63 protein-coding genes (2 of these 63 cut by a window edge) are annotated in these 55,189 nt (G+C 60.8%); 21 read left to right on the forward strand and 42 right to left on the reverse strand.

All coding sequences use genetic code 11. The features are described from left to right. From rplT to nadS, 3 genes are all read left to right on the forward strand, one after another. Positions 1–74 carry the end of a 50S ribosomal protein L20 gene (gene rplT / locus ACB037_RS15685; protein ID WP_010674800.1) on the forward strand. 283 nt of this gene lie to the left of the window's left edge, so the window shows 74 of its 357 coding nt (coding positions 284–357); its start codon lies off the left edge, out of view; its stop codon occupies positions 72–74. Positions 75–324: 250 nt separating this feature from the next. After that, positions 325–657 carry a type II toxin-antitoxin system RelE/ParE family toxin gene (locus ACB037_RS15690; RefSeq protein ID WP_113995678.1) on the forward strand — a complete coding sequence of 111 codons (333 nt, stop codon included), beginning with the start codon at positions 325–327 and terminating at the stop codon, positions 655–657. A gap of 1 nt (position 658) precedes the next feature. Next, positions 659–943, forward strand: a complete 285-nt coding sequence (gene nadS, locus ACB037_RS15695; protein WP_113995677.1) for a NadS family protein — start codon at positions 659–661, stop codon at positions 941–943. 99 nt (positions 944–1,042) lie between these two features. On the opposite strand, the gene ACB037_RS15700 is transcribed toward nadS, so the two are convergent. The 25 genes from ACB037_RS15700 to ACB037_RS15820 form a co-directional block, all read right to left on the reverse strand. After that, positions 1,043–1,879: a hypothetical protein gene (locus tag ACB037_RS15700; RefSeq protein WP_371175548.1), complete on the reverse strand. Its 837-nt coding sequence runs from the start codon at positions 1,877–1,879 to the stop codon at positions 1,043–1,045. Between the two features lie 635 nt (positions 1,880–2,514). Beyond that, on the reverse strand, positions 2,515–4,128 hold the full coding sequence (locus tag ACB037_RS15705; RefSeq protein ID WP_371175549.1) for a hypothetical protein: 1,614 nt from the start codon (positions 4,126–4,128) through the stop codon (positions 2,515–2,517). Continuing rightward, entirely contained in the window at positions 4,125–4,673 is a 549-nt protein-coding gene (locus tag ACB037_RS15710; RefSeq protein WP_371175550.1) for a hypothetical protein, read from the reverse strand. The genes ACB037_RS15705 and ACB037_RS15710 overlap by 4 nt, the downstream gene beginning before the upstream one ends. Then, complete coding sequence (locus ACB037_RS15715; protein ID WP_371175551.1) at positions 4,670–5,551, reverse strand: hypothetical protein; 882 nt, start codon at positions 5,549–5,551, stop codon at positions 4,670–4,672. Before ACB037_RS15715 ends, ACB037_RS15710 begins: the two co-directional genes overlap by 4 nt. Then, the gene (locus tag ACB037_RS15720; protein ID WP_371175552.1) at positions 5,548–5,973 is read right to left on the reverse strand and encodes a tail fiber assembly protein; all 426 of its coding nucleotides are present in this window, start codon (positions 5,971–5,973) and stop codon (positions 5,548–5,550) included. Before ACB037_RS15720 ends, ACB037_RS15715 begins: the two co-directional genes overlap by 4 nt. Beyond that, positions 5,973–8,015 (reverse strand): phage tail protein, encoded by a 2,043-nt coding sequence (locus ACB037_RS15725; protein ID WP_371175553.1) that lies wholly within the window; start codon positions 8,013–8,015, stop codon positions 5,973–5,975. Before ACB037_RS15725 ends, ACB037_RS15720 begins: the two co-directional genes overlap by 1 nt. Then, complete coding sequence (locus ACB037_RS15730) at positions 8,012–8,614, reverse strand: phage tail protein (protein ID WP_371175554.1); 603 nt, start codon at positions 8,612–8,614, stop codon at positions 8,012–8,014. Before ACB037_RS15730 ends, ACB037_RS15725 begins: the two co-directional genes overlap by 4 nt. Then, on the reverse strand, positions 8,607–9,794 hold the full coding sequence (locus ACB037_RS15735) for a baseplate J/gp47 family protein (protein WP_371175555.1): 1,188 nt from the start codon (positions 9,792–9,794) through the stop codon (positions 8,607–8,609). Before ACB037_RS15735 ends, ACB037_RS15730 begins: the two co-directional genes overlap by 8 nt. Beyond that, positions 9,791–10,114 carry a DUF2590 family protein gene (locus ACB037_RS15740; RefSeq protein WP_048207756.1) on the reverse strand — a complete coding sequence of 108 codons (324 nt, stop codon included), beginning with the start codon at positions 10,112–10,114 and terminating at the stop codon, positions 9,791–9,793. The genes ACB037_RS15735 and ACB037_RS15740 overlap by 4 nt, the downstream gene beginning before the upstream one ends. Continuing rightward, entirely contained in the window at positions 10,114–12,033 is a 1,920-nt protein-coding gene (locus ACB037_RS15745; RefSeq protein ID WP_371175556.1) for a phage tail tape measure protein, read from the reverse strand. The genes ACB037_RS15740 and ACB037_RS15745 overlap by 1 nt, the downstream gene beginning before the upstream one ends. A gap of 6 nt (positions 12,034–12,039) precedes the next feature. Continuing rightward, positions 12,040–12,183 (reverse strand): hypothetical protein, encoded by a 144-nt coding sequence (locus ACB037_RS15750; RefSeq protein WP_015985417.1) that lies wholly within the window; start codon positions 12,181–12,183, stop codon positions 12,040–12,042. A 41-nt stretch (positions 12,184–12,224) separates the two neighbouring features. Continuing rightward, positions 12,225–12,485, reverse strand: a complete 261-nt coding sequence (locus ACB037_RS15755; protein WP_041214418.1) for a putative phage tail assembly chaperone — start codon at positions 12,483–12,485, stop codon at positions 12,225–12,227. After that, complete coding sequence (locus tag ACB037_RS15760) at positions 12,482–12,715, reverse strand: hypothetical protein (protein ID WP_319894656.1); 234 nt, start codon at positions 12,713–12,715, stop codon at positions 12,482–12,484. The genes ACB037_RS15755 and ACB037_RS15760 overlap by 4 nt, the downstream gene beginning before the upstream one ends. Further along, positions 12,609–13,043: a hypothetical protein gene (locus ACB037_RS15765; protein WP_201969120.1), complete on the reverse strand. Its 435-nt coding sequence runs from the start codon at positions 13,041–13,043 to the stop codon at positions 12,609–12,611. Before ACB037_RS15765 ends, ACB037_RS15760 begins: the two co-directional genes overlap by 107 nt. After that, entirely contained in the window at positions 13,040–13,501 is a 462-nt protein-coding gene (locus tag ACB037_RS15770; RefSeq protein WP_201969119.1) for a glycoside hydrolase family 104 protein, read from the reverse strand. Before ACB037_RS15770 ends, ACB037_RS15765 begins: the two co-directional genes overlap by 4 nt. Then, a complete protein-coding gene (locus tag ACB037_RS15775) occupies positions 13,488–13,814 on the reverse strand; it encodes a phage holin, lambda family (protein ID WP_039040942.1) in 327 nt (108 codons plus the stop codon). The genes ACB037_RS15770 and ACB037_RS15775 overlap by 14 nt, the downstream gene beginning before the upstream one ends. A gap of 23 nt (positions 13,815–13,837) precedes the next feature. Next, positions 13,838–14,047 (reverse strand): TraR/DksA family transcriptional regulator, encoded by a 210-nt coding sequence (locus ACB037_RS15780; RefSeq protein ID WP_041214424.1) that lies wholly within the window; start codon positions 14,045–14,047, stop codon positions 13,838–13,840. A gap of 10 nt (positions 14,048–14,057) precedes the next feature. Beyond that, positions 14,058–14,513, reverse strand: a complete 456-nt coding sequence (locus tag ACB037_RS15785; protein WP_041214425.1) for a phage protein — start codon at positions 14,511–14,513, stop codon at positions 14,058–14,060. Between the two features lie 3 nt (positions 14,514–14,516). Next, positions 14,517–15,629: a DUF2586 domain-containing protein gene (locus ACB037_RS15790; protein WP_371175557.1), complete on the reverse strand. Its 1,113-nt coding sequence runs from the start codon at positions 15,627–15,629 to the stop codon at positions 14,517–14,519. A 4-nt stretch (positions 15,630–15,633) separates the two neighbouring features. Further along, positions 15,634–16,320 (reverse strand): phage virion morphogenesis protein, encoded by a 687-nt coding sequence (locus tag ACB037_RS15795; protein WP_342040559.1) that lies wholly within the window; start codon positions 16,318–16,320, stop codon positions 15,634–15,636. Then, a complete protein-coding gene (locus tag ACB037_RS15800) occupies positions 16,317–16,829 on the reverse strand; it encodes a phage tail protein (RefSeq protein ID WP_342040560.1) in 513 nt (170 codons plus the stop codon). The genes ACB037_RS15795 and ACB037_RS15800 overlap by 4 nt, the downstream gene beginning before the upstream one ends. Continuing rightward, the gene (locus ACB037_RS15805; RefSeq protein WP_371175558.1) at positions 16,826–17,287 is read right to left on the reverse strand and encodes a head completion/stabilization protein; all 462 of its coding nucleotides are present in this window, start codon (positions 17,285–17,287) and stop codon (positions 16,826–16,828) included. The genes ACB037_RS15800 and ACB037_RS15805 overlap by 4 nt, the downstream gene beginning before the upstream one ends. Before the next feature lie 116 nt (positions 17,288–17,403). After that, positions 17,404–18,129: a terminase endonuclease subunit gene (locus ACB037_RS15810; RefSeq protein ID WP_342040562.1), complete on the reverse strand. Its 726-nt coding sequence runs from the start codon at positions 18,127–18,129 to the stop codon at positions 17,404–17,406. 3 nt (positions 18,130–18,132) lie between these two features. Then, complete coding sequence (locus ACB037_RS15815) at positions 18,133–19,182, reverse strand: phage major capsid protein, P2 family (protein WP_323931895.1); 1,050 nt, start codon at positions 19,180–19,182, stop codon at positions 18,133–18,135. A gap of 9 nt (positions 19,183–19,191) precedes the next feature. Next, positions 19,192–20,064, reverse strand: coding sequence for a GPO family capsid scaffolding protein (locus tag ACB037_RS15820; protein ID WP_371175559.1), 873 nt, complete (start codon positions 20,062–20,064; stop codon positions 19,192–19,194). Between the two features lie 175 nt (positions 20,065–20,239). Between ACB037_RS15820 and ACB037_RS15825 the strand changes: the two genes are divergently transcribed. The 3 genes from ACB037_RS15825 to ACB037_RS15835 are packed head-to-tail and all read left to right on the forward strand — an operon-like array spanning position 20,240 to position 23,377. After that, complete coding sequence (locus ACB037_RS15825) at positions 20,240–22,054, forward strand: terminase ATPase subunit family protein (RefSeq protein ID WP_371175560.1); 1,815 nt, start codon at positions 20,240–20,242, stop codon at positions 22,052–22,054. Continuing rightward, positions 22,051–23,067, forward strand: a complete 1,017-nt coding sequence (locus tag ACB037_RS15830) for a phage portal protein (protein WP_371175561.1) — start codon at positions 22,051–22,053, stop codon at positions 23,065–23,067. Before ACB037_RS15825 ends, ACB037_RS15830 begins: the two co-directional genes overlap by 4 nt. A 58-nt stretch (positions 23,068–23,125) precedes the next feature. Next, complete coding sequence (locus ACB037_RS15835) at positions 23,126–23,377, forward strand: ogr/Delta-like zinc finger family protein (RefSeq protein WP_371175562.1); 252 nt, start codon at positions 23,126–23,128, stop codon at positions 23,375–23,377. Positions 23,378–23,820: 443 nt separating this feature from the next. On the opposite strand, the gene ACB037_RS15840 is transcribed toward ACB037_RS15835, so the two are convergent. After that, positions 23,821–24,396, reverse strand: coding sequence for a hypothetical protein (locus tag ACB037_RS15840; protein WP_371175563.1), 576 nt, complete (start codon positions 24,394–24,396; stop codon positions 23,821–23,823). A 342-nt stretch (positions 24,397–24,738) separates the two neighbouring features. Between ACB037_RS15840 and umuD the strand changes: the two genes are divergently transcribed. Together umuD and umuC are read left to right on the forward strand one after the other, a co-directional pair. After that, positions 24,739–25,161 carry a translesion error-prone DNA polymerase V autoproteolytic subunit gene (gene umuD, locus ACB037_RS15845; RefSeq protein WP_371175564.1) on the forward strand — a complete coding sequence of 141 codons (423 nt, stop codon included), beginning with the start codon at positions 24,739–24,741 and terminating at the stop codon, positions 25,159–25,161. Then, positions 25,158–26,435, forward strand: a complete 1,278-nt coding sequence (gene umuC / locus ACB037_RS15850; RefSeq protein WP_371175565.1) for a translesion error-prone DNA polymerase V subunit UmuC — start codon at positions 25,158–25,160, stop codon at positions 26,433–26,435. The genes umuD and umuC overlap by 4 nt, the downstream gene beginning before the upstream one ends. A 182-nt stretch (positions 26,436–26,617) precedes the next feature. Here the strand turns inward: umuC and ACB037_RS15855 are convergent, their stop codons facing one another. The 11 genes from ACB037_RS15855 to ACB037_RS15905 all read right to left on the reverse strand — a co-directional run bounded on the left by ACB037_RS15855 (position 26,618) and on the right by ACB037_RS15905 (position 32,803). Continuing rightward, positions 26,618–26,845 carry a hypothetical protein gene (locus ACB037_RS15855; protein WP_257689950.1) on the reverse strand — a complete coding sequence of 76 codons (228 nt, stop codon included), beginning with the start codon at positions 26,843–26,845 and terminating at the stop codon, positions 26,618–26,620. Between the two features lie 260 nt (positions 26,846–27,105). After that, on the reverse strand, positions 27,106–27,615 hold the full coding sequence (locus ACB037_RS15860) for a hypothetical protein (RefSeq protein ID WP_371175566.1): 510 nt from the start codon (positions 27,613–27,615) through the stop codon (positions 27,106–27,108). Next, complete coding sequence (locus tag ACB037_RS15865) at positions 27,612–29,879, reverse strand: replication endonuclease (RefSeq protein ID WP_371175567.1); 2,268 nt, start codon at positions 29,877–29,879, stop codon at positions 27,612–27,614. The genes ACB037_RS15860 and ACB037_RS15865 overlap by 4 nt, the downstream gene beginning before the upstream one ends. Next, the gene (locus tag ACB037_RS15870) at positions 29,876–30,133 is read right to left on the reverse strand and encodes a hypothetical protein (protein ID WP_371175568.1); all 258 of its coding nucleotides are present in this window, start codon (positions 30,131–30,133) and stop codon (positions 29,876–29,878) included. Before ACB037_RS15870 ends, ACB037_RS15865 begins: the two co-directional genes overlap by 4 nt. Next, positions 30,130–30,585 (reverse strand): hypothetical protein, encoded by a 456-nt coding sequence (locus tag ACB037_RS15875; RefSeq protein ID WP_371175569.1) that lies wholly within the window; start codon positions 30,583–30,585, stop codon positions 30,130–30,132. The genes ACB037_RS15870 and ACB037_RS15875 overlap by 4 nt, the downstream gene beginning before the upstream one ends. A gap of 184 nt (positions 30,586–30,769) precedes the next feature. Further along, positions 30,770–31,030, reverse strand: coding sequence for a helix-turn-helix domain-containing protein (locus tag ACB037_RS15880; RefSeq protein WP_371175570.1), 261 nt, complete (start codon positions 31,028–31,030; stop codon positions 30,770–30,772). A gap of 2 nt (positions 31,031–31,032) precedes the next feature. Then, positions 31,033–31,221, reverse strand: a complete 189-nt coding sequence (locus ACB037_RS15885) for a hypothetical protein (RefSeq protein WP_048207736.1) — start codon at positions 31,219–31,221, stop codon at positions 31,033–31,035. Positions 31,222–31,286: 65 nt separating this feature from the next. Further along, positions 31,287–31,739, reverse strand: a complete 453-nt coding sequence (locus ACB037_RS15890) for a hypothetical protein (RefSeq protein ID WP_371175571.1) — start codon at positions 31,737–31,739, stop codon at positions 31,287–31,289. A 13-nt stretch (positions 31,740–31,752) separates the two neighbouring features. After that, positions 31,753–32,262 (reverse strand): phage regulatory CII family protein, encoded by a 510-nt coding sequence (locus ACB037_RS15895; protein ID WP_060389451.1) that lies wholly within the window; start codon positions 32,260–32,262, stop codon positions 31,753–31,755. Between the two features lie 37 nt (positions 32,263–32,299). After that, positions 32,300–32,569, reverse strand: coding sequence for a hypothetical protein (locus ACB037_RS15900; RefSeq protein WP_017786933.1), 270 nt, complete (start codon positions 32,567–32,569; stop codon positions 32,300–32,302). A gap of 21 nt (positions 32,570–32,590) precedes the next feature. Beyond that, positions 32,591–32,803, reverse strand: coding sequence for a Cro/CI family transcriptional regulator (locus tag ACB037_RS15905; protein WP_371175572.1), 213 nt, complete (start codon positions 32,801–32,803; stop codon positions 32,591–32,593). A 104-nt stretch (positions 32,804–32,907) separates the two neighbouring features. Between ACB037_RS15905 and ACB037_RS15910 the strand changes: the two genes are divergently transcribed. The 13 genes from ACB037_RS15910 to ACB037_RS15970 all read left to right on the forward strand — a co-directional run bounded on the left by ACB037_RS15910 (position 32,908) and on the right by ACB037_RS15970 (position 50,072). Beyond that, positions 32,908–33,606 carry a LexA family transcriptional regulator gene (locus ACB037_RS15910; protein ID WP_279986751.1) on the forward strand — a complete coding sequence of 233 codons (699 nt, stop codon included), beginning with the start codon at positions 32,908–32,910 and terminating at the stop codon, positions 33,604–33,606. 41 nt (positions 33,607–33,647) lie between these two features. Further along, positions 33,648–33,977, forward strand: coding sequence for a hypothetical protein (locus tag ACB037_RS15915; RefSeq protein WP_371175573.1), 330 nt, complete (start codon positions 33,648–33,650; stop codon positions 33,975–33,977). A gap of 368 nt (positions 33,978–34,345) precedes the next feature. After that, positions 34,346–35,863: a P-loop NTPase fold protein gene (locus ACB037_RS15920; protein ID WP_371175574.1), complete on the forward strand. Its 1,518-nt coding sequence runs from the start codon at positions 34,346–34,348 to the stop codon at positions 35,861–35,863. Between the two features lie 239 nt (positions 35,864–36,102). Beyond that, positions 36,103–37,089, forward strand: a complete 987-nt coding sequence (locus ACB037_RS15925; RefSeq protein WP_371175575.1) for a tyrosine-type recombinase/integrase — start codon at positions 36,103–36,105, stop codon at positions 37,087–37,089. A 397-nt stretch (positions 37,090–37,486) separates the two neighbouring features. Beyond that, complete coding sequence (gene pheS / locus ACB037_RS15930) at positions 37,487–38,470, forward strand: phenylalanine--tRNA ligase subunit alpha (RefSeq protein ID WP_043155490.1); 984 nt, start codon at positions 37,487–37,489, stop codon at positions 38,468–38,470. 12 nt (positions 38,471–38,482) lie between these two features. Continuing rightward, positions 38,483–40,870 (forward strand): phenylalanine--tRNA ligase subunit beta, encoded by a 2,388-nt coding sequence (gene pheT / locus ACB037_RS15935; protein WP_371175576.1) that lies wholly within the window; start codon positions 38,483–38,485, stop codon positions 40,868–40,870. Between the two features lie 3 nt (positions 40,871–40,873). Next, positions 40,874–41,170 carry an integration host factor subunit alpha gene (gene ihfA / locus ACB037_RS15940; RefSeq protein ID WP_005300715.1) on the forward strand — a complete coding sequence of 99 codons (297 nt, stop codon included), beginning with the start codon at positions 40,874–40,876 and terminating at the stop codon, positions 41,168–41,170. A 54-nt stretch (positions 41,171–41,224) separates the two neighbouring features. Further along, positions 41,225–45,148, forward strand: a complete 3,924-nt coding sequence (locus ACB037_RS15945) for an ATP-binding protein (protein WP_371175587.1) — start codon at positions 41,225–41,227, stop codon at positions 45,146–45,148. Position 45,149: 1 nt separating this feature from the next. Then, complete coding sequence (locus ACB037_RS15950; RefSeq protein WP_069651288.1) at positions 45,150–46,400, forward strand: response regulator; 1,251 nt, start codon at positions 45,150–45,152, stop codon at positions 46,398–46,400. Continuing rightward, positions 46,401–47,015 (forward strand): GNAT family N-acetyltransferase, encoded by a 615-nt coding sequence (locus ACB037_RS15955; RefSeq protein WP_045524895.1) that lies wholly within the window; start codon positions 46,401–46,403, stop codon positions 47,013–47,015. A 72-nt stretch (positions 47,016–47,087) separates the two neighbouring features. Then, entirely contained in the window at positions 47,088–47,861 is a 774-nt protein-coding gene (gene cobB / locus ACB037_RS15960; protein ID WP_041215132.1) for a Sir2 family NAD+-dependent deacetylase, read from the forward strand. A gap of 85 nt (positions 47,862–47,946) precedes the next feature. Beyond that, positions 47,947–48,426 carry a hypothetical protein gene (locus tag ACB037_RS15965; RefSeq protein WP_029314555.1) on the forward strand — a complete coding sequence of 160 codons (480 nt, stop codon included), beginning with the start codon at positions 47,947–47,949 and terminating at the stop codon, positions 48,424–48,426. Continuing rightward, positions 48,423–50,072 carry a GGDEF domain-containing protein gene (locus ACB037_RS15970; protein WP_371175577.1) on the forward strand — a complete coding sequence of 550 codons (1,650 nt, stop codon included), beginning with the start codon at positions 48,423–48,425 and terminating at the stop codon, positions 50,070–50,072. Before ACB037_RS15965 ends, ACB037_RS15970 begins: the two co-directional genes overlap by 4 nt. 89 nt (positions 50,073–50,161) lie before the next feature. On the opposite strand, the gene ACB037_RS15975 is transcribed toward ACB037_RS15970, so the two are convergent. The 5 genes from ACB037_RS15975 to rbsA form a co-directional block, all read right to left on the reverse strand. Further along, positions 50,162–51,187 carry a substrate-binding domain-containing protein gene (locus ACB037_RS15975; RefSeq protein WP_371175578.1) on the reverse strand — a complete coding sequence of 342 codons (1,026 nt, stop codon included), beginning with the start codon at positions 51,185–51,187 and terminating at the stop codon, positions 50,162–50,164. After that, complete coding sequence (gene rbsK, locus ACB037_RS15980) at positions 51,187–52,119, reverse strand: ribokinase (RefSeq protein ID WP_239053548.1); 933 nt, start codon at positions 52,117–52,119, stop codon at positions 51,187–51,189. Before rbsK ends, ACB037_RS15975 begins: the two co-directional genes overlap by 1 nt. 98 nt (positions 52,120–52,217) lie before the next feature. Further along, positions 52,218–53,093, reverse strand: coding sequence for a ribose ABC transporter substrate-binding protein RbsB (gene rbsB, locus ACB037_RS15985; protein ID WP_010674790.1), 876 nt, complete (start codon positions 53,091–53,093; stop codon positions 52,218–52,220). 30 nt (positions 53,094–53,123) lie between these two features. Continuing rightward, the gene (rbsC, locus tag ACB037_RS15990) at positions 53,124–54,092 is read right to left on the reverse strand and encodes a ribose ABC transporter permease (RefSeq protein WP_042879504.1); all 969 of its coding nucleotides are present in this window, start codon (positions 54,090–54,092) and stop codon (positions 53,124–53,126) included. Beyond that, positions 54,089–55,189, reverse strand: partial view of a ribose ABC transporter ATP-binding protein RbsA gene (rbsA, locus tag ACB037_RS15995; protein ID WP_371175579.1) — the 3' portion only. The gene runs 429 nt beyond the window's last position; the window shows 1,101 of its 1,530 coding nt (coding positions 430–1,530); its start codon lies beyond the right edge, outside the window; it ends in the stop codon at positions 54,089–54,091. Before rbsA ends, rbsC begins: the two co-directional genes overlap by 4 nt.

Here is a 55,189-nt window from a genome sequence, read left to right on the forward strand (position 1 = left end):
TGTCCGATATCGCCGTTCACGACAAGCTGGCTTTCACCGCCCTGGTTGAAAAAGCTAAAGCAGCTCTGGTCTAATCCAGCTCTGTTATAAAAATAAAGGAGGCTCAGGCCTCCTTTTTTGTATCTGTAATTAGCTGTTTTATATGGATTTTTTGTTTTTAGTGTCCACATATTGCCCCATTTATTTGACTCGATGTCATCGGAGCCTGAGAGCCTGGTGGACGCATTGGCGGAAGGGGGGGGCACAGCCAGAATGGCCATGTTGCCTCGCTGACTCGTGATGTGTACTATGTACACCATGATGAATGCTCAGAGTGAGTGATGCGTGAGTCACGCGATTGAATTTATTGAGACGTCTATCTTCACCAGACAGATAAAAGCCTTAGCGACAGACGATGAGCTCAGAGCACTGCAAGTCGAGCTGATTGCCCAGCCAGAGAAAGGCGACTTGATCCAAGGTACTGGTGGCTTGCGAAAAGTTCGCATGGCAACAGGCCAGCAAGGGAAAAGCGGTAGTGCCAGGGTGATCTACTTCTTGGCAACCGTAGAGACGATTTACCTGGTACTGGCGTATGCGAAGAGTGAGAAAGAGAGTCTCACTGCTGCAGAAAAGGCAGAGCTGAAAAAATTGACCACGTTACTGAAAGGGGAGGTTTGATATGAACATGTTTGACGAACTGAAGGCTTCCCTGGAAGAGGCTGTCGAGATCAAGCAGGGTCGCGTAGAGCCTGCTGCACGGACCAAATACGAGGTCGCTGACGTCAAGGCCATCCGCCTGGCCCTCAAGGTATCGCAACAGGAGTTTGCTCAAGCACTGGGAACGAGTGTGGATACGGTCAAAAGCTGGGAAACCCGACGCCGCAATCCAACGGGATTGGCTGCCAAAGTGTTGGGGCTTATCCAGGATAAGCCAGACCTTTTTCGTGAGTTGGCGGCTCACTGACTTGGGTACCACGCAACTAGAAGAAGGCTCCATATATTGGGGCCTTCTTTTTGGTCAGCTGTTGAAGGACATAAAGAATCATCACTTTTTTGAGCTGTGTTATTTCTCTTTGCTGCTTTCTTTCGACGATTTATCTGGGGTGTCTTTGGGGACCATCCAAGTCACCTGTTCGACCTGATCGTGGCGCACGAGCTGAACTAATCCCCCTTTTAAGAGATAGGCACAGTGGACGGTATTGCACATGAGGCGGATATGTGGAATTTGATCTAGAAGAGGAGAATGAACTGTTGTGGTTTCCTTTGCAGTCAACTGACCGCGTTCTAACCTCTCTGCTTGTTCAGTGGCAGCCACTTTGCCCTCGCTGAAGCTATACATTACAAGTAAGAAAACAAGTAGCGACGGCACCACCAAAATCGCAAATCGGTCATAGATGATCTTAAACCAAGTAAACAAGAAGAAAAATCTTGGAGTAGGTACGCTCACTCTTCTACGGAGCATCTTTCGGAGTCTTATCTTTTGAGTTCTAGAAAGTGGCAATGTGCAGCGATGACAAAACCACGCTAATGCCAGACGTAGCTCAATCCAGAGGTACCACACTATAAACAAGAGCATTGCGAAGATAATGTAATCACCCGCAGGCCAGACATACACCCTGATAGCATCAAGCAACTGAAAATAACCCCAAGCTAGGGTGTAATCAGCAGGCCATGGAAATTCCAACGGATCCAGTCCATTAACAAAGCATTCGCCAAGGTGATACGCCATTCCGGTTATGTAGATCCCTGCGGTAATGAGCGGGATAGCTGCGAATATTATCGTCAGAAAGTCTGCTATCCTGGCTTGTGGTTCATCTGGTTGCGGTGACTGTCTCAAATGTTTAAGGTGCTGCCTTAACCAGCGCCAGCGTACCCAGTTAATCTCTTTTCTCTTCTTCATGTGTCCCTACGTAAGACATTGTGAGCTTCAAACATGTCCATCATTGTACCGTTCCTATGACGGATGAAAATGTGTGTGAGCGATTGGAATATATGGCGCGAGTCTTCAATTTTTCAGTTTCCAAAACATAACGGGGATCACTTAACCATATAAAAAAAATGGTTTTTAGTCATTTAGAAGTAAACCGACAGATCCTGCCCGATCATTCAAACAGTCACGAAAAGTTAGGCTAACCCAATATTTTCAATGGGTTACGCTCTCATCATTGTTACATTGCTCTCATCCAAACTGGAAATCTCTGCAAAAAAGATCCTTCCTTTCAGATCCTCATCACGCCGCAGATCCTTTGTCTGGCGGGCCCTGAGCCTATGGTTTTGCGGTAATCCACTTTTGCAAAAATTTTTCTTGATGAACCCCGCAGGCGGGAGCGGATGAGCGCGGATTCCGTGGCGCAGACGCGGCCGTGGGCGTTTCCGTGGGGCAACAGGAGGCTGTGAGTGTGCGCAGGCTTCACGTATGATGCAGCGCTGCCCGATGGCGCCTCTTCATGCGGCGCCCTTCCCTGGTCATGCTCAGGCGCTGTCAGGCAGACAAGAAGAAGGCCCCACATTGTGGGGCCTTCTTCGCTTGGCGAGTTACTCGATGATGGGGGAGAGGGAGCTGGCCAGTTGCTTGGCTTGTTGGCCATGTTCCGTCATGGCTGCACTGTTCCCTGGTGCGGGTCCGCTGCCGTGGGTATGGCCAGCCGTGGCGGCGGCCAGTTGCTCTACCACGTTCATCAGTTGCAGCAGCAGCCAGAAGATGTTCACGCTATCTGTCCCCACCCAGGAGCGGGGCGCTTCCAGGTGCTGCAGTTCGCCGGCGACCGCCCGGCGCAGTTGTCCCACCACCTCGACCAGATCCCCGGCCGTGGTCTGGCTCATATTGCCGAGGCTCCCCAAGGTGAGATCGTCCCCGGCGAGCAGCTCGATGGCCCCCAGCGCCTCGATGAGCTTGAACCCGCCAACCTCCTCGACGCTGTGCTGCGCCACCTGCAGCCGATGCTGGCCATGGTCCCCCAGGTAGTCATCGCTTTGGTGGTGCATATGCAGGGCCTGGTCGTGCAGGCGGCGGTCGGTGTGGCAGTAGAGGTTCCCCACGGTATCGATGCGGCTGAACACCTCGGCCCGTTGCTGCTGCAGTTGCTCGCCCGGGACGATATCGGGTAAAGCCCAGCCGCTGCCGAGCACGGTGCGGATAAAGGGCCGGTCGGCCCGACCGAAGGCGAACCCCAGCTCAACCAGGGTCCCCTCGATGGGGAACTGCAACAGGCCCTGCTCCTGCCCGCCGAACAGCACCGGGAGCGGTACAGTCCGATACAGTGGGGCAGCCTTGTCCGGCTGACCATCCTCGCCCAGCAGTTGCACATCCACCGCATAGCGTGGGCGAAAAGGATCATTGCGCTGGCCGGCAGTGGCCTGATCGCTCACTGCCTCGACCCGCCCGAACTTGGGCAGGTGCATCTTGTCAGCCAACTCCGGGAACTCGCCCTCCATCTTGCGCCGCTCCGGCGACTTCACCGGTTTGCCGGGTGTCGCCGTGGTCAGGGTCATTTCATCGCCCTTGAGACGTACCCGCATCACCCGCTTGCCGTTGATGATGGCCCCGGGCCGGATGGCCGGCACCGGCGACAGAGTGAGGGTGTCGCCTGCCTGGCGCCCTGACCAGGCGGGATCGAGCGTCACTTCTTTGCCATGCCAGCGGCTATGGACGTGGCTCCCCACGTAGATGGCGCCATCCGGTTGCTGGTACCAGACAAAATCCGGCACCTCGAAGGCGCGCCCGGCGTTATCGAGCAACTGATAGCCGGTGCCGGCGCTGGTGAAGTTGGGGATCGGTCGGTCGGTGTAGTCTGCCCCCTGGGGCAGCAGGAAGGTGAGCCCGCAGCGGTCGGTCAGCCAGGCCAGCAGGCCGCGCAGGGTGGCATGCTGCTGGCTGACGGGGAGGCGGGATCCCAGGGCACCGGCGAGCTCCCTGCACAACAGCTTGCTGGCACCGTTGGCGGCGGGCTGTACGTCGTACACGTAGCCCGTGAACCAGCGCCGCAAGTCGCCGTTATAGCCAGTGTCCAGGGTGAAGATCTGCCCCTTGAGAGCAGAGCCCCCGATGGTGAGGGCGGCACGGCCGCCGGCGTTGAGGTCCAGCACCAGATCATGGTCGATGAGGTGCATCGGCTGGCCGGCGAGGGTCAGTGAGGTGGTCAGTTTCATGCCAGCATGTCATCCATCGGTTGGAGTACGTAGCGCTCGAAGCTGCTGAGCTCTGGCGCTTCGTCCCCGGTTCCTTTGCTGCCGGGCTTGGCGGCGGTGGTGTTTGCAGTGCCCTGGCCCACGGTCGGGGCTTGCTTGGGCAGGCGCTGCTCGCGCTTCTCCGGCACTGAGTTGAATTCCTTCAAGGTGAACTGCACTTGCCAGGCGAGCAGCCCCTCCTGTTCGCTTGCGGTGATGCGCCCAGCGAACCTCGCCTGGCGCACCTTCACCGACTTGGCCAGCAGCGAGCCGACCCGGTAGATGTGGCGTTTGCCGCCGTTGCCCTTGGCATCGGCCAACTCAAACAGCCGGCTCAACATGCGCTCCTCCTTGAACGGGATAAGACCCGAGACGTCGAGCTCCTTGGCCTTCGCGCCTTGCTCGGCACTGCTGGTCGAGCTGGTCTGCCCGCTCTGGTCCTTGTCCTGAAACTGCATCGATGCGGACACCCGCATCGACTTCATGATGATGGGTTCGCCATCCAGGGTCAGCATGGCTTGGCTCATGGGGTCAACTCCTGCCAGAAAGTGAGTGGGGAGGGGGAAAGCAGCAGGGCAGCGACCGTCATGCTCATGCTGTGGTCGGGGGGCGTGCTCTGCCCGAGTTGGGTGGCGAGGCTCGCCGCATCCCCCTGGCCTTGCCAGTGCCAGAGCGTGCCGGACAGCTTGCCAAGTTCGGCCAGGGCGGTTGCCAGGGCATCGAGGCGGGCGGTGCGGCGCACGGCGAGCCCCTGCAGCTTGTCGATGGGGCTCTGGCTATCCCGGGAGAGGCTCTCCAGTTGCGCCAGCTCTGCGCCAAGTACCGCCCGGGCAGGGCGCAGCGGTGCCCAGCAAAGGGGCTCCCCAGCGCGCCAGCGTGGCACCCTGGCGGCGGTGGGCTGATGCATGGTGTCGTTGCTGGCCGTGAGGCGGCGCAGCGTGGCGCACCACTCCGGCAGTGGCAGCAGGGCGCAGAGGTGCGCCAACTGCCGGGCCAGGTCCTCGGCGCTGTTGCCGGTCACCAGCCAGGCGAGGGCATGCTGCTGCCCGCTGGGCAGGCGTGGGTCGGCGCCATCCTGCAGCTTGGCGGCCAGGGTCGCCACCGCGTTGGGGGCGGACAGATGATGCTGGTTGCCCTGTTGTTGGCCCACCCCGTGCAGGTAGGGGGTGACGGTAAGGCAGTGGCCATTCACCAGCAGCCGATCGAGATCGGCCCGAAGACCGGCCAAGCCCCCGGCCGCCTCGCTAAGCGGGTGGCGCCGATACTGGGTCAGCGCGGCCACTCCCTGCAGTCGGTCCATGGCGCTCGCCTGTCTCGCTGGAAGCTGCACCAGTACCTCCCAGGCGCGGGTGTGTATGCTGCCGGCACTGGCGGGCCAGCGCAGCGCCCCCTGTACCCAACTCATTGGGGCATCTCCGGCCAAGTGACCGAGCTTGGCCAGCCCTCGCTTTGCGGCAGGCGCATCAAGGCGATGCGATAGCGTTGCAGGGCTTCCAGCTTGGCCTGCTCTTGCGGGGTGGCCAGCTTCAGCTCTTTGGCGTCCTGCAGGGGCGCGATGTGCAGGGTGGCCTCAGCCTGCAGGGCATCGAGTTTGCGCTGCAGTTCGGCTTCGCACGGGAGGTACTCGGGCTGGGCCAGCGTGCGGATCTCGCCGAACTCGCCAAACATGGCGCGCACATAGAGCTCGCGCCCATGCTCGGCCGAGTCGTCCTTGCGGGCGGTAAAGGTGACGAACTGGCCGGGCAGGTGGGCAAAGGCCACCTCCATGTCCAGGCTATCCGGTTGACTGGTATAGGCGATGACGTTTTTGGCGGTGATGATCTCCATCAGGCAATCCTTATCCAGAGCGTGATGCGGGTATCGAAGGGGCCACCCGAGCCAACTGAGTAACCGAGGCATTTCCAGGTACCTGCCAGGCTGGCGCCATCCTGGTGCCGTTCCCCTGCCGAGGCGGGGACTAGGCTGGACCCAGACACCGTGGCGCCGATCCCCTTGGTCGCACCGGAGACGTTGGACGCCAACACATAGGTGCCCACCTGCCCGTAGCTGCTCGCGACAATGTCGGCGTTGCCCTGGGCCGCGGGGTGGGTGTGGGCTGATGGCGGCATGGTGCCGGGCTTGCCGGTAACTTCTCCCCAACTGGGCCAGCGCGATGCATAGGCCGGGATCCCGGTCAGTTGTGACCAGGGGTGCGAGTGGCTCGCTGCAGCCGCACCGAGCTCTGCCAGCGTGGGTTTGTTGCCGGTGTTGTAATCCCGGGTCCAGGGTGTCCAGGCACCGGTACTGTATTGCGCCCTGCGCCAGACCCGGCTGGAGTTGTAGACCAGGTAGGTCTGCTGGGGGCCAGCACCGTAGCTGACGATGAGTGCCCCCGCGCTGTTTTCCGGGTAATGGCGTGCGGGGGAGGTGTTGGCGTTGGCATGCTGGGCATACACCTTGGGTTCTTTCAGGGTGTCGAGGTCTTCGGTTCCCAGGTTGATGGGGTTTAGCCAAGAACCCGGGTGCGAGTGAGAGGTGGGAGATAGACCGTTCAGCGCTTGCTGCAGGCCTTCGACTTCCTGGATGGTCGGCTGATGTCCGGTATCGAAGATCTCGCGCCACGGGCTCCAGCTTAAAGTGTTCATGCTGTAGTTGCGCATGGTCAGCACGCCATCCCCGTCGTAAGGCCAGGCGACCTGGAGCAAGGCCTCTACCGAATAGATGCGCTTGGTCTCGCAGTAAAAATGCTTGCTTGCTGTAGGGGGGGCGTTTTGGCTGCGGGCCTTTTCGTATAACCCGAACTCCCCGGCAGCGCAGGTGTTCATATCCTTGTTGTAGGTGACGCCAAAGGCAGTCCCGTTGTTGCTCAACATGTCGCGGCGGGCTTTGTAGCCGCTGACATCGAGCTTGCTGGCGAGCGCTTGCGTTAATCCCACCACGTTATCCATCAGATGGCTGTGGCTGTTGTCCTTGACCTCCACCACGATGTTGACACCCTGGGCATCCTCAAGGATCCCTTTGCCAGTCACATCCCCGGAGAGCTCGATGGTGCGCTTGCGGCGCAGGTCGGTGACGCTGCCGTCGCTGTTGATGATGGCGACCTTGGCCACATGGTGCTGATTGCCGTTGCCGTCCACATAGTCGGTAAGGGCCGGCACGCTCAGGGTGAGGGTGAAGTGATTCACCCAGGCATTGAGCAGGGAGCCCGCCCGGTAGATGTCGAGCCAGAGCCCCACCGGCTTGGCACCTGGGGTGATTTTCCTGACCTCGTCGAGCTGGGCGCGCAGGCCGCCCACATAGGCCACCCCGGGCTGCACCTTGTAGACGCCGGATTCGTTCACCAGCTTGAAGCCGTCGCCGTAGAAGGTGGCCGGCCCGAAGAACTGCAGCGCCTGCAGGCGCAGGTCGTCGTCCATCCCGCGCAGGCGGGCGGCATAGTCAATCTGCCAGGTACTGGCGTCCACGTGAGTGGCGGTGGCCTCGCTTGCTCGGTCGTACTCCATCAGCATGGACTTGACCAGGCTGTTGCCGGTCTGGCCGGTGGCCTCATTGGTCTTGAGTTTGGTCTCCAGCCCCTTGTGCACAATCATCCCCACCATACCGCTGGCCTTGTTGATGAGGTACAGGGCATTGAAGCTGAAATCGCCGACAGTGGTGTCCATCACGATGGTGTAGGCCACCGCGTCGTTGTTGATGCGCCCGCGCTGATCGACAGCGCGGCGATGCACAATCTGGCCCGCCGGTGGCAAGCCAAGATCCGGGCTTATCGGTTTGTTCGGGTCCAGGCCCGGGATGTTGGCCAGCACGAACTCATCGAGCACCACCTGCGTCTGGTTGGCGAGGCTCGCCTGCAGGTAGCTGGCGAAAGCGTTGGTAATGATCTGGCTCATGGGGTCCTCTTGAGTGATGCGCCGAACACCTGCTGGTTCATGTCGATGCGACCGGTGCGCAGGGTGGCGGTGACCGGGTAAACCACCTGGAAGCGGTAGCGGCGGCAGGTGCGGCCATAGTGTTGGATGAGGGTTTCCATCAACTGCTGGTTGCTGGCGATGGCGCCGTCGGTCACCTCGATGGTGATGACGTCCCAGGGCGTGCCGGCCTGGCGTTCGTGGATGTCACACCAGCCGATGCCAAGGCGCTCGAAGATGCGCTTAAAGCCCGCCACTTCGCCGGCGTCCCGGGCGTTCACAAAGGCGAACCTGACCCGCTTGCGAAAGAGCTCAATCGGCTCGCCGTTGAAACGGGTGATGTCCCGCTCCCAGGCGAGCAGGGCCAGCAAAGACTCCGAGCAAGTCAGCGGGTCTTGCTGGGCCAGCGGCAGCAGCAACCAGCCCTTGAGCCGTTGCCAGAAGGCGTTGATGCCCTTTGCCAGGAAACCCGGCTCGGCATGGGCCGGGCTGATGGTGTAGCCATCTTCCCACCAGGGGGCGCTGGCATTGGGTAGCACTGGCGCCTGCCGCTCGTGCTCAAGGGGGGTCGGGTCAGTCATGCAGGGTCACCGTCAGCGTCTTCAATCGTGGGATGGCCAGCCCTGCGACGATGTCACTCTCGCCAAAGCGCAGGCTCTGGAGCTGCGGGAACTGGCTGTGCAGCTCGCGGGCAAGCTGGGAGAGCGAGAAGCGCGAGCGTGGCCAGGTGCGGGTGACGGCCGGGAAGTCTGCCGACTGGCGAAACGCCGCCCTGACCAGATTCTCGGCGCCGGCTTTGAGCGCGGCCTTTTGCTCGTCGCTGAGGTTGGCTTGCGGCCAGAGCGCCAGGGTGAGGCTGTGCTGGGTTTCAGGGATGCTCATCACGAAAAGATCATCCCCATGGCCATGGTTGCCCTGGCGGCCCACGTAGTCGTTGAGCTGGTTGATGAGGCTGGCCGGGGTGGCACCCACCTCCAGCAGGATGTAAGCGTTGGCGGTACCGGGTCCCCGCGGGGCGTCGTGCTCGAAGAAGATGTGATCGGCACGGATCCCCGCGACGCTCGCCAGCATGGATCGGTAAATCGCGTCGATGTGGTAGCGCCCCACCGCCGAAAACTGGTTCTGGATGCGCAGGCCGAGCGCGTCGTTGCTCTCGACGTCGCTGCCCTGGGTGGTGATCCACTCCTTGTCATCGTTGCGGGCCGAGAGGATGCCGGTCACCGGTTCGCTCAGCAGGTTGTAATATCCCGGGGCCAGGTTCCAGGCTGCGCCAGCGAGTTCGGCCTCGCATACCACCCGGGCCACCGCTTCCCCGGCGGGGCTCACCACCGCCTGCAGGGGGCGCAGGCGATAGATGGTGCCGTTGATGCGCTCGGTGGTGACCCAGATGTCGGCCGGGATGGTGACGGCATCGCTCGGGTTGGCTTTCACGAAATTGACCAGGCCCCGGGTCTTCTGGGCCGCCTTGCGGGTGAGATCCACATCCCAGGCCTTGAGGTCGAGATAGGCATCGGTGGCGGTCGCCGCAAAGGTGTTGGGCAGCACGTGGCCCGCCAGCAGGGTGCGGATAAGCCAGAGGGCCGGGCTGATGACCACGCCGCGCACCAGCCGCCAGAACGGACTCACGTCGCTGTCGTTGGTGATGAGGGAGCCAGCGGCCACCACCTCCTTTTTGAGCTCGGCCTCCATGGCCGCCTCGGTGGTCGGCACGCCGGCCTCGGCCAGCAGGGCCATAAAGTCCACGGTCGGGCGCAGGTTCACAGGGTTACCTCCAGTTCGCCGAATTCATAGGTGCGGGCAGTGACCAACACCCGGTCGGGGGCCTCTTCGCTGATGAAGATGGTGCCGGGTACCAGCCGCTCGTCGTCTTCAACCAGCAGCTCAATCTCGGTCATCACGTCGCTGCGCAGGGTCGGGCTGCGCTCGCCGATGAGCTTGCGGGCGAGTCCGGATTCCATGATGCGGTGCTTGATGTCCTGACCGATGCTGTGCCGGTCCTGGGTGGTGCGGGGCTGGCCGCCGGCATCGAGCTGCCAGGCGCCGTTCACCACCAGGATGTCGATGTACTTGGGTTCGCTCATCACTTGGTCTCCAGCCAGGCGTTTTCGGCTAGTTGCTCCGGGCTCATGGGGTTCTGGTTGGTGATGTGCACCTCGCCGATGTGCAGGGACTTGGCGGGCTTCTGGTTGGCAGCGCTCGCGGCCGCGTTGGCCTGGATCAACTGCTGGCCCAGTCCGCCCGTTGGCACCTTGCTCTGCTCCGGCTGACGGTAGCGGGCGAGGGGAGCGGTGATCGAGGCCTGTTGTTGCTCTGCCGCCATGGGGGCGCTGACCGTCCCCGGCATGACCGGGAGGGTCAGCGGGGTGAGCGCGGGCATCTGCAGGTCCGGCATGCCGCCGAGCTCGATATTGACCCCCGGGATCAGGTTGAGCTTCTCGATCAGCCAGTCCACCGCCCGCCCCAGCAACTGGAAGGGGCTCAGGTTGCCGAGTAGCTGCATGAAGCTGGCCCAGCCAGCGGCGGCTCCGTCGATCATGCTCTGGATGGCGTTGAACACGCCCGAATCCGCCAGGGTCTTCTTGAGGTCATCCCAGTAGTAGATGACCGCTGTGACAGCGCCGATCAGCAGCACTATCCCGGCAATGATCAGGCCGATGGGGTTGGCATACATGGCGATGTTGACGGCCAGTAGAATGGCGCGAAAGGCAACCAGTCCGGCCTTGAGCAGGTTGAGCGGGGCGATCAGAAGCGACCAGGCGATGCCGAGCCCGAGAGTGGTCATCTTCGCCAGCCCGGCGAGCAGCAGCCAGGCACCGGTCACCATGCTAAGGCCCACGATGGCGAGCAGGGCATAGCTCACCACCCTAGTGAGGTTCGGGAAGAGGTAGGTCCAGCGCAGCACGGTGTCGGCCCCATCGGCAAAGACCCCGACCACCTTGTTGATGGCCGGTAGCACCACCCCAAAGGCGGCGGCCCGGATGGCGTACCATCCTTGCGTCACCCGCTCCCACTGGTCGGTCATAGAGGCGGCCATCTGCTCGGCCTTGCCCATGCCGTGGGTGTTGGCCAGGGCATTGATGTTGGTGGAAAGGGCCTTGGTGTTGGTCATCAGAAGTTTGACCATGGCCACCGCCTCATCCGAGCCAAACGCCTTTTTGAGCTCGTCCCCCTCGGCCACGCTCAGGGTCTCGCCATAGCGGGCCTTGAGTTTGTCGAGGATGGTGAGCACCGGCAGCATGTTGCCCGCCGCGTCGGTGAACTTCATGCCGAGCGCCTTCTGGGCACTGCCCACCCCGGCCAGGAACGCCTTGAACTTGGTCCCGGCTTCGCCGCCGCCCATGGTGGCCTGCAGTTGGCCCAGCACAGCGAACTGCTCATCCATCGACACCCCGGCCGCCGTGGCGTTGGCACCGATGGCCCCAAAGGCATCGGCCATGCCCTGACCGGTAGTCTTGAACAGTTGCACCGCGAGCGCCGTCTTGCCGGCCACATCCTCCACCCAGTTGGCCTTGCCCATTCTCTTGGCCTGCTGCTCGAAGATACCGTACATGGTGCCCATGTAGTTGGTGATGGTGGCGGTGTCGGCCTTGGTGGCCTTTGCAAGGACGGTCGAGGCGCGGGTGAAGGCGGGCAACTCGTTGCCCTCCAGCCCGGCGATGGCGGACTGGATGTCGTAGGAGGAGCGGACAATCTCCGTGGCCGAGTTGCCATACTGCACGGACAGCTTGAGGGCTTCGCGGCCGAGCGCGCCGAGCACGTCCTTTTGCACATCGAGGGAGGCCACCTCGGAGAGGGCCCTGTCCATCTCGATGGCGGGCCCCAGGGCCGCCTGCACCGCCAGCCCGCCGGCGGCCAGGGTGGTGGCCCCCATGGCCATGTTGCTCCAGCCCTGGCGGCCCGCCTTGCTGACCTTGTCCATCTGGGCATTGATGCCAGCAAGGGGCTTGGTGACCTGGTCAACCAGGGCCACCTGCATCATCAATTTTTCCATCCAGGCCATCAGTCGTTACCCGTTTAGTGCTTTGGCAATGCCCTCGGCCACGGCGGCGGCGTTGGACTCTCGGTGCTGTTTGTCTAACCAGATGGCGCGAGCCAGGCTGTCGAGATCGTCCTCTTCGTGGGGCAGGTAGTAGCGCCGCAGCGCCAGCACCTGCTCCAGTTGGTTGCGCTCGATGGCCTCGGCGCGCGCGGTCAGTTTTTTACGGTGATCTCCAGGGTGGGGGCGAACTGCTCGTTAATGGCTCCCGCCAACTGCAGGGCGGCGCCCGGGCGCTTGAGCAGCTCGTCCAGCGCGGCCTTGCTCTCCTGGCAGACGATCTTCTTGAGGTAGTTGTGGGCCGGCGCCACCTTGTCGCTCGGCATCATGTCGTTGATGAAGCCGTTGTAGGCGGTCATGGTCGGTTCAAAGCTGATGTCGGTACCGGCCACAGTCAGGGTCAGGGTCTTGCTCATGGGGTCGTGTCCTCTTGGGTTATCCAGTGGTTCAGGGTGGTGATCTGGGTTTGGCAGCGGCGCAGCGCCATCTGCAGGGTGGGGATAAACCGCACGGCGTCGCCGTAGGTGCTCCCCGTGAATTCAGGCTCCGGGCAGTGGGGCACCAGTCCCGGCGGCGGCAGCCGCTTGACCACCCGGGTTTGCACCACGGTTGTGGGCTGGCTGGAGCAGGCGCAGAGCGCCAGCAGGCAAAGGCTCGCGAGCGCAATCCGGACGGCCCGCCGGCGGTGTGGCCAGGGCTTGTTGCAGGTCATTGGCTGTCTTCCTGTTCTGGTTGTCGAGTTCGGCCAACGCCGCGTTCTGATGGGCGAGCAGTTGGCGCAGGGCGCTGTCTTCTTGTCGCAGCGTCTTGAGCACACTGCCCATCTGGTCGTTGGCCTCTCGCAGGGTGGCAATGGTCTCGTTGGCGGTGGCGAGCTCCCGGGTGCGCTGGGTGAGCCGCTCCCCCTGAGCAAACAGCAAGCAGCCGATCACCAACCCGATCAGGGTCGGCAACAACCGGATGAGCGTGCTCATGCCAGCACCCCGCCAAACTCGGTGAACTTGGCCAGCAGATCCGCCAGCTTGTGCTCGCGCTGGCCGTAGCCTGCGCCGGGCAGGCTGGCCCAGATGTTGGCGCACTTGCTGATCGCCTGTGGAATACGTCCCTTGATCACGTCATCCAGTGCCTTGCGCTCACGGATAAGCTGGATAGCCCAGGTGTCCTGGGAGACGGGGCCAAAGTCCGGTAGGCCGAGCAACAGTTGGTAATGCCGCCAATGCCTGGACAAATGCTGGTAGCGCCCGGCTGCAGTGCTGACCAGTCCTGGGCGGACGATGACAGACACATTGGGATGGGTGCTGTAATCGCCGAAGAACCCGGCCGGGTTGACCAGCTTGTTGTAACCATCGTCGCCCAGCCCCTTGGTGCCCTCGGCATAGGCGATCAGGTCGAGAAAGGCGGCCATCTGGGGATGGCAGTCACTGCGCGGCATTGTTGTCCTCCTTCTTGCTAAACATCAGGGCCGCCCTGTCGCGGATGATGTCGATCCCAAGCAGCCCCACCACGCCGCCTAGGAAGGGGGTGGCCTCCTGGGGGATCCCGAGCAGGTGGGTCCCGGTGGCGGCCGCCAGGGTGATAAGGCCGCACAGCAGGGATTCAATCAGCCGGCGGCGACCCCGCCCACCGGCGTAGGTGATGCGCAGGAAGGCGATGGCCAGCGCCAGCAGGGCCCCATAGACGGCGGGCCAGTTGTCCATCAGCCAGGCCAGCAGGGCGGTGGCGAGGGTCGGGTCTTTGTGAGGCATGTGGTTCATGTCCGTAGCTCTGGTTAGCGGGCCAACCGTTCAAGGCGGGTCTGGCAGGGGGCGCACAGGCGTACCCCCGGCACATGGCGGCGGCGTCCCTCGGGGATGTCGTCGTCGCACTCTTCGCACTGGTGCAGGCTCTCCCCCTGGTAGTGCCCCTTGCCCACCTGGTTGGCCAGTTGGACCGCCAGCATGCGGGCGGCGTGGTGGTTGGCGCGGTCGATGTCGTCCAAGCGTCCCTCCTTAACCCAGCAGGTGGCGGGTGTCTTCCTTGGAGAGGTAAGGCACGCCGTTGAGGTGAACGAAGTCGGGGGAGGTCACAAAGCCTTTCACCTTGTGCACGCTCTTGCTGCCCCCCTTGGGATCGATGTCGAGCAGGTCGGAGACCAGCAGCTTCACCCCGAATGCCTCCACCTTCATGGTCTCGGTGCCGGTGTCGGCGTAGAACAGCACATCGTCCGGCTCCATCCCGCGCCAGCTCCCCGCCCGTTTGGCGGCGTCGGCCAATTGCGAGAAGTTCTTGGTATCGAGCTCGAACTCCAGCTCGGCGGCGACATCGCCATCGACGAAGCCATCCGGGATCCCCCGGGTTTGTGCCACGGCGCTGTTGTCGGTGATGGAGAGGCTGGCCTTTTCGACGTGGACCATGGCCCCCAGGAGGGTGGTGTCAAAGCTGGCACCAGAAATTCGACGGGTCATGGGTTAGCTCTCCCCATTGTTGAGGCTCAAATCGAGCATGATGTTGACGGTGATCCCCTTGGGGCAGTCCACGGTACGCACCACCACAAACACCGAGACCAGGTTCTTGGCGACCCACTGGATGCGGATGTCGCCATCCTGGGGGGAGGCGATGTCGCCCGGGAACGGCTGGCCGTTGATGGTGGTGGCCTTGGCCATCTCGCGCAGATCCTTGCCGAAGTAGGTGATGGCGGCGGCGGTGCTGCCCGGGGTGGAGTTGAACGAGCGATCCCCGATGCGGGCGATGGCGCGCAGGCGCATCCGGCGCGCCACTTTGTAGGCAATACGCAGGTTTTCGATCACCTGGTAGTCGCCACCCTCGGCGTCCAGGGTGCGGCCATCGGCCCAGTAGATCCCGTCATAGTCCGGGTACCACATCGGCACCGAGTAACGGTTCTGCTCCAGGGTCTGCAGGGTGGCCAGTGGCAGCGGGATCCCGTCCTTGTCCACCGGCTTGTTGCCAAGGCCCACCAGGGCGCCGGTCTTCACCCGGCAGGGGCTGTCGGCGATGCTCACCGCCCGGTTGCACAGGCGGCCCGCATAGGCGCCGGCCAGGGTTGGCCAAAGCTGCGGGATCAGGGAAACCGAGCTCGCCGCGATGCCATCCTGCAGGGTGGCCAGCTCGGCCTCGTAAGTGGACCAGTCCTGTTCGTCGGCGATGGCCGGTACGGCCAGCAGCATGAACTGCCAGCGCCCCCATTTGGCGATCAGCTCCTGGTTGAGGGCGTGGGCGGCGTTGATGGCCGCCTGGTCCCACTCTTGCCCCAGCACCACGACCCCCTCAAAGGACTGGGTCTGCTGGGCGTCGCGGGCCGCGTCCAGCCAGGGCTTGTCGGTGGGCAGCACATAGGCCGCCGCCGACCAGTTCTGGCCGGCGTTATCGCGGGCGGCCAGCAGGTTGGCCTTGAGCTCGCTGTCCGCGGTACCGAGCAACTGATCGAAGTCAGATTGAGCGTTGAGGGAGAGCAGCTTGCCGGTGTTGCTGGCAGCGCTGCCGATGAACAGCAGGTGGCGCTCGACCTCGGTCACGGGCCCCTGCATCTGGTTCAAGTTGTTGATCTGTACGTAAGGCCACATGCCGTTATTTCCCCTTCATGTCTTGCTTGTTGACGTCCCATCCGTAATCGATGCTCTGCAGGGCGCGGGCGAAGGCCTGTTGCCGCTGCCTGGCATTGGCGCCCAGGAACGGGCGCGCCGGCAGATGGATTTCCCAGCTCTCGGCCGCCGGTTCGTCCTTGAGCTTCTTGATGAGCAACCCCGCCTGGGCGTAGTTGAGGTGGCCGGTTATCCAGCCGAGCGAGGCCGAGCGGTATGAGCGCTTGCGCTGACCGGGGCGCTTGAACCCGAGCTCCCGCAACTTGCGGGCCTGGGCCTTGGTGGCCTGCTTCTGCTTGCCGCCTTCACTGGGGGCGATGCGTCGGCGACTGGCGGCCGTCACCTTGTAGGTGTGCCCCTTCTGGTGGGTGTTGGCGATGACCCCGGCGTGGGCGCTCATGGTGCCTTTCTTGAACCCAACCTCGGCCACGTCCTGGCGCGGCTCGTGGATCACCAGCAGCTTGGGCAGGCCGCGCAACATCTTGCGTTTGCCCCGCTTGCGAGGGGCCCAGGCATTGCCGTTGGGATCTTGCTGCTGGCGTACGTGACGGGTGGCCAGCTTCTTCATCTCGTTGGCGGCGCGCCATACCAGGCGCTTGCGCTGCTTGGGCGGCAGGGCCAGCAGGTTGAGCTGGTCTTTGCCGCGACGGGTGTCCAGGGTGATGGTGATCATGAGAGGCCACCCACCTGGTGATCGCCGGTATCACCCACGTTCAGGTCAATCTGTTCGGCCACCCAGATGTCATAGGGGGCCACGTTCCAGCGCTTGCCGAGCCAGTTGATGGGCCCTTGCGGGTGCTCGATGAGGCGCAGCGGCTCGGCGAAGGGGAGCTGGATCTCGAGATCGGCGGTCTGCTCGTCGTTCGGGGTGACGGCGTACTCGGGATCGGGCAGGTCGAGCTGCGCGCGGACCTCGTCGTGCTCCTGCACCCAAGCGGCGACGGCCGCCAGCAGGATGGCCGGATCCAGCTCCCGAAACGGCAGTTGCTCGATGGTGAACACCGCCTGATAGGTGAGCCAGGCCACATCCACCCCGGTGGGCCCCATGTTCCTGGGTTCGAGCTTGATGGTGCCGTTCTCCATCCAGCTATCCAGGCGCTTGTGACACTTGGCCGGCAGTACCCGCAGCAACTCGGCGTGGAGCGCCTGCAGGAAGTAGCCCTGGGCCTGCTGCTCGTTCATATCAGCGACACTCCCGCCCGGTGCTTGCCCTTGATGCTGCGCACCAGTTGCTGGCTCTCGGCCAGCAACTGGGCGCGCTGGTCCGGGGATCGCTCCACCTGGTTGTTGGCGGTGGCCCGCTCGGTGACGCTGGCGAACTCCGGCAGCAAGGCCGCCTTGGCCCTGGCGAAGACGGCGGCCAGATACTGTTCGGTCAGGGCATTGGTGCCACCTTCCAAGCTGGGCCCCGGCACGGCGGCTGCACTGGCATAACCCTTGTCCTGAAGGGCGGCCTGGTGGCTGGCGAGCTGCTGGTTTATTTCAGAGACGGCGGCCAGCAAGGCGGCGCCTGTGGTCTGCTGGTCCAGATCGGCAGGCAGGGCACGGCGGCGCTCAAAGTCGGCGACGGCCACATCCGGCCAGAACCCGTCATTGCGGATGGTGGCGGCGCTATAGTCGATGTCCTTGCCTGCAAACATGGCTTGCCTCGCTGGTTAAATGGGTGCACCCCTGAAGCCACGCAATTGCCGCTGAGTTAGCCAGAGGCTGCTCATGGCATTCGCGCCGGGGTGCGACGGCGCGGAGAGTCGGTTCGTTATTCGGGATTGAGCGCCCGCAGGCGCATGGCAATCTTCTGGCGCAAGGTGCCGACGCCCACCTTGCCGTGCAGCTGGTCGGCCTGGGCCAGCCAGTGATCGGCCTGCTCCAGGGTGGCGCTGTCCCCCACGGCGCTCGGGCGGGGCTGGCCGTCGTGGTCGCGCAGCAGCAGGCAACCCGCGGCCTTGAACCACTTGGCCGTCAGCCGCTCGTTGAGGCGCCAGTCATTGCGCACCTTATCGAAAACCCGGGAGAACCAGGGCTCGACGGCATGTCCCTCGGCCGCCTGTTTCTCGGCCCACTCCAGCACGGTGTCGGCTACGAAGTGGGCCCAGTCGCGCTTGATGTTGGTCGGGGTGCGTTGGCCCTGGGCGATGGCGAGATCCGCCCAGGCGATGCCGGCGTCGAAGTCGCCCACATCGAAGGCCCAGATGATGAGGCGCTGGAAGAGCTCGTTCTGATAGGGCTGGCCGGACTCGCTGACGGCGGCCAGATAGCGCTCCACATAGGGGCGGTACTTGGGCATCAATTCGTCGCGCTTCATGTTCACCCGGTCGCCGATGCGGGCCAGCTTGCGCAACCGGACCATGTCCTGCTCCAGGGCAATCAGCTGCAGGTGCAGGCTGTCGGCCACCGCGCCGGTGGCGACGCCTGAGCTGGCGGCCTGCTGGGCCCCCTGCACGGCGTGAACCCGCTGCTTGTGGCGTTGACCGGGTGAGCTCATGACTTAGGCCTCGGGGGCTGCCGGTGCGGCACCGATCTCGATGTCGGCCTCTTCAAAACCGCCATAGGCCAAGTGCTCGCCGAGGGCATAGCCTTCCATGCGCCAGTACTGGTTATCGAAGCACTTCTTGTCCTGGTTATCGTCCGCCTTGCGCTTGCGGGTGCCGCGCTGGGTGTAGATGTGCAGGTTGTCCAGGGTGGTGACCACCATCCGCTTGCCCGGGAAGAAGGGCGGGATGTAGGCACGGCGCCCGGCGATGGACTCGGCCAGCTTCTGGGCGGCGATCTGCTCGCTCGGCTTGGTGGCCTCGCTGTAGAGCTTGGCCTGGGCGGCGGCGACCAGATCGGTACCGACCAGCACTACCAGACGCGGGTCCTGGCGGAACAGGGGATCGATGGTGGTGTTGATGAGGTCGGAGGCCATCTCGTCCAGGGTCTTGTAATCCCCCTTGCCGTCCGGGTCGAAGTAGATCTTCTTGCCGGCCTCGGCCTTGATGATCTGGCTGCCGTCGTTCCACTCGCGGGCGATTTGGTGCCAGCCTTTGTTGACGTCTTCACCCAGCGGGTGTTCGGCGGGATCGGTATCGGCGGCCGCTTCCACGCCGTTCCAGCCGACCCGCAGCATGTCAAGGGCAAACGCCTTGTTGATGAAATCGCCTACCAGGCGCAGGAACTCGCCCTCGCTGCCGGCGTTGGCCCAGACGCACAGGGTCGCCCAGTCCAGAGAGGCACACGAATCGGTCTCGGTCAGCTCGTAGGTGTTGCCATCGACGCCGATCTTGCCGTTGAAGCGGCCGTTCTTTTTACGGCCGGTGAACAGCTTGCCGATGCCAACTTGCACCACCTGACCCTTGATCTGGTCTACGTCCAGACAGGTGATGAGGCCGAGGAACTCGACGGAGGCGAGCAGGGCGGCGCGCAGGCCGGTTTCCACCGGGCCGGTGACGCTGAACTGTTTGGCCAGGGCGTTGACGGGGATGCCATAGGCCTTGGCCAGGGCATTGCTGTATTGCTCCAGGCGCTGCATGGCCTGGACGGTAAGGGTCTGGCTCACGGTCGCTCCTTAATAGACTGCAGGGGTATCGTCACCGCCGAGGGCGCCCGGGCGCTGGCCCGGCTTCTCGACGGAGAACTGGTCGATCTGGCCTTTCAGCTCGCCGAACTTGTCGGTCAGGCTGGCGAGGGTCTGCTCCAGCTTGCTGAACTGCTCGGTGGTGATGCCGGGCTTCTCTTCCCCCTTGTCGGGTTCGGTGGTTGTGGTGGCGGGTTGCTCGGGCGCGGGGTGGGTGCCCAGCTTGGCGCTGAAGCCATCGATCTTGGTGCCAAGGCCATTGAGGGCCCCCAGCATCTGATCGAACTGTTCTTTGGTCATTTCCTCATCCTCGGGTTGGCTGGGGGTAGGTTGGGGGGCTTGCTCGCCGTGGCTGGCCAGGAAGCTGAAAAACTTGGCGATCAGGCCGTCGGCCTTCTCGTGCTTGGGCAGCTTGAACATGGAGAGATCCAGCGGCTCGCTGGTGCCGATGACCTGCCCCTTGTTGCTGTTGCTGAACTTGAGATGGGTGGTGCCTGTGCTGGCAGGCTGGTCGGTGACGCCGAGGCCCAGCAGGTAGGTGCGGCCCAGATCGGCGAAGTTCTCGAAGGGCTCGATGGAGCAGAACTGATACTGGCCGCTCTGGTTCCAGTAGATGAGATCCCGATTCGGGCAGAGGATAGCGAACAGCTTGAGCTTGCCATCCACCTCTTCGGTCTTGAGGGCCTGCACGGTGCCGTAGCTGGACCAGCGATCGTGATCGGGCCAGATGACGGCGGTGTAATAGGTCGGGTCGTAGGTCTCGGCCATGTCGGTGAGCCAGTCGCGGGTAATGTCCCGCCCGTCCACCGCTTTGCCTTCGGTGGCGATACAGACCCAGCCAGTTCTCAAGGTTGATTCGTTCATGCCTGCTCCCAAGTGATGCGGGCTCAGGCTATCGGGTCGGCAAGGGGGTTTCACGCTATGGTGTTCGGCGGGATTCGGATCCAGCAGGAAATCCGAATTGCTCAGAACATCAGTGGGATAAGTGGGGGGAGGGGGCTGGTTATGATGGCGCCATCATTCACCGGATGGAGGCGCAGTGGCGTACCCCGAAGAGATTCGCAATGCGGCGAAGGGACTCTACCTTAAACGATGGACACCCCAGGAGATCAAGGACGAACTGGGGCTCAACTCCTGTCGCATCATCTACTACTGGGCCGAAAAGCTCGGCTGGCGTGACCTGCTGACCGAAGAGGCAGTGGAGGATGCCATCGCTCGCCGTGTGCAGGTGTTGCTGCATCGTGAGAAGAAAACCCCGGGCGAGCAGGAGGAGCTGGACCGACTTATCGGCCACCATGTCAGCCTCAAAGAGAAGGCGCTCAAGTGGGCGGAGCGTGAGCAGGCCCTCAAGGCCCAGCGAGCAGAGGGGAATGAACCCGGGCCCAGCTGTGGCAAGCGTGAGCAAAGCCGCCAGGCAGGCGGCAGTCGCAAGGGCGGCAAGAAGGCCAAGAACGAGATCGGCCACCTGACCGAGGCCGACTTCACCGAGTGGCTGGGCACCCTGTTTGGCTATCAGTTGCGGGTGCGGGAGGCCAAGAACGACCCGGCACTGCCGCGCACCCGCAACATCCTCAAGTCCCGCCAGATCGGCATGACCTACTACTTCGCCGGCGAGGCGCTGGAAGATGCCATTCTGACCGGCGGCAACCAGATATTCCTGTCAGCCACCCGGGCCCAGGCGGAGGTGTTCCGCTCCTACATCTGCAAGATTGCCCAGACCTTCCTGGGTGTCACCCTGACCGGCAACCCCATTGTGCTGTCGAACGGGGCCGAGCTGCATTTCTGCTCTACCAACTCCAACAGCGCCCAATCCCGCTCCGGTAACGTCTACATCGACGAATACTTCTGGATCCCCAACTTCGAGAAGCTCTCGGACGTGGCCAGTGCCATGGCGACCCAGAGCCACTGGCGCAAGACCTACTTCTCGACCCCGTCGAGCAAGGTGCACGAGGCGTACCGCTTCTGGACCGGGGATCGCTGGAAGGGACAGCGCCCGAGCCGGGTGGCCATCGACTTCCCGGGAGAAGATGAGCTGCGCGACGGCGGCCGCGTCTGTCCGGACAGGCAATGGCGTTACGTCATCACCATCGAGGACGCCATTCTGCTTGGCTGCCACCTCATCGACATCGAGGAGCTGAAAGACGAGTACCCGGAGGAGGTGTTCGACAGGCTCTACATGTGCCGCTTTATCGACGATGCCCTGTCGGTGTTCAAGTTCCAGGACATGGAGCGGGCCGGGGTGGACCCCACCCGGTGGGAGGACTACAAGCCCGGGCGGCCTGACCCGTTCGGCCGGCGCGAGGTGTGGATGGGCTACGACCCGAGCCGCACCCGCGACAATGCCACCCTGGTGGTGGTCGCCCCGCCCACCGTCGCTGGCGAGCGCTTCCGGGTGCTGGAAAAGCACTACTGGCGCGGGCTCAACTTCCAGTTCCAGGCGCAGGAGATCACCCGCATCGCCAAGAAATTCCGGGTCACGTACCTCGGGGTCGATGTCTCCGGCATCGGCGCCGGGGTGTTTGACCTCTTGAAGCCCGTCTTTAAAGGGGTGTGCCACCCCATCAACTACAGCATCGAGAGCAAGTCGCGACTGGTGCTCAAGATGATCGACGTGGTGGAGGCGAATCGCATCGAGTGGGACAGCTCGGATCGGGACATCCCGCTCGCCTTCCTCGCCATCAAGCGCAGCACCACCGGCGGTGGCCAGATGACGTTTCGGGCCGCCCGGGACAACGTGACCGGACACGCCGACGTGTTTTTTGCCATCGCCCACGCCGTGGCGAATGAGCCGCTAGATACCTACCGCAAACGCAAATCCACCTGGGCAACCAGCCAGGAGAGAAAGGCAGCATGACCAAGCGACAGAAACAACAACCGGCCCAGGCGGCCACCTCACTCAACCGCAGCGCCGTGGCCTTCAGCATGCCAGAGGCCATCGACCCCACGGCCTGGATGACCGATTACACTGGGGTGTTCTACAACCCCTACGGCGAATATTACCAGCCGCCTATCGAGCGCAAGGGGTTGGCCAAGGTGGCCAGGGCCAACGCCCACCATGGGGCCATCCTGATGGCAAGGCGCAATATGGTGGCGGGGCGCTTCACCAACCAGCGCGCCACCATCACGGCGTTCGTGCACAACTACCTGCAGTTCGGGGATGCGGGCCTGCTTAAAATTCGCAATGGGTTTGGCCAGGTGGTAGGGCTGCACCCGCTCTCAAGCGTCTACCTGCGCCGGCGCGAGGATGGCTGTTTTGTCTACCTGCAGCAGGGCAAGCCGAACCTGATTTACCACCCGGAGGATGTCATCTGGCTGGCTCAGTACGATCCCGAGCAGCAGGTTTATGGCATGCCCGATTACCTGGGCGGCCTGCAGTCGGCCCTGCTTAACCAAGATGCCACCCTGTTTCGGCGCAAATACTTCCTCAACGGTGCCCATATGGGGTTCATCTTCTATGCCACCGACCCGAATATGGACGACGACACCGAGGAGGAGATGAAGGAGATGATCGCGAGCAGCAAGGGGGTGGGGAATTTCCGCTCGATGTTCGTGAACATACCGGACGGCAAGCCTGATGGCATCAAGCTCATTCCGGTGGGGGACATTGCAACCAAGGATGAGTTCGCGGCTATTAAGGGGATCACCGCCCAGGATGTGCTGACATCCCACCGCTTCCCGGCGGCGCTGGCCGGCATCATTCCGACCAATGGCGGGGGAGGGCTAGGGGATCCCGAGAAGTACGATGCCACCTATGCCCGTAACGAGGTGTTGCCGCTGTGCGACCTTATCCAGGATGCCATCAACAGCGCGGGACTCCCTCGCTCCCTCTGGGTCGATTTTCGGGAGAATATCGGTTCAACTGTATAAACAAACAGTGTCTGCTGTGGCAAGATAGGCTGTTGATTTGGATAGAAAAGGGGGCGTAATGCGGGTTTATTGCAAAGTGTGTGGCCAGCGGGGCCGCATTACCAAGACCAACCGACTGAGCGATGATGTCTCGGATCTCTACTGCCAGTGCACCGATGCCGAGTGTGGACACAGCTGGGTGGCCACCCTGTCGTTCGCCCACACCCTAAGCCCCTCGGCCAAGACTACCAACCAGCTGGTGCTTAGCTTGATAGGAGCGCTAACACCAGAGGGACGGCAATTGGTGCTGCAAGGACTGAGTGGATCGTAACAAGCTGGAAGTCAGAGTCGCAGACGCATGGAATCCGTCACTGAATATCTATCAACTGTCAGATCTGACAGGGCAGGCGGCATAGGCGAGACTACAGTTACAAGGACCTTATGAGTCGCTAAAACGGCGTAAGAGAGGCCTCCTCACCGAGGGGGCTTTGTTTTGCCTGGCGTTCAGCGCCCTGACGCCCCGGGGCGGCGGCCCCTCAGCACCCAGCGCGCGCAGTCAAGACCCCGCCTCGCCTGCCCGCTTTATGTGTCGATTTCAATGCAGGTGAACGATTGGGGAAGGGGAGCGGCGCCCCGCGCCAGCACTGGCCGCTCCCGGGATGCCGGATCCTTTCCGCGATCCTTCATATTCCTTCAGATCTATTCATTTAGCTATGAACTGGCCTACATCGATTTGTGTGGTGAAAATGGATTAAAATTGGTTTCATAGATTTACTATTTGGGGAGTCGAACTATTCTGGCTATTCCTTTTGGTATATGTACTGTCGCGTTTTGTTCTGCCTTCCAAAATAATCTAAACTCATTCTGCCATGAATCCTCTATAGACTTTAAAAAATGGTTTCTTTCATGGTTTTCTGTATATTCGCAGTTCTTTGCAATACATTCTTGTTTTAGTTTTCTACTTATGTGGTTTTTTAATTTGTTAATGCTCAATATTTCAACGCATGCCTTTTTATTTAGTTTTTTTGCAATCGCAGGGTCAAAATGATTGCAGAATGATAATATCAGTCCGTCATCATGATAATAATTTGCGTTCCGTATATTTGGGATTCGAAAGCCGTTACCAATGCAACCTGTCATTGTAAGGTCCCTAACCTCTTCAAAATAGAATCCATGATTTTTTAATTTGTCAATAGGGTATTCTCCTTCATGAATTAGATTCTCATCAGGCGTGTATATTCCATCTCTTTTTGTACTGATGTACTTGCTTGCAAGGAAAATTGGAATGCTGCCACCATTGACCCATGGATGGCAATAAGAATATTCACTCAGATAAAGGAACTTACTCATTGTGTTTAGCCCTTTTTATATTTTTAGGAGGTAGTAAAAAATATATTTTACCTTGGCGTTGTTTTTATATTGGAGTGGCAGACTAGCGCAAATGATATGTATCGGTCTATTAAATTTGCATTCTTTAAGTACACCTTGTGTTGTCGCATTATGTTGGATGAAATAAATTGAACCTCATCACGCTTTTCATCTTTCATCGTGAGAGTATTGGTATTTACAGAGATGCTACACCTAGTACAGGAAACCTGACCTCATTGTCTATGGAGCCAAACGCCGCACGGTGATCCGCTTTTTGCGGCTTGCTATACTGTGTTTTTATACAGTAACACAGAGATTGCCAGCATGTTTGCTCAACCCGCCCCTGATGCTCCCTTGTTGGAGCTGCCCCTGTTCCTCTCCCCGGTGGCCTGCGGCTTTCCGTCGCCGGCGCAGGACTACACCGAGCAGACCATCGACCTCAACCAGTTGTGTGTGACCCACCCGGCGGCCACCTACTTCGTGCGGGCGGCCGGTGACAGCATGGTCGACCACGGGATCCGCGATGGCGACTTGCTGGTCGTCGACCGCAGCCGCAAGGCGCGTCACGGTAGCGTGGTGGTCGCCGCGGTGGATGGCGAGTTCACGGTGAAGAAATTGCAGCTTGAGCCCACTGTCGCCTTGCTCCCTGGCAACCGGGCCTATCGCCCCATCCATTTCAACGATGGGCAGGAGCTGGAAATCTTCGGGGTGGTGGCCTTTGTCGTGCACCAGGTGGACAGCCCATGAACAAGCGCTGCGCCGTTGCCCTTGTCGACGTGAACAACTTCTACGCCAGTTGCGAGCGGCTGTTTCGCCCCGACTTGAAGGGGCGGCCCATCGTGGTGCTCTCCAACAACGATGGCTGTGTGGTAGCCCGTTCGGCGGAGACCAAGGCGCTCGGCATCAAGATGGGGGTGCCGTACTTCCAGATCCGCCAATTCTTCGAGGCCATGGGCGGGGTCTGGTTCTCCAGCAACTACGCACTCTATGGCGACATGTCGAACCGGGTGATGACCATTCTGGAGGGGATGGCCCCGGCGGTGGAGGTCTACAGCATCGACGAGGCCTTCATCGAACTGAGCGAGTCCTGGGCGGGCGACCTGGTGGCCTATGGCCGCCAGATTCGCGAGCGGGTGCAGCAGTGGACGGGGTTGACCGTGGGGGTCGGCATCGGCCCCACCAAGACCCTCGCCAAGCTCGCCAACTATGCCGCCAAGAAGTGGCCCGCCACCGGTGGTGTGGTGGATCTGCGGGATGAAGCGCGGCGCGCCCGGCTGATGGCGATCACCCCGGTGGACGAGATATGGGGCATTGGCAGGCGGCTCACCGCCAAGCTGGAGGCCCAGGGCATCAAGACCGTGGCCGACCTGGTCGCTGCCGACCCCAAGGCGCTGCGGCGCCGCTATGGCGTGGTGGTCGAGCGCACGGTGCAGGAGCTGCGGGGGATCCCCTGCGCCGAGCTGGAGCAAGAGGCCCAGGCCAAGCAGCAGATCATCTGCTCGCGCTCGTTTGGCGAGCGCATCACCCAGATAGGCCCCATGCACCAGGCGCTGGCCGGCTACATGGAGCGGGCCGCCGAGAAGCTGCGGGGGGAGGGGATGTGCTGCCGGCACGTGACCCTATTTATTCGCACCAGCCCGTTCAGCGACCGGGAGCCCTATTACGGCAACCAGGTGAGCACCAAGCTGGCCACGCCCACCCACGACACCCGGGCCCTGTTGGCCCTGATCCCGGAACTGCTCCCCCGCATCTGGCGTGATGAGCAGCGATACCAGAAAGGGGGCGTCATGCTGGCCGACTTCACCCCCGCCAGCATGCAGCAGGGCGACCTGTTCGCCGCACAGCAGCAATCCCAGCGCAGCGAGGCGCTGATGCAGGTCATCGACAAGATCAACCAGGGGCGGTTGGGGAAGGTCTACTTCGCGGCCCGCGGCCGCGACACTCGGGAGTGGATGATGAAGCGGGAGCAGTTAAGCCCCCGCTATACCACTGCGCTCGGCGAGCTGCCGATAGTGAAGTGAGCTAATTGATGTATAAATTTAACAGTGCAGGTGCTCAGAGTATGGCCGTAGCTATGTGAATACTTGGTCTTTTCTCTCAACCAGAACCACGAACTAGTTGGTTCTGCACTTTGCATCTAATGGGTTGTCGTTCGCACCGAGCTTAGAGCTTTAGCGATCTTCAATTAGAGCGGATGCAGGCTCTAATCTTCAAGAACAACGATCCCTTTACCTGCATTTGCAAGCTGTAGAAGCTCAAACTGAGGTTTGTGGGCTAAACCAGTTAACGTGAGACGTGCACCACTAGCTTTAGCTGCATTTACTAGCTGTAGAAGCTCAAATTGTGGTTTTTGAGATGCATTAAATGTAAATCCCGCTCCAGCATTCAGAAGTTGCAGGAGTTCAAACTGTGGCTTGTTTCCGAAACTCACGACTCTCTCCTAAGTTATTACGTTCAAAAGTAGTAAAGATGAAGATGAAAATTATCTGATAACTAATAAGATGTCTGTATGAACCAACCTAAATAGCAATATGGCACACATAAACTTATTAACTATCATATTACTAGCGTGCTGAAACTGTCTAGACGTATTCGATTAACTTGATCTTTTGACGTAACCTTTGTTTTAGTACGAAAAGTGAACGGTGCGAACGAGGGAAAGTTACACCAAAGCTTATCTTCATGGTCCTGTCAGGACTGTACTGGATGTGACTGGTATTCCTTGAGTTGACGGTGGTCAGCCACTACTTGGTGCAGAGCTGGCTGGTATGTTGGGTTGAGCTGTTCGGCTACGCCCGGGTTGGTGCGGTCTATGAAGCTGCCCGGTGCGATAAAGAGGGTGCGGCCGGTGACGGCGCACCGGATGGTACCGCTCTGGTCGATGGCCACAGGGGTTTGCCCCTCCACAATGTGGCGTCTACCCGCTTGGCGGCCATCGGCTGTGAGTACCAGTATAGTGTGGCGGTTTGACTTGGCCTGAAACGGGTTCGGCACCTCGGCGGCGATGGCCGGCAGAGCCAGCTGTGTGGGACGAGGGTGGCGACGGCGCAAAATGGCGCAGGCCACGGACTGTTGTTTGCCCTTGAGCATCCCTACCCACTGGCTTATCTCGTTGGCTGGCCAGCGCTGCTGGAGAATACAGGTCACCCGATTATCCAGGCGGCGGTACTCTTCTCGGCTGACGGTCTGTGTGTTGTTCATACCCACTCCTCGCTGTAGTCGTTCTGTTCTTGTAGCCACTCCGAGGTGTCCAGCTTCTCCAGTTCTGCCCACATGTGTGACTGATATGGCTCCGGCAGCATCTCAATCCAGCGGAATGCGCCGGCATGGCCCTGTGCTTGGTAGACCTGGCCGCAAAGCTCAACCAGCATCGGCCAGTCCTCATCGCCTTCCGGCTGCGCGTATTCATCCGGCTGGCCCTGTTCGGCTGGCCGCTGGCCCTCTGGCTGCCAATCCGGCTCGCTCGGGATTGCTCTAGCCGACTGCACCTGTCCGTTCTCAAGCCAAAGGGTGAAACCGTCCGCGATGACACTGGCACCAACCCGCAATCGGTCGATGGAGAAGGGCGATAACCCCCATTGTTCCCTCATGATCTGGTCTGCGAAGGCATCAGGATCCGGCCGCGTACAGTTATTGTCAGAGCTCCAAGGTGCCGGGCTGTCGCCCGTCTTAACCCCAACCCCCCAAGCCGAACCCTCGGCGGCCTTGGTGGCTTCGAAGGTACCGGCAGGCACTACTTCCCACCCGGTTAAACGGGTGCGTACACCCAGGCGGGCGGTGTGCAGGCCCATCAGGCGCTTGATGTCTTCGCCGTAAGCGTTGGCCTGCTCCTCGATGAGGTGGGCCAACTTGATGGGGTGTTCGGCCCTGGTCGCCAGGGCGCCGCCCATGGCCTGCAGGTAGCAGCGGAAGATGCCGTTATCCGCGGCAAAACGGGCGGCCTCAAAGCGCGGGTCTTGCAGCACGGGCTTGGGTGGGCCCACCAGATCGCCGTGCTTCTTGGCGTTGCTGATGCGGCGCAGTTCGCGCCAGACCCCGACAGGGGCGCCGCCGATCTGCTGAAATGTGCGGATTCCCCACCAGCTGGCCCAAGCGCATGCATGCTGGGCCCCTTGATCAGCCGGAGTGTCAGACTCCTGATCACCATCCACATGCTCACCGTCGATGTTCTTGGCAATATAGGCGGCGATGTAGCCGGTGGCATCGCCCTTGGCCGGGTCTATCTCTTTCCAGTCAAAGCGGGGAGTGATGTCGGTGAAGGGCGGGCGCCCCTGGATATCGCGCACCAGCTCTTGATGATCATCGGTGAGGGCATAGCGTTGCAGGGTGCTGATCACTCGCCATTTGTTGGCAGGGCGCATAAAGAGCAGCATGTGCCAGTGCGGGGTGCCATCGTGATGTGGCTCGCACACCCGAAAGCCGTAGACGGGGGTATCTGCCCGCTTGAGAGCGGCCCGAGTCAGGCTCCATAGCTTGGCCAGATAAGCGCAGGTTTCCCGCGGCGTTGCCCCTTCATAGCGTTTGTTCTCTACGGTCTTGCCGTCGTGTTTCTGTGTCCAGGCATGAAAGCGGGAAGGTGCCGTCCAGGTGAAGAAGACCCCCACATGCCCTTGCTCTTCGGCGTAATCCTCAAAGCCGCGCATCCGCACCATCATCTCGTTGCGGCGGTTGACCGGGTTGGCGTTGCTGGCCTCCCAACAATCCTTCATCGAGATCACCAGGTCATGCTGGGTGTTCATTACCTCCGACTCGGCCAACCAGCGCATCATGGCCCGCTTGCGCTCACGCACTACCTTCATGGTGGCGTTCGACACATACGCCGACACCCCCTTGCGCACCTTGCCGAGCACGATGTTGATGTGCTCCTGCAGTCTGTCCCAGGTGCGGTTGATCCGCTTTTCCCACCACTTGGCAGAGAGCAGGCGCACCATCACGCTCAGGATCCAGTTATCACGCACCTCCTCGGTTTTGAATTCGGGCAACTCCCCTATAAAGCCCCACTGGTCGGCAGGCTGGCGGATGGCTTCCCATGTCAGCAGCAGATCCGGCTCATCGCCGGCTTTGATGCCCTGCTCGATGTTGTGCCAGATGGCGGCCGTCTGGTTGGCGAACTGATGCGCCACCCGCTTGCGGCTCTCTTCATCGCGCAGGGCCTGCGGGTCCACTGGCAGGGCCTGGATAAGGCCGCGCACCAGCTTGGTCCGCTCACGAAGCCAGATGTTGCCATTGCGGGCATGGCGGGTGCTGCCATCTTTGCGGCGTCGCACGTATTGCTTGAACAGGGTCTGGCTGAGCTGGGGGGAGAGGCCATCGAGAACTTGCACGGCCCACGCCAGATCAGATTGGCCGGGGACGCCAACGAAAGCGGCGTCAAGATTGACGCCGGGCAGAGCATTGGAAAGGGTATCGATGCGCTGCCGCAGTGTCCTTTTCGACAGCGGCAGCCGGGTGGTTGTTCGACTCATTGGATGGCGGTACCAGATAACAAGCTGATGCGGGATTGGCAGCCTTGGATGCGCTGCTGCGCATGGGCTTTCATGCGGCGGGCTGCCGCACACTGGCGCAGTAACAGCGTAATGCTTGCCCGGGGTCGTGCAGGCAGCTGGCGCACCTTGACCAGCTCCCGTTGATAAAGACGCAGCCGCGCTGCGTCTTCCCGATAGGTCTCTTGCCAGCGGTGCATCAGGCTGGCCAGCTCCTGCTGCAGGTGATGGGTCACTGGATCACCTCACCTTGTCCGTGCAGCGGGGCGCACTCGCGCCACCACTCGCCAATCTCCCGGGCCAGGGCGGTTTCACCCTGACCCAGCGCCAGCCAATAGACGGATCGCACGGCCCCGAGTGCCAGCAGCTCCCGGGCGATGTCTCTATCCCCCCGGGCTTCACCACCGGCGGCGATAAACTCGGCGCGGGCTGCCAGCCAGTGAGTGACCAGCGGGCCATGAGTCGGGGCCATGGCTGGCCCCTCTTCGTCATCGTCCTCACCGCTGTCGTCATCCAGCAGGGCGGCCGGATTGCAGGTGGCGACCAGTTGGAGCTGGATGTATTGCTGGCCGGAGTAAATCCCGCCCAGGGCGATGCGGTTATCTTCGGCATTGGCTGCGAACATGTCGGCCAGCAGCCCTTCGACGAGCTTGGGGGCCTGACGGGCAATCTTGATGGCGTCGCTCATGGGCAGGCCCTCCGGTTCAAGGTGACAAAGAGCTGGTGCCAGCCTTGGCTGGTTTTGCCCTGTGCACGCAGGTTGCGCCCTTCCGACCCGCGCAAACGCACACGGGTTAATCTGGCGAGGTTAAGGGGCAGCTCTGCCGCCCGGGCCAGTGCCTCCTGTTCCGATATGGGATGAAAAATCCGGCTCATGCCTGCACCTCCGGCGTGGCGATGCCAGTCAGCAACCAGTCGCAGTGGTGTTTCAGATCCGGGTGATTGGCGATCAGCAGGAACAGACCGCCGCCGATCTCGCGGTATCCCAGCTCATAGTTCTTGAGCGTGGTGGCTGGAATGCCGAGCTGATCGGCAAACTTGGGGCGGCTCAGCTTCAACTGCTCCCGCAACTGGCGCAGGCGCTTGGCCGCATGGTGGTTGAGCTGGTTGATCTGGGTTGGTTGGGTGTGCATGGTCAGGCTCCTTGTGAAAGAGTGCAGGGATTGATGCGGCTGAACAGAGAAGCCCAAGCCAGTGCGGTGGTGCGTTCCATAAGCGCAATCCCGTCAGGGTGTTGGCTAAGACGGGTGCCATAGCGGCCCGTCAGCTTGCGTTGCTGGATGCGAAGGTTGCGCAGGGCGCAGGGGATCGCTAAAGTTGCCATGTCGACTTCCTCATACGTTGTTGATAGAGGCCCGCTTGGAGTTGCAGCTCCGTTATGCGGGCTTTTTACTGCCCGATAGGGCGCGGGCCTTGCCCAGTCATCTGGCTTGCCGCCAGCACGGCGCGCTTCAAGCGAAGCTTTGCCGCTCTCTCTTTCTTCTCCCTCTCGATATCTCCGATGGATCTGGTGTTCAGTGCCGGATGCCAGACTTTGCTGTCACAACCGCCGTGAAAGGCTTTCTGATACTCCAGCGCGATCACCGCCAGCCTGATCGCCTCACGGTGTGCATGGGGCAGGGCTGACAGGGTGGCGGTCATCAGTTCGCCCCGTGGCTGGCGGGCAATGGCACAGATGGCCGCTTTCTTGGTCTGGCTCAGTGCCAGCCAGTCGTTATCCAGACTTGAGCGTGTCTTGCTGAACAGCTCGCGCAACAGCAGGCAGCCGGCGGTATTCATGGCGAGCTGTTCGGTGGGCGTCAGGCCCGCCAAATTGCGTTGTTCATGTTCAATGCGTTGCATGGTGGTTTCCCCTTCACATGGTCGCGGCCTGCATCAGGATGTCTGATGCGCAGGCCAGGGCGGGCACCGCCTGAAAGCGGGCCTCGATGTCGTGGATCAAGATGGCGAGCGATCCCATTGCCGAGGTGGCCACGCTCACCAGGGTGTTGCGCTCCGAGCGGGTGATCCGGCCGCGGTCGGTCAGCTCCAGCGCGCGTTGGCCAATGCTGGCAATCTTGGCGTTCAGATCGATGGCCTGATGGGGCAGGGAAGGGGCCCGTTCTGCCTGGGGAATGGCAACGGCCGTCAAGCCACAGCCAAACAGGGCGCCATCGAACAGGGTTTCATCGCCCTCACTCGCCTGGGTGATGGCAATCAGCTCGGCCACTGTCAGTTCATGGGGCTGATCGGGGTTTAACTTGTTGCGCAGGAGCTGCGGATTCATGCCAGCCCGCTGGGCTATCTCGGCCATGTTGTGACTGGCGGCAAAGCGTTGGCAGGCGCTGATCCAGTGCGGATGTTTGCTGGCGTATTCGGTAAACATGCGAACGTCTCCTTGACCCGTTATGGTGTTGGCAGGTTCACGCGAGCGTCATGGTGACGTAGCGCTCGGCCTGATAACGGGCCTGCAGGAACAGGGCGTAAAGGTTAACCTCGCGAGGCGCGCCCGGGCCGTCTTGCAAGATGGGCAACTGGCCGCGGTCTGCGCGCTTTTTAACGGCCCCAATCGTTAAGCCCTGACGCTTGGCGTACTCCTCCAGGCTTTCGCTGACGCGATTGCCAAAGGGGTAATCAAGCGGCAACTGGCTCACATCGCTGGGGATACGGATGGGTTTGGTTCGAGTAACCATGATGAATCCTTCTCAGGGGGTTCAAACACAGGGGGTGGGTTGTTGCGGGGTGCTGTGCGCGCCGGCTTTCAATTTGCCGCCGGTCAGCACCTCGATCTGGTAGGCGCGGCCTTGTGGGATGGTTTCGCTCCACTTGCTGACAGCAACATGGGAAATACCAAGAGCTTTGGCAGTCGCTGTAACGGTGCCGAAGTGTTCAAGAACAGCACTTTTTTGCATTTTCAAATCCTCCATAACGTCACCTAAGTGTCGGTGATGGCTAAAGGTAACTTATGGGTCGAGAGGGGGTCAAGTGGTTTCGTTGCTTTAGTTACCTTGCTGGGTGGTAACTTAGGTTTATGGAAACTATCAATGACCGCATATCAGCGCGCAGACGTGCGCAGAAAATGAGCCAAGACGAGCTGGCTAAGCGAATCGGGATAACCCGGGTGTCGATTAGCAAGTGGGAGTCGGGACTTAACCAGCCAAAAGGCCGCTATCTCAATGATCTAGCGGCAGCGCTGGGGGTAACTGTTGACTGGCTTTTGACTGGAGACGGGGAGGCGAGGGGACAGCCTGCACCAGAAGTGATGCCTGGATATCACAACGTCGAACCGGCCGTGATCCCGCAAGGTACGCGCGTGCCTGTGCTGAGCTATGTTCAGGCCGGCCACTGGCACGAGATGTGTGAACAGGCCACGGCCTTCGATGGCAACGTCGAGTATGTGACGGCGGGGGTCGATGTCGGTCCTTGTGGTTTCGGCCTCTGGTTGCGTGGCCAGTCGATGGAACCCTTCTTTAAAGAAGGCGACCTCATCATCGTTGACCCCGACGAAGCGCCCCAACCAGGGGATTTTGTCGTGGCCAGGAACGGCAGTGAAGAGGCCACCTTCAAGAAGTACCGGCCCCGCGGCATCGACGAGAGCGGGCAAGAGGTGTTTGAACTGGTCCCCCTCAATGACGATTTCCCCACCATGCATTCCGACCGACAACACATCCAGATCATCGGCGTGATGGTAGAACACAGGTCATATAGAAAAAGACAAACAGGGCGCTAATGCGCCCTGTTTTACTATTTGAACTCAGGTTAGGAGAACTGATGACTAAGTTGCCTCATCCAGTCGTAATTGCTGCCATTGACAAATTAGCCAAAAGTTTGTCGCCACAGTCAGGTATTCTGCACCCGATCGACCGCTCTAAAGCGATAGGGTTGTTTTATGCCTTGCTTGATAAGCGATATAGCTATGAACATCACCATATCTTCGATCGACTTGTAGAGCATGGCTGGCCAATCGAGCGCGCTAGCGAAGTTGCAGATTTAGCTGAACTGTGCAGCATCGATGGGTATGTAAAAGAAGACCCGCCCCTGGGGTGGGGCGAGCGAGTAGTCAAAAATATTATCTCTGAACTAGCAGAAGATAACGCTTAACTACGGATGTCTTTCTTCGAGATGGAGATGCTACATTGTTCAACAAAGATAAACATATCATGTTGGAATGCTTCAGCATCTCCCCACTCATCGGAAAATTCTTTGTCTGTAGTCGCTCGTTGAAAGTCGACGACTGCTAGCCATAGCTTCTCAAGGATAGATAGTTTGCTTTTTTCATGTAGAACTTTACCCCTGAGGGTTCTGAATTGCTCCATATTGGTGCCCCTAGTCAGTAATCCTTTACCAATAATATCATTAAAGATATTCAGCATGAATTTATTGTTTGTTCGAAAATGTAAATACAAAGTCATAAAACGAAATCACAAAGACTGCAGACTCTTTTCTGGGCGGATTAGCAGAGGGATATAATGTCAAAAGAAATAGACGTTGAGTGGAAAAATAGTGTCGAAATAGATGGTGTTAGCTATTGCCCTGATCATCTTGATAGAGCAAAGTACGCCCTATTTTTGACTAGTTTCTTGAACGCTCAAGACTTGAGTAAACCTTATGTTTTGAATTTGAATTCAGGGTGGGGTACGGGTAAAACATACTTCTTAAAACGCTGGGCAGAGGATCTAAAGAGACGACATCCAGTTGTTTATATAGATGCCTGGAAGGATGATCATTCAGATGATCCCTTCATGACTGTCGTTTCCGCTATCATTTCATCTTTACGTGAGCTAACTGATAAACCTGAAGATTCATTTCTCTCGAAGAGTTGTGAAAATGGTTGGTCACTCCTAAAGGCTATGGGCCCCATGATGGTGGGAGCAGCGGCAAAGAAATATCTTGGAAAAGATTTAGATGAACTATTATCTTTCAATGAAGAAAATTCAGTTGATATAAGTAAAGAAGTTGGTGATGCTGCAGCGAAAATGGCTCAATTCTTGATATCTTCTCATGAAAAAAAGAGTGCATCAGTTAAAGCTTTAAAGTTGGATATTCTTGGGTGGATAGGTTCTGTTGTTGGACAAGGGGACGGAACCATCAATAAGCCTACATTTGTTATTATTGATGAATTGGATCGATGCAGACCAAGCTATGCTGTAGAAATGCTTGAAGCGATTAAGCATATCTTTGATATTCCGGGTGTGTTTTTTATTATTGCAACTGATACAGAACAACTTCAGCATGCAATCAAAGTGGTCTATGGAGGTGGGTTTGATGCTCAAACATATTTGTCACGTTTCTTTGATTCACGCTTTAGTTTGCGTCAACCCTCTCTAAGAGGACTTATAGAAACTCATTGTAATATTGATGCGTTATCAAACTCTTTTCTTGGAAAGCAGCAAATTCAAATATGGCCAAAGTCTGAAGATCCGTTAGCTAACGTAATTTCAGTTCTCGATGCATTCAAGCTATCACCGAGAAGAGCTATACATATAGTTAATGGGATTGTTTCATCAATCCATTATATGAAGAGAGGAAGTAATTTCGACATAATTTACCTGACAATACTACATTGTATGAGGGGATGTGATTTCGATTTGTATAATAAAGTTTCAGGGATTGCTAATGTCGGTGAATTTAATATTTTCTTCAAAGAAAAAAGTTATGTCAAATCAAATGTTGAAATAATAGTACAGTGTGATGTAATTCAGCCTGTGATAATGAATGTAAAGGTAAGTAAATATTTTGAATCAATCTTTGTCAATTTAAGTGGCGTGTTTTCCGGCACGTATGAAACAAAGCTATTTTCAAATCAAAATGAAAGTTCCATGATTAAAGAAATAGAGCGCATTGCCACTTTAAATAAAACCAGTGATTTCAGCAATGAAGTTTTTCACATAAAAGCAATGCAGGCTGATTATATAAAAAGAGGGGTGCATAAAAAAGAAAAAGGATATTATCTTGACTTGGTTGAGTTGTCAGCATCATTTGATTAGTTTGGGAGACTATTATAAGTAACGGGTTAATGGTAATGAATAACAGAAGAATGTTCCTCATCTCCAGCTTTCCGTTGTTTAGCGCGGTCTAAGTTAAACACTGCTAACCATCATCAAATGCTGTATAAAACCACAGTGTTTTGATGGGGGGTGATGACAGTGAGAGTGCAATGGTCGGGTTCGGTGTCGATGTGCGGTCCACGGGGATGGGAAAGCGCCTTCCTATATAAGGAGGGGCGATGAGCATCAAGTCCACGCCCGAGGGGTACCTGGTCGATATCCGCCCGCAGGGGAGGGAAGGCAAGCGGATCCGCAAGCGCTTCAAGACCAAGTCCGAGGCCCAGCAGTTCGAGCGTTGGGTGATCGCCACCGAGCACAACAAAGAGTGGGTAGATCGCCCGGCAGACAACCGGCCACTCTCCGAGCTTATCGAGCTCTGGTGGCACTACCATGGCCAGACCCTCAAAGCAGGGGAGGCGGTGCGCAAGAAACTCCACAATATCGATGCCGCGTTGCGCCACCCGTTGGCAAGACAGGTGACCCGGGCACTGTTCTCCGAGTATCGGGCGCAGCGTCTGCAAGCTGGTCGCCAACCCAAGACGGTGAACCGCGAACAGGAGATGCTGGGCGGGGTGTTCTCGGTGCTCACCGATCTCGGCCATTACCATCATGAGCACCCGCTCAAAGAGATGAAGAAGGTCAAACTGGTCGAGCGGTCGATGGGCTACCTGACCCAGGACGAAATCAACGACGTGCTGGCGGCGCTTTCGGGGGATAACCTGAAGGTGGTCAAACTCTGCCTGGCCACGGGGGCGCGCTGGAGCGAGGCGGCCAATCTGCGCCGCGAGGAGGTACTGGCCAGCCGGGTGACCTACATCAACACCAAGAATGGCAAGAACCGCACCGTGCCGATCTCTGCCGAACTGTGCCAAGAGATAACGAATGGGGTGAACCGGGGACCGCTGTTTCGTGATCTCGACTATCTGCTGGTGCGTGACGTGCTCAAGGCCGTGGCGCCGGATCTGCCAGCAGGGCAGGCGGTGCATGTGTTCCGGCACACTTTTGCATCACACTTCATGATGTCCGGGGGCAACATCCTCGCGTTGCAAAAAATTCTGGGCCATCACAACATCCAGCAGACGATGACCTATGCCCACTTTGCACCGGACTATCTGAGCGATGCGGTGCGCTTCAACCCGCTGGAAAACCCGCTCCCGGCCGCATGATGAAGTGTCCACAAATTGCCCCAAACAGGGTCGTCACGGGGCTTTTGATGTACTCTCAAGTCGCTCGTAACTCTTTGATATTTATCTATGTTGTTGTTTTCATTAGACATGAAAAGGGGGCTCAGGCCTCCTTTTTTGTTGCTCATTTTTGAGCGTTGGCAGGTAGCATGCCAGGTTCATGAATGCTTTATCCTTCCATATGCCAACAAACTAGAACAAACGACGCTTGTCTCAATCCTGTTGCATCTGGCTTGTGGCTTTTCCATATAACAAAATGATTTGCAGGGAGAAAAGCCCGTCATAACTATGGTCAGCCAAGGGGCTTTTTTTGTATTATTCCCCTCTTGACCTTATTTAGCCTAAAGGCTCCTGTTCCGGGAGTGGTGACGAGGAAGACATGCAACAGCTTGAAGAAGTAGTCGGCCAGGCCAAGGCCGAAATTGAGGGCGTAAGCGACATCGCCGCCCTCGACGAAATCCGGGTCAAATATCTGGGTAAAAAGGGCTTTTTTACCGAGCAGATGAAGGGACTGGGCGCCCTGTCCGCTGAAGAGCGTCCCGCAGCGGGCGCCGTGATCAACCAGGCCAAACAGCAGGTTCAGGATGCCCTGAACGCGCGTCGTGAAGCCCTCGAAATCGCCGTGCTGAACCAGAAGCTGGCCGCCGAGACCATCGACGTCAGCCTGCCGGGCCGCCGCATCGAGAATGGCGGTCTGCACCCGGTGACCCGTACCATCGAGCGCATCGAGCGCCTGTTTGGCGAGATGGGCTTCAAGGTTGCCCGTGGTCCCGAGATTGAAGATGGCTTCCACAACTTCGATGCGCTGAATATCCCGGCTCACCACCCGGCGCGTACCGATCACGACACCTTCTACTTCAATCCTGATCTGATGCTGCGTACCCACACCTCGGGCGTGCAGATCCGCACCATGGAACATCAGCAGCCGCCGATCCGCATCATCGCGCCGGGCCGCGTCTATCGTAACGACTACGACATGACCCACACCCCGATGTTCCACCAGGTCGAAGGCCTGCTGGTCGACGAGCATGCCAGCTTCACCGAGCTGAAAGGCATCCTGCACGACTTCCTGCGCAACTACTTCGAGGAAGACTTGACCATTCGCTTCCGTCCTTCCTATTTCCCGTTCACCGAGCCGAGCGCCGAAGTGGACGTGATGGGCAAGAACGGCAAGTGGCTGGAAGTGCTGGGCTGCGGCATGGTGCACCCGAACGTGCTGCGTTCGGTCGGCATCGATCCGGAAAAATACTCCGGCTTTGCCTTCGGCATGGGCGTTGAGCGCCTGACCATGCTGCGTTACGGGGTCAACGACCTGCGTGCCTTCTTCGAAAACGACCTGCGCTTCCTCAAGCAGTTCAAGTAAGGGCGAGAGAACATGAAATTCAGTAAATCCTGGGTGATGGAGTGGGTCCGCACCGAGTTGAGTGACAATGCACTGGCCGAGCAGATCACCATGGCCGGTCTGGAAGTGGACGCCGTGGAAGCGGTGGCCGGCCAGTTCAACAATGTGGTGGTGGGTGAAGTGGTCGAGTGCGCCCAGCACCCGGACGCCGACAAACTGCGGGTGACCAAGGTCAACGTGGGCGAGGCCGAGCTGCTGGACATCGTCTGCGGTGCGCCGAACTGCCGTGCCGGCCTCAAAGTGTGCGTGGCCAAGGTCGGGGCGACCCTGCCGGGTGATTTCACCATCAAGAAAGCCAAGCTGCGCGGCCAGCCGTCCCACGGCATGCTCTGCTCCTTCAGCGAGCTGGGCATCGACGTCGAGGCTGATGGCATCATCGAGCTGCCGCTGGATGCCCCCATCGGGGCCGATATCCGTGAATACCTCGCGCTCAACGACGTCAGCATCGATGTGGATCTGACCCCGAACCGTGCCGATTGCCTGGGCATCGCAGGGCTTGCCCGTGAAATCGGCGTGCTCAACAGCGTGGACGTGGTCGAGCCGACTTGGGCGCCAGCTGCTGCCACCTGTGATGCCACCTTCCCGATCCGGGTTGAAGCGCCGGCAGATTGCCCCCGTTATCTCGGCCGCGTCATCAAGGGGCTGAACCTGCACGCCCAGAGCCCGCTCTGGATGCAGGAGAAGCTGCGCCGTGGCGGTATTCGTTCCATCGACGCTATTGTCGACATCACCAACTACCTGCTGCTGGAATACGGCCAGCCGATGCACGCCTTCGACCTGGCGACGCTTGAAGGGGAACTGGTGGTGCGCCGCGCCAAGGCCGACGAGCCCATGACCCTGCTCGATGGCAACGAGGTGAAGCTCAAAGAGACCACGCTCGTGATTGCCGACGCCAAAGGCCCTGCCTGCATGGCCGGTATCTTCGGCGGTGATCGCACCGGTGTCTCCGAGACCACCACCGACATCCTGCTGGAGTGCGCCTTCTTCGCGCCGCTCTCCATCACCGGCCGTGCCCGTGCCTACGGTCTGCATACCGATTCTTCCCACCGCTTCGAGCGCGGGGTGGATCCCGAGCTGCAGGCCAAGGTGATGGATCGTGCCACCCGTCTGCTGCTGGACATCTGCGGCGGTGAAGCGGGTCCGGTCATCGAAGTCAAATCCGATCCCCATCTGCCCAAGGCTGCCCCCATCAAGCTGCGCCGCACCAAGCTCGACAAGGTGATCGGCATCAGCGTGGCGGATGCGCAGGTGGTCGAAATTCTGACTCGTCTGGGCATGCAGGTAACCGTGGATACTGACGGCTGGACCGCGCTGGCTCCCTCCTGGCGTTTCGACATTGCCATCGAGGAAGACCTCATCGAGGAAGTGGCCCGCATCTACGGCTACAACAACATACCGAATCTCAAACCCGCCGCATCCCTCGCGATGGTGGAGCAGGCTGAAGGGCAGGTGACCCTGAAGCGGGTGCGCGACCTGCTGGTTGACCGCGGTTTCCAGGAAGCGATCACCTACAGCTTCGTGGATCCCAAGACCCAGCAAACCCTGTTCCCGCAGAGCGATGCCATCGTGCTGCCGAACCCGATCTCGGTCGAGATGTCCGCCATGCGCGTCTCTCTGTTCCCGGGTTTGGTGCAGGCGGTGGTCTACAACCAGAACCGTCAGCAGCCGCGCGTGCGCCTGTTCGAGCAGGGCCTGCGTTTCATCAAGGACGAGAATGCCGAGAACGGCATCCGTCAGGAGCCCATGCTTGCCGGCATCATCACCGGCAACCAGGGGGACGAGCACTGGGATGTCAAGGCCCGTCCCGTCGACTTCTTCGATCTGAAGGGTGACCTGGAAGCGGTACTGGATCTGACTGCAGAAGGGGCTACCTTCACCTTCGAGCGCACCGAGCACAGTGCCCTGCATCCGGGCCAGAGCGCAGCCATTCTGCGCAATGGCGTCGTGATCGGCCACATCGGCGTGATCCACCCGAGCCTCGAGAAGAAGCTGGGGCTCAAGAGCCGCGCTGTCATGTTCGAGCTGGAGCTGGACAAACTGACGCCGGCCAAGGTGCCGGTTGCTGCCGAAGTATCCAAGTTCCCGGCCAACCGTCGCGACATCGCCGTGGTGGTTGACAGACAGATCCTGGCAGGCGACGTTCTGGCAGTAATTAAAAAAGTTGGCGGAAATCAGTTAGTTGGAATAAACTTGTTCGACGTATACCAGGGCGCTGGTATGGCAGAGGACAAGAAGAGCCTGGCCATCAGCCTGGTGTTGCAAGACACCCAGCGCACCCTGGAGGAGAAAGAGATCGCCGAGACCGTGGACAATGTCGTGCGGGCCCTCGGTGAAGAGTTGAATGCATCCTTGAGGGATTGATCTATGGCGCTTACCAAAGCCGACATTGCAGAGCACCTGTTCACCCAGCTCGGGATGAGCAAGCGTGAAGCCAAAGATATGGTGGAAGCCTTCTTTGAGGAGATCAGACAGGCGCTCGAGCGTGGCGAACAGGTCAAGATTTCCGGCTTCGGTAACTTCGATCTTCGCGAGAAGAACCAGCGTCCCGGACGCAACCCCAAGACGGGGGAGGATATTCCCATCAGCGCCCGTCGTGTGGTGACCTTCCGGCCCGGCCAGAAGCTCAAGGCCAGGGTAGAAAATGTTGAACCCAACGAGTGACAAAAAGCCAGGCAATCGCCTGGCTTTTCCGTTCCGATGATAAAAATCCTTCTGTTGTCCGGCGCGCTGCTGGCCTTGCCACTGCGTGCCGCCATACTCCCGCTGTCACCGGATGCCCAGGCTTATGCCGATTCGCTCACCGGACTGACCTTCTGTTACCCGGCCCTGCAACGTCCTCCCTATCTGGAGGCGGAGGGGGGCTTGCTCATCGATCGCATGACGCGGTTGGCAGAGCTGTTGCCGGTACCGGTGCATGTCGAGAAGCGGCCGAGCTGGGCAGCCGTGACGCAGGATCTGCTGAACGGGCGCTGCGATCTCATTCCTCACGTCGGGCCTGCCCGGTCGAACTCGAGCGATACCGTCTTGAGCCGGGCCATGATGGAAGCGGAGTCCGCCATCCTCTATCGGGGTGAGCTCGATCATGCGCAGTTTCTGGTGTCACCCATCTGGCAGGCCCAGGAGACCCTGAAGCGTCTCTATCCTGGTTCATCCCAGCAACTGCTGACCGATGCCGAGAACTGGTATGGTGCCCTGGTGGCCGGCAAGGGCAGCGCCTATCTCGGCGATTATCTGCAACTGCGCTACCTGATGCGGGAATTCCCGGATGAAGGGCTGCGCCTTCGCCGTCTTCGCAGCGACGATCTGGTCATCAGCTACCGGCTGATGATGCGCAACCAGCCCGAGTTGCTGGAGCTGGTGGATACGGCCATCCGCTATTTGCCGCCGGGCAGTCTCTACCGGGATCTGGGCAAGTATCTGCCTCAGGGTGAGCAAGATGTGAATCCCCTGCATTTTACCGACAAGGAGCAGGCCTGGCTGGTCGGCAAGGCCCACACCATCAAGATGGTGGCGGATCCCGGTTTCATGCCATACAGCGGCGTCAACCAGCAGGGAGAGCTCATTGGCTGGAGTGCGGACGTCTTGCGGGAAGTGAGTCGGCAGACGGGACTGCGCTTCGAGCTGGTGCCCGCCGCTAGCCGGGAGGAGGCGTTGGCATTGCTGCGCAGTGGCGATGCCGCCATGATGGTCGGGCTGATGGAGTCCGCCGCCCTGAACAAGGAGTTCGACTTCACCAGGATGGTGGCGACCAGCCGCTATGCCCTGGTCAGTCGCAGCAAGAGGGGGCCTGTCTCCCTCGCGGACGTCAGTGGCAAGGTGGTGGTCCCGAGAATGCTCTATGCTCCCGGCCTGCTTGCCCGGTTCGGCCAGCATGAGTGGGAGGTGACCGACAACCTGCTGCAGGGATTGGCGGCGGTGCGGCATGGGGATGCCCAGGCCATGCTAGCGGAGTTGTATCAGCTCCAATATCCCTTTAGAAACAACCAGTTGAGCGAGCTGACCATCACCGAATTGCCGGAGCGTTTCGGCCTCGGCTTTGCCATCCGGCCGGAACAGGCCAGCCTGGCGGGGGTGCTGGATCAGAGCCTGATGACCCTCAATGATCGGCAGGTGGACGATCTGGTGCAACGTTGGCGCCGCCTGGTGGTCAACCAGCAGGAGGGGGTCAGCTATGGTTTCTGGCTTGGCTCCGTGTTGCTTGCACTGCTGATCAGCATGGCGGTGATCTGGTCAGTCTGGCGATCCCGCCAGCAACTGGCCCAGGAGGCCCGCGAGCGTCACAAGGTAGAGCAGGCGCTGGCGCTGGAAAGCAAGTTCAGGGAGTCTCTCTTCCAGGCGCTCCCCGTTCCTGTGTTCTTGCGCAATGACAAGGGGGAGGTGATCAAGCGCAACAAGCGGGCCAAGCGCATGGAGGCGCGCTACGCCGCCGATCTGGTGCTGCCCGCGCCCCAGTTGCAGGGCGCCGAAGGGGAGCTGGCGCTGCACGAGCAGGTCTACTCCTATGCCCAGATCCCTTTGCGACTGGGGCCCCAGGCACCGGCAGGGGATCTTATCGCCCTCTCCGACATCAGCGCCCTGCGCGAGCGTACCCGCCTGCTGCGTCAGGCAGAGCGGCGCCTGCGCGCCCTCACCAATACGGTGCCCGGTGTGGTGCTGCAATTCACCCTGCTGGGGGGAGCCATCACCCGGGTGGAGTTTGTGAGCCGGGGCAGTCACGAGCTGCTGGGGCTGGCGAGCCAGCAGATCCGGGTCAATCCCAACGAGACCCTGACCCGCATCTCCCATCAGGACAGGCGCGAGATGCGAGCCCCCATGCTGGCCATGCTGCAAGCCGGGCGACCGTTCTCCCATCTGCTGCGCTATCAGCACCCCGCCAAGGGAACCCGCTGGCTGCAATTTTCCGGCAGGGGGCGCCGTCAGGGAGAGGGGTGGCGGATCTACGGGGTGGTGCAGGATGTGACGGCCAGGGTGGAGCAGGAGCACTCCCTGCAACTTTCCCACGAGCAGGCACAGCAGGCCGTGCTTGCCAAAGGGCGCTTCTTGGCCGCCGTGAGCCACGAGATCCGCACCCCCATGAACGCCATGCTCGGCTTGCTGGAGTGGCTCGAGCAGACCGGACTCAATGCAGAGCAGGCCTCGGCTCTGGCCCATGTCAGACAGGCGGGCAATGAACTGCTCGGACTGCTCAACGATGTGCTCGACTTCAGCCGCAACGAGACGCGTCAGTTGCGCCTCTCCGTACAGCCCACGGATCTGGTGGAGCTGTGCGAGCACGTGGCGGCGGTGCACTGGTCCAAGGCGCGATCCCGCCATCTGCAACTGCGCCTGGCGCTCGACCCGGCGCTGCCCGCCTTGATGGAACTCGATCCCCACCGGGTGCAACAGGTGCTGCACAACCTGCTCTCCAACGCCATCAAGTTCAGCGAGCGGGGAGAGGTGGTGCTCTGGGCCCGGCGACAAGGGGAGTGGATTGTGTGCGGGGTAGACGACGAGGGGCCCGGGATCAGTGCCGAGCTGTTGCCCCGGTTGTTCCTGCCCTTCGAACAAGGGGAGGAGCCTGGCCAGCCCAGAGCTCAGGGAACCGGGCTTGGGCTGGCCATCTGCCGCCAGCTGATGGAACAGATGGGGGGCGAGATCCGGGTCGAGCCTCTGGCTCGCGGGGGTAGCCGTTTTCTCTGCTCGTTGCCCCTCAGGCATGCGCAGGAGAAGGCGCCCTGGCAACCGCGCGTCAAGACGGTCTCCCTGCAACTGTTGCCCGGGGAGCTCGAATATATGCGGGCCTGGCTCGCAGCTTTTGGCGTGGCCGAGGATCCGGCGGCACCTTGCCTTGGGGCCATGCAGGACGATGGGGGCTTGCGCGCCTGGTACTGGCAGGGGGAACCCTGGATCCCGGGCTCCGTGGTCAGCCTGCTGCAACCCAGACTCGTCCGTGGCGCTGAGGAGATCACGGACCTGCCGGGGGCAGGCAGGCGGGTGCTGCTGGTGGAAGATCATGAGGTGAACAGAATGCTGATCAGCATGCAGCTGGGTCAGCTGGGGGCCCGGGTATTGAGCGCGGCCAATGGCCGTCTGGCACTGGAGATCCTGCAATCGGAGTCGGTGGATCTGGTGCTGACGGACCTGCAGATGCCGGTGATGGACGGCGCCGAGCTCTGCAGGCAATTGCACGCCGATGAACGCTGGCAGCATCTACCCGTCTACGTGATCACCGCGGATCTCAGCGAGCAGGCGGCGCAGCGACTGGCGGAATGCGGCTGTCAGGGCCATCTGGACAAACCCGTCTTGCTCAGGGATCTGGCCGTACTGCTTCGTACCGTCTTTGGCCCCCATGACGGGGGGAAGGCACCGCAGCCAACGGCAGCCCTTTCCCTGCCCGTCTCCCTCAGCCCGGCCCTCGTTGACATCTATCTGGCATCGGTTCACCAGGATCTGGCCGACATTGAGCGGTGTGTCACACAAGGGGACCAGAAGGCCCTCAATACGGCTTTACACAAGATGAAGGGGGCCGCCAAAATGGTGGGGGCTACCCCCCTGGTAGAGGTGATCGACCGTTGGCAGGAGTCCCCCGGACATCCCCTTGGAGTCGCCTTGAGGCAGTGCGTGGAAGAGGTCTGCCGACAACTGGGCGAGAGAGCATGACATGATCATCACAGATGAAGAGTTGATGGCCTTGCTGGAGTCTGATGACAGCCAGGAGCCAACGTTTTACCCGGTCAGCGTCTATGCCCTGGACGCTGTCTCCCATCAGGCGGTCAAGGGGGCGGGCCTTCCGGCCTATGCCAATCTGCACCGCACCCGACCCGATGCCGGCTGGCAATGGGAAGGGCTGTTTGCCGCCGGGGCCATCGCCCTGTTTGATCCTGCCTCTCATCAGGGGGCCGACTATCTGCCTCATCTGCTGGCTCCCGGGGCGGGGATCTATCGCCTCAGCGATCCCTGGCTCGAGGGGTTGCAGGCACGGGAGCAGGGGTGGCGTGCCTGGCTTGCCCAGTGTCAGATCCTGCTGCTCGAAGATCACCCCTTCCAGGGAGCCTGTATTCAGCAGGAGATCCAGGGACTGGGGTTGCCCTGCCACTGGGTTCAGGATGGCGAAGGGTGCCTCAAGGCGCTGGAAGAGGGGGGCGTGAGATTGCTTATCTGTGATCTCAGCCTGGCGGAGCAGGATGCCATCAGCCTGCTGATGAGCCATCCCCAGTATCGCCACAGCGGTCTGCCCATCATCCTGCTCTCCGCTCATGATCAGACCCTGATAGACGGCGCCCGGCGTCTCCTGCACGATGCGGGTTTCAACGTGCTGGCCGCCCTGGCCAAGCCGCTGCAAAGCGACGATCTGCTGCGTCTGCTCAAGATGCTCTATCTTGGCCCCCAGCGTCAGCGCAGGCTGGGCGGGCTCAAGCGCACCGTGCGTAGCTGGCAGGGAGAGGCGAGAGGACAGCTTGGGCTGCTGGCAGATGCGGCCTCCTGCACGCTGCCGATCTGGCTGAGCCTGAGCGGCCTTTCCCCTCACTGGGAGCCGCTCAAGCTCTGGCTCGAGCAGCATGGGCGAGAAGCAAGCGAGCTGACCCTGGTCATCCACCGACGGGATCACCTGCTGAGCCAGGCAGACCGTTTTGCCCTGGTGCTGCAGGCGAGCCTCGCGGGGGCCAGACTCGCGCTGCTGCTCGATCATGCCCAGCACCTGCCGTTTGATCTCATCGAGCGTCTGCCGTTGCAATCCCTGCTGCTCGGGCAACACCTGCTGCCCGAGCTGGAGGCGATGGCTGCCGACTCCTTGCTGGCCCGCTTCATCCAGCGCTCCCGGGAGCTTGGCATCGCGCTCTACCTCGACGACCCCTTCAACCTGCAGGATGCCACCCAGTGGCAGGATCGCGGCGTGGCAGGGCGCTGGTGAATGGCTCGCTATCTTTGCTGGCCGCTCGATGAGCCGCGCTTGTGGCAGGGAATGTCGGGTTGGACGGCTCCCGCCTCACGGGCCGCCCTGCCGATGACGATGGTGGTGGGGGGGTTGACTTGCCGCTTGCAGGAGCTGGCGGGCAGCGACCCGAAGCGAATAAGCGCGGCTTATGACGCCCTGAGCGAGCAGAGCGTCTATTTGCGCTTCATGCGGGCCAAGCAGCCTGCGACGGCCGAGCAGCTCGCCTTCTTTCTCGACTACCCCAGAGAACCCCAGATAGGATTGCTGCTGACCGACGAGCAGGGGGCGCCGCTTGCCATGGCCCAGTCCGTTCGCCGGCGCCTGCACCCGGACAGGGCCGAGTTCTCCTGCATCGTCGCGGATCATTTTCAGCATCGCGGCGCCGGGCGTCGCATCCTGCTGGCGCTTGCGCGGCTGGCATACGGGGAGGGGATCCGGGAGTGGACGGCGGAAGTGCTCGGCCAGAATCGCCCCATGCTGGCTCTGCTCAAGGGGCTCGGGTTGCCACTTACCCTGGTGACAGGACGGGAGATGGTCTTTGCCAGGCTGGATCTCGCGCCCATGGCGAGCTTTGTGTTCCCATCGGCCTAAGACCAAGGGCGAATGGGCCGCTTCTTGCTCCTGTGCTAAGGTCAGCCTGTTACCCGTTGGAGGAGAACAACCATGGTGCAGTCAGCCAAACATATCGTGATCCTCACCGGTGCCGGCATCTCGGCCGAATCCGGTATCAAGACCTTCCGGGCCTGTGATGGCCTGTGGGAAGAGCACAGGGTGGAGGACGTGGCCACCCCTGAAGGCTATGCGCGGGATCCCGAACTGGTACAACGTTTCTACAATGCGCGGCGCCATCAGTTGCAGCGCGCCGAGATCCACCCCAATCCGGCCCACTATGCATTGGCCCGTCTGGAGCGCCTGCTGCCGGGGCGCGTCACCCTGGTCACCCAGAACATCGACAACCTGCACGAGAGTGCCGGCAGCAAGAACCTCATCCACATGCACGGCGAGTTGCTCAAGGCCCGCTGCCCGGGCTCGGGTCAGGTGATCGAGTGGCGCGGGGATCTCCATCAGGAAGAGCTGTGTTCCTGCTGCCAGTTTCCCCACCCGCTGCGCCCCCATGTGGTCTGGTTCGGGGAGATGCCCCTCGGGCTTGACCGCATCTACTCGGCCCTGGCCCAGTGCGATCTCTTCATCTCCATCGGGACCTCCGGGGCGGTCTACCCTGCCGCCGGATTCGTCCATGAGGCCGGCCTGAACGGTGCCCATACGGTGGAGCTCAATCTGGAGCCGAGCGAAGTGGGCAGCCAGTTTGATGAAAAACGTTATGGTCCGGCTTCCTTGCTGGTGCCCGCTTTTGTGGATGAACTCCTGCAAAGTTGCGGTGTGCATCAGCCTCTCACCGTCGAGGGACATAACTGGATGGAGATGCGGGGTCCATAACTATTGATTTTTCACACAGTTGCATTGACCCACTGAAATCGCCACACTGACACCTAGCTTCAAGATGCAGCTGGCACAACATGTCATGAACTTTCCAACGCGCGGGATGGCCTCGCTCCTGCTGGTGCTTTTCTCGTTCGGTACCCAGGCTTCCTCCTCTTCGCTATTGCAACTGATCCTGCCGGACAAGCGGGAAATCACCCTGGATGAGGCGGCGTTGGCCGCCTTGCCACAAGTGGAGTTCGAGACGGCGACGCCCTGGACCCTCGGCACTCACCGCTATCGTGGCCCGACCCTGAAGAGCGTGCTGGCGGCGCAGCAGGTGGATAGTGCCAGCGCCATCGATGTCGCCGCACTCAATGGCTACCAGCAGCGGGTCGATCTCTCCCTGTTTGCCAAGGTGCCGCTGACCCTGGTGCGTTACCAGGATGACAAACCGCTCACCCGTCGCAATAAAGGGCCGCTCTGGCTGCTGGTCCCCCTCTCGGCCCATCCCGACATGGATGTGTCCGCCATCCACAACAACATGGTCTGGCAGGTGATCCGCATCGAGGTTGTCCCGTGACGCGACGCCAGCGAGATAACCTGCTGCTTGCAGCCCTTTCCCTGCTGTTTCTCTTCTCGTCCCTCTGGGGGCTGCTGCTGCAGAGTCGGCACGAGCAGCTCGTTGACATGTTCTACCGCAACACCCACTGGAACATCAGCCAGGTAATGCAGGAGTCCCAGCGATTTCTCTATGATGTGCGCCTCTACCGTGCCGGGGCGCTCGACATGGCGGCCCTGAGCCTGGGTTACGACCTGCTGTGGAACCGGCTGGATGTGTTCCTGATCAGTACCGAGACCGCCGATGCGCGAGCGAGGCATGGGTTGGGGGAGGTGCTTGAACGGCTCTTTGACGAACTCAAGGCGCTGGATCCCCAGATGCAGTCCGGGGAGCTGAAGAGGGGGAAAGCCCTCGATCTTGCCCTCGTCCGGCTGACCGGCTTGACCCATCAGGTGGAGCAGATTGGGGATCAGATCCTCTCCGGCCAGGAGCGGGAAGCCTCCCTCAACCAGTTGCGGCAGAGCCTGTTCTGGATCCAGATTTGGCAGTTGATCCTGCTGGTGATGGGCTGTGTGCTGGTCTTTGCCCTCATTCGAACCAATCTGCAGAATCGTCGCCTCTCCCTGCTCGATCCCATGACCCGGCTTGGCAACCGCCGGGCCTTGCAGGGGCAGCTCAGGCAATCCCTGCTGCAAGATCGAGTCCAGGCGCTGGCGGTGCTGGATCTGAAGCGGTTCAAGCAGGTCAATGATCTGCTCGGATACCAGGTTGGTGATCGCCTGTTGCAGGCCGTTGCGGCCCGGTTGCGTCAGGCATGCCCCGGCCGTGCGTACCGGCTGGGGGGCGATGAGTTCGCCGTGGTGCTGGACGACGAAGAGGGAGATCTCGATGCCCGCATGGCCGCCATGGTGAGCCTGTTGCAGTTTGAGTTCGTGACCCGGGAAAGCAGCTTTGATCTGGCGTGTCGCTTCGGAGTGGCCAGGTGCGAGGGTGGCGAGGATGCCGATGAACTATTGGAGCAGGCCATATTGGCATTGAACGAGGCCAAGCGTGAGGGGAACACCTTGGTGTGGTATCAGAGTGCGATGAAGGCTGACCTCCATATGGCCCAGCGGCAGCTGCACCAACTGCGGGAATGGCTGGCGGGGGCCGCCCCTTCACCCCTGGAGACCCTCTGCGAGCCGATGAGAGACGAGCAGGGCGTGCCGGTGACGGCGGTCAGCCTGCGCTGGCGGGTGAGCCAGCAGCCCTGTGATGTGGGCTGGATGCAGGAGCGTGGTGTCCTTGGGCCCGTGATGGCACGATGGCTGACAGAAGAGCCATGCAGTGGCACCTTGCTGGTAAGGCTTCATCAGCCTGCCCAGCTGGCCCCTCTGCTGGCGAGCCTGCCCCCCTTGCCACAGAGGAGGCTGATTCTGGCATTGCCTGCGCTGATACCGGATGCCACCCTGCTTGAGAAGATGCGCGAGTGTGGCTGCATGCTGGCGCTGAGCGAGCTTGGCAGCAGCGCCCCCGAACTGCTGCAGGCGGGCTGGCCAATTCGCTACTGGCTGCCAGCACCCTCCGGGTACGAGGCGCTGCTCCAGCCGTTGGCAACGGCGCTGGGGCTGCTGCGCCTGGCTCCCCGGGGAGAGGCGCAGCAAGAAGATGATTTCAAGCTGAGTTGAGTGGTGGCTTATGCAGTCTCGGGGCCGATGCCAAGGAGACAATACACAGAAGGGCGGCTCATGGCCGCCCTTCTGCTGCTTGCTGGCACTTAAACTGGTTTGCTGTCCAGTGAGGAAAAGGGAGCGCAGGAGTGTCTGATCACCAGGTCCGGATCCACGGTGATCATGCGGTTCGCGATAGGCTCGCCGTTGATGCGCGCCAGCAGCCGGGTGACGGCGAGGCGGCCCAGCTCCTCTTTCGGTTGATTGACCGTGGTGAGCGGGGGGGACATGAACTGGGCCAGCGCCACGTTGTCATAGCCGACGATGGAGAGATCGCGGGGGATCACCAGCCCTGCCTGATGGGCGGCACTGATGACCCCCATGGCCATCATGTCGTTGCAGACAAACAACGCGGTGGGGCGCTCTGGCAGTGCCAGCAGGCGGGTCATGGCGGCGGCGCCGCTGGCGCAGTCAAAGTCTCCCTCCTGGATCCAGCCCGGATTGACGGTGAGTCCGGCCTCCTGCATCGCCTGCTCGAAACCCGCCTGGCGCTGGTTGGCCGGGGCGCGGCTGTGGGGGCCCGTGATGCAACCGATGGCAGTGTGACCCAGCCCCAGCAGATGGCGGGTTGCCAGGTAGCCGCCACGATGGGAGTTGTCGGCGATGAGATCCACCTCGCCGTTCTCCATGCCCCAGTCCATCACCACGACCGGCAGGCTCTTGAGCCAGTCGAGCTGGTTGAACACCTCCTGCTGCCCTTCACTGCACATGATGAGCAGGCCGTCGACCCGTTTCCTGAGCATCATCTTGAGGTAGGAGAGCGCGGTCTCGGCCTGTCCTTCGGTGTTGCCCAGCATCAGATTGTAACCCTGCTCGAAGCAGTAGCGCTCCACCCCGCGCACCACCTCGGCGAAGAAGGGGTTGCTGGAGGTGGTAACCAGCATGCCGATGCTGTTGGTCTCCTTTACCTTGAGGCTGCGGGCCACCAGGCTCGGGGCATAGTTGAGATCGCGCATGGCCGCGAAGACCCGCTCCCGGGTCTCTTCGGCCACGAAGCGGGTCTCGTTGATGACGTGGGAGACGGTGGTGGTCGACACCCCCGCCAGCGCGGCCACCTCCTTGATATTGGCCATCAGTGCCCCTGCGCAGTCTGTTCAAGGAGGAAGGTATCGACCTCCTGCTTGCTCGGGATGGAGCTCTGGGCACCAAACCGGGTGACGGAGAGTGCCGCCGCCCCGTGGGCAAAGCGCACGGCTGCGTCAAAGTCGGCGCCGGCGAGCTCGGCCGCCAGGAAGGCGCCGTTGAAGGTATCCCCGGCCGCCGTGGTATCCACCGCCTTGACCCGAAAACCCGGCATGAGCGCCTGTTGCTGCCCCTTGCTGCAATAGACCCCTTGAGACCCCAGGGTGATCATCACCTCACCGATGCCCATCTGGTGGAAGCGGGCGGCAGCCTCCCGGGCGCTCGCTTCGTCCGTCACCTTGACGCCGGTCAGCAGCTCGGCCTCGGTCTGGTTGGGGGTGATGAGGTCCACCAGCGCCAGCAGATCCCTTGAGAGCGGGCGTGCGGGGGCGGGGTTGAGCACCACCCGGGTGCCGTGGGCACGAGCCAGACGGGCCGCTTCCTGCACGCTCTCCAGCGGCACTTCCAGTTGCAGCAGCAGGGTGTGGGCGGCGGCGATGATCGCCTCGTGACCTTGCACCACGGCCGGGGTGAGGGCGCCGTTGGCTTCGGCGGAGATGCCGATGCTGTTCTCCCCCTCGTCGCTCACATAGATGATGGCGATGCCGGTGGGGAGCCTGGGGTCGAGTTCGACGGCGCTGACATCGATGCCGTCGTTGGCAAACCCGGTTTTCATCTGGTGGCCGATGGCATCATCACCGATGCGGGCGATGAAGGAGACAGGGGCGCCGAGGCGGGCGGCGGCCACCGCCTGATTGGCACCCTTGCCGCCGGGAACGACCTGATAGCTGTGGCCGGTCAGGGTTTCACCGGGGCGGGGAAAGTGGGGGACGCGCAGCACATGATCCGCATTCACGCTGCCGAGGACTACGAGACGATTCATTCCTATCACCCTTGGTTGAGTACATCCTGGTCTGGGTGGGCCCAGACCAGGTGGCACTGGCGGAAAAAGAGAGGGGAGGCGAACCTCCCCCCTACAACTTACTTGTTGACGATTTGCAGCGGTACCGGGATGGATTTTTCCACCGGTTGACCCTTGAGCACCTTGTCGGCGGTTTCCACGCCGATGGCGCCGATGAGGGCGGGCTGCTGGGCCACGGTGGCGGCCAGTTTACCCTTGGCCACGGCGGCTTTGCCATCGTCGGTGCCGTCAAAGCCCACGATCATCACCTCTTTGCCGGCGGCCTGCACGGCGCGGATGGCACCCAGCGCCATCTCGTCGTTCTGGGCGAACACCGCCTGCACGGTCGGATGGGCGGCCAGCAGGTTCTCCATGACGTTCAGACCCTTGGTGCGGTCAAAGTCGGCGGGCTGGGAGGCCAGCACCTGCAGCTTGTTGGCGGTGACCGCCAGGGCGAAGCCTTCGCCGCGATCACGGGCGGCGGAGGTGCCGGCGATCCCTTCCAGCTGGATCACCTTGGCACCGCTGCCCAGCTTCTCGGCGATGAAGTCGCCAGCCAGCTTGCCACCGGCCACGTTGTCAGAGGCGATGTGAGCCTTGACGTCACCCTGGGCTGCGCCGCGGTCCAGGGTCAGCACCGGGATGTTCGCCTTGTTGGCCAGGCGAATGGCGTTGCCCACCGCTTCGGAGTCGGTCGGGTTGATCAGGATGGCGTTGACCTTGCGCACGGTGAGATCTTCCACGTTGGAGAGCTCCTTGGCCGGGTCGTTCTGGGAGTCCAGCACCACCAGCTCGTAGCCAAGCTCCTTGGCCTTGGCTTCGGCGCCCTCCTTCATGGTGACGAAGAAGGGGTTGTTGAGGGTGGAGACCACCATCGCCAGGGTGTGATCCGCGGCCTGGGCGGTGCCCAGCACGGACATGATGGCGGCAGCGAGCAGGGTATTGAGCTTTTTCATCATTTCATTCCTTGTGTGTGGCGTGGCTTGTTAACGGTTGCTTTTGTTATCGATCATCACGGCAAGCAAAATCACGCTGGCCTTGGCGATCATCTGGTAATAGGAGCTGACGTCGAGCAGGTTGAGGGCATTGTTGAGGAAGCCGATGATGAGGGCACCGATCAGGGTACCCATGATACGGCCCTTGCCCCCCATCAGGCTGGTGCCCCCCAGCACCACGGCGGCGATGGCATCCAGCTCGTACCCCATGCCGGCAGTGGGCTGGGCGGAGGAGAGGCGGGATGTGACGATGAGCCCGGCCAGTGCCGACAGCATGCCGCACAGACCATACACCGCGAGCTTGACCCGAGCCACATTGATACCGGAGAGGCGGGTGGCCGATTCGTTGCCGCCGAGGGCATAGATGTAACGGCCCAGGCGAGTGTGGTTGAGCAGGTACCAGGCCAGCAGGAAGACGATGGCCATCAGCCAGATGGGCACCGGCAGGCCCAGCAGGTAGCCGGTCCCGAGCCAGGCGAAGTGATCGGCGCCGTCACTGAAGCCGGTGGAAATGGGGCGCCCCTCGGTGTAGACCATGGTGACGCCGCGCAGGGCGGTCATGGTGACCAGGGTGGCGATGAAGGCCTGTACCTTGCCCTTGGCGATGATGAGGCCGCTGATGCTGCCAAGCAGAGCGCCCGCACCCAGGGTGAGGGGGATCACCAGGCCGATGGGCAGCTCCATGGCCACCATGGTGGCGGCCAGGGCGCCGCACAGGGCGAGTACCGAGCCGACCGACAGATCGATGCCGGCGGTGAGGATGACCAGCGTCATGCCGACCGCCATGATGGCGTTGACCGATGTCTGGCGCAGGATGTTGAGCAGGTTGTCGGCGGTGAAGAAGTTGGGGCTCAGGAAGGAGACCACGCCGATCAGCACCAGCAGCGCGACTAGGGACTTGTTCTCGATCCACCAGGCCTTGCTCATGACGCCGCGGCGGGAAAGGGTTTGGGTTGTCATTGTGCTGCCTCTTGCTCTGCTTGCCACTGTTTACCGACTGCCGCTGCCATCAGCTTCTCCTGATTGGCATCGCGGGTGTTGAATTCTGCGCTGATGCGCCCTTCGTGCATCACCAGGATGCGATCACTCATGCCGAGCACTTCCGGCATTTCGGAGGAGACCAGGATGATGCTCATCCCCTCCTTCTTGAACTGGTTGATGAGCTGGTAGATCTCCTTCTTGGCGCCGACATCGACGCCGCGGGTCGGCTCATCCAGGATCAGCACCTTGGGCCGGGTCAGCAGCCCCTTGGCGATGGCCACCTTCTGCTGGTTGCCGCCGGAGAGCAGTTTTATCAGCTGATCCTGACTCGGGGTCTTGATGTTGAACAGACGCACATAGTCCCCTACCGCCTGGCGCTCGGCCTTGCCGTCAATCTTGCCGCCACGAATGAACTCGCCGAGGGCGCACAGGCTCATGTTTTCGCGCACCGACAGCTCCAGCACCAGGCCGTCGCCCTTGCGATCCTCGGAGATATAGGCGATGCCGGCGGCCAGACCATCGGCCGGGCTTCTGGGTACCAGGGCATGGCCATCCACCGTCACCTGGCCAGCGCTGATGGGGCTGGCACCGTAGATGAGCTTCATCAGCTCGGTGCGGCCGGAACCCATCAGGCCGCTGAAGCCCAGAATTTCCCCCTGACGCAGGGAGAAGCTCACCCCGCGCACGCCGGGGCCGGCCAGATCCTTGACCTGCAGGCTGACCGGGCCGAGCTCGCGCACCAGGCGCGGGTACTGCTCTTCCAGCCGACGGCCCACCATCATCTCGATGATCCTGTCTTCGTCGAGATCGCTCACCGCCTGCTCGCCGATCCACTTGCCATCCCGCAGCACGGTGACCCGATCGCAGATCTCGAAGATCTCTTTCAGGCGGTGGGAGATATAGACGATGCCGCAGCCCTGCTCGCGCAGTTCGCGAATGACGGTGAAGAGCTGCTCGGTTTCGGTGTCGGTGAGGGCATCGGTGGGCTCGTCCATGATGATGACGCTGGCATCGAACGACAGCGCCTTGGCGATCTCCACCATCTGCTGTTCACCGATGGAGAGATCCCCTAGTCG

Source organism: Aeromonas sp. S19(2024) (assembly GCF_041402625.1).
GTDB lineage: Bacteria > Pseudomonadota > Gammaproteobacteria > Enterobacterales > Aeromonadaceae > Aeromonas > Aeromonas caviae.

Coding starts and splice junctions, on each gene's coding strand:
- nadS (WP_113995677.1), top strand. CDS start 659: ATGAACATGTTTGACGAACTGAAGGCTTCCCTGGAAGAGGCTGTCGAG.
- ACB037_RS15700 (WP_371175548.1), bottom strand. CDS start 1,879: ATGAAGAAGAGAAAAGAGATTAACTGGGTACGCTGGCGCTGGTTAAGG.
- ACB037_RS15705 (WP_371175549.1), bottom strand. CDS start 4,128: ATGAAACTGACCACCTCACTGACCCTCGCCGGCCAGCCGATGCACCTC.
- ACB037_RS15710 (WP_371175550.1), bottom strand. CDS start 4,673: ATGAGCCAAGCCATGCTGACCCTGGATGGCGAACCCATCATCATGAAG.
- ACB037_RS15715 (WP_371175551.1), bottom strand. CDS start 5,551: ATGAGTTGGGTACAGGGGGCGCTGCGCTGGCCCGCCAGTGCCGGCAGC.
- ACB037_RS15720 (WP_371175552.1), bottom strand. CDS start 5,973: ATGGAGATCATCACCGCCAAAAACGTCATCGCCTATACCAGTCAACCG.
- ACB037_RS15725 (WP_371175553.1), bottom strand. CDS start 8,015: ATGAGCCAGATCATTACCAACGCTTTCGCCAGCTACCTGCAGGCGAGC.
- ACB037_RS15730 (WP_371175554.1), bottom strand. CDS start 8,614: ATGACTGACCCGACCCCCCTTGAGCACGAGCGGCAGGCGCCAGTGCTA.
- ACB037_RS15740 (WP_048207756.1), bottom strand. CDS start 10,114: ATGAGCGAACCCAAGTACATCGACATCCTGGTGGTGAACGGCGCCTGG.
- ACB037_RS15745 (WP_371175556.1), bottom strand. CDS start 12,033: ATGGCCTGGATGGAAAAATTGATGATGCAGGTGGCCCTGGTTGACCAG.
- ACB037_RS15755 (WP_041214418.1), bottom strand. CDS start 12,485: ATGAGCAAGACCCTGACCCTGACTGTGGCCGGTACCGACATCAGCTTT.
- ACB037_RS15765 (WP_201969120.1), bottom strand. CDS start 13,043: ATGAGCACGCTCATCCGGTTGTTGCCGACCCTGATCGGGTTGGTGATC.
- ACB037_RS15770 (WP_201969119.1), bottom strand. CDS start 13,501: ATGCCGCGCAGTGACTGCCATCCCCAGATGGCCGCCTTTCTCGACCTG.
- ACB037_RS15775 (WP_039040942.1), bottom strand. CDS start 13,814: ATGCCTCACAAAGACCCGACCCTCGCCACCGCCCTGCTGGCCTGGCTG.
- ACB037_RS15785 (WP_041214425.1), bottom strand. CDS start 14,513: ATGACCCGTCGAATTTCTGGTGCCAGCTTTGACACCACCCTCCTGGGG.
- ACB037_RS15790 (WP_371175557.1), bottom strand. CDS start 15,629: ATGTGGCCTTACGTACAGATCAACAACTTGAACCAGATGCAGGGGCCC.
- ACB037_RS15795 (WP_342040559.1), bottom strand. CDS start 16,320: ATGATCACCATCACCCTGGACACCCGTCGCGGCAAAGACCAGCTCAAC.
- ACB037_RS15800 (WP_342040560.1), bottom strand. CDS start 16,829: ATGAACGAGCAGCAGGCCCAGGGCTACTTCCTGCAGGCGCTCCACGCC.
- ACB037_RS15805 (WP_371175558.1), bottom strand. CDS start 17,287: ATGTTTGCAGGCAAGGACATCGACTATAGCGCCGCCACCATCCGCAAT.
- ACB037_RS15810 (WP_342040562.1), bottom strand. CDS start 18,129: ATGAGCTCACCCGGTCAACGCCACAAGCAGCGGGTTCACGCCGTGCAG.
- ACB037_RS15820 (WP_371175559.1), bottom strand. CDS start 20,064: ATGAACGAATCAACCTTGAGAACTGGCTGGGTCTGTATCGCCACCGAA.
- ACB037_RS15830 (WP_371175561.1), top strand. CDS start 22,051: ATGACCAAGCGACAGAAACAACAACCGGCCCAGGCGGCCACCTCACTC.
- ACB037_RS15835 (WP_371175562.1), top strand. CDS start 23,126: ATGCGGGTTTATTGCAAAGTGTGTGGCCAGCGGGGCCGCATTACCAAG.
- ACB037_RS15840 (WP_371175563.1), bottom strand. CDS start 24,396: ATGAGTAAGTTCCTTTATCTGAGTGAATATTCTTATTGCCATCCATGG.
- umuD (WP_371175564.1), top strand. CDS start 24,739: ATGTTTGCTCAACCCGCCCCTGATGCTCCCTTGTTGGAGCTGCCCCTG.
- umuC (WP_371175565.1), top strand. CDS start 25,158: ATGAACAAGCGCTGCGCCGTTGCCCTTGTCGACGTGAACAACTTCTAC.
- ACB037_RS15860 (WP_371175566.1), bottom strand. CDS start 27,615: ATGAACAACACACAGACCGTCAGCCGAGAAGAGTACCGCCGCCTGGAT.
- ACB037_RS15865 (WP_371175567.1), bottom strand. CDS start 29,879: ATGAGTCGAACAACCACCCGGCTGCCGCTGTCGAAAAGGACACTGCGG.
- ACB037_RS15875 (WP_371175569.1), bottom strand. CDS start 30,585: ATGAGCGACGCCATCAAGATTGCCCGTCAGGCCCCCAAGCTCGTCGAA.
- ACB037_RS15880 (WP_371175570.1), bottom strand. CDS start 31,030: ATGCACACCCAACCAACCCAGATCAACCAGCTCAACCACCATGCGGCC.
- ACB037_RS15885 (WP_048207736.1), bottom strand. CDS start 31,221: ATGGCAACTTTAGCGATCCCCTGCGCCCTGCGCAACCTTCGCATCCAG.
- ACB037_RS15890 (WP_371175571.1), bottom strand. CDS start 31,739: ATGCAACGCATTGAACATGAACAACGCAATTTGGCGGGCCTGACGCCC.
- ACB037_RS15895 (WP_060389451.1), bottom strand. CDS start 32,262: ATGTTTACCGAATACGCCAGCAAACATCCGCACTGGATCAGCGCCTGC.
- ACB037_RS15900 (WP_017786933.1), bottom strand. CDS start 32,569: ATGGTTACTCGAACCAAACCCATCCGTATCCCCAGCGATGTGAGCCAG.
- ACB037_RS15905 (WP_371175572.1), bottom strand. CDS start 32,803: ATGGAGGATTTGAAAATGCAAAAAAGTGCTGTTCTTGAACACTTCGGC.
- ACB037_RS15910 (WP_279986751.1), top strand. CDS start 32,908: ATGGAAACTATCAATGACCGCATATCAGCGCGCAGACGTGCGCAGAAA.
- ACB037_RS15915 (WP_371175573.1), top strand. CDS start 33,648: ATGACTAAGTTGCCTCATCCAGTCGTAATTGCTGCCATTGACAAATTA.
- ACB037_RS15920 (WP_371175574.1), top strand. CDS start 34,346: ATGTCAAAAGAAATAGACGTTGAGTGGAAAAATAGTGTCGAAATAGAT.
- ACB037_RS15925 (WP_371175575.1), top strand. CDS start 36,103: ATGAGCATCAAGTCCACGCCCGAGGGGTACCTGGTCGATATCCGCCCG.
- pheS (WP_043155490.1), top strand. CDS start 37,487: ATGCAACAGCTTGAAGAAGTAGTCGGCCAGGCCAAGGCCGAAATTGAG.
- pheT (WP_371175576.1), top strand. CDS start 38,483: ATGAAATTCAGTAAATCCTGGGTGATGGAGTGGGTCCGCACCGAGTTG.
- ihfA (WP_005300715.1), top strand. CDS start 40,874: ATGGCGCTTACCAAAGCCGACATTGCAGAGCACCTGTTCACCCAGCTC.
- ACB037_RS15950 (WP_069651288.1), top strand. CDS start 45,150: ATGATCATCACAGATGAAGAGTTGATGGCCTTGCTGGAGTCTGATGAC.
- ACB037_RS15955 (WP_045524895.1), top strand. CDS start 46,401: ATGGCTCGCTATCTTTGCTGGCCGCTCGATGAGCCGCGCTTGTGGCAG.
- cobB (WP_041215132.1), top strand. CDS start 47,088: ATGGTGCAGTCAGCCAAACATATCGTGATCCTCACCGGTGCCGGCATC.
- ACB037_RS15965 (WP_029314555.1), top strand. CDS start 47,947: ATGAACTTTCCAACGCGCGGGATGGCCTCGCTCCTGCTGGTGCTTTTC.
- ACB037_RS15975 (WP_371175578.1), bottom strand. CDS start 51,187: ATGGCCAATATCAAGGAGGTGGCCGCGCTGGCGGGGGTGTCGACCACC.
- rbsK (WP_239053548.1), bottom strand. CDS start 52,119: ATGAATCGTCTCGTAGTCCTCGGCAGCGTGAATGCGGATCATGTGCTG.
- rbsB (WP_010674790.1), bottom strand. CDS start 53,093: ATGAAAAAGCTCAATACCCTGCTCGCTGCCGCCATCATGTCCGTGCTG.
- rbsC (WP_042879504.1), bottom strand. CDS start 54,092: ATGACAACCCAAACCCTTTCCCGCCGCGGCGTCATGAGCAAGGCCTGG.